General features: G+C 38.9%; 49 protein-coding genes, 2 other RNA genes and 4 pseudogenes (1 of these 55 running past the window's edge). 36 read left to right on the forward strand and 19 right to left on the reverse strand.

The annotated features are described in order from the left end of the window. The 7 genes and pseudogenes from B5Y67_RS03920 to ssrS (B5Y67_RS03955) all read left to right on the forward strand — a co-directional run. Positions 1–290, forward strand: partial view of an ABC transporter permease gene (locus tag B5Y67_RS03920; protein WP_088225236.1) — the final stretch only. The gene continues 931 nt to the left of window position 1, outside the view; only the last 290 of its 1221 coding nucleotides appear in the window; its start codon lies beyond the left edge, outside the window; it ends in the stop codon at positions 288–290. A 473-nt stretch (positions 291–763) separates the two neighbouring features. Then, positions 764–1039, forward strand: a pseudogene (locus tag B5Y67_RS03925) (DNA-3-methyladenine glycosylase I); the annotation flags it as partial. 574 nt (positions 1040–1613) lie between these two features. Continuing rightward, the gene (locus B5Y67_RS03935) at positions 1614–1859 is read left to right on the forward strand and encodes a C-GCAxxG-C-C family protein (protein WP_242975830.1); all 246 of its coding nucleotides are present in this window, start codon (positions 1614–1616) and stop codon (positions 1857–1859) included. Beyond that, on the forward strand, positions 1813–3102 hold the full coding sequence (locus B5Y67_RS03940) for an MBL fold metallo-hydrolase (protein WP_088225237.1): 1290 nt from the start codon (positions 1813–1815) through the stop codon (positions 3100–3102). Before B5Y67_RS03935 ends, B5Y67_RS03940 begins: the two co-directional genes overlap by 47 nt. Positions 3103–3131: 29 nt before the next feature. Next, a complete protein-coding gene (locus B5Y67_RS25790; RefSeq protein WP_242975832.1) occupies positions 3132–3272 on the forward strand; it encodes a ferritin-like domain-containing protein in 141 nt (46 codons plus the stop codon). A 227-nt stretch (positions 3273–3499) separates the two neighbouring features. Then, positions 3500–3931: a DUF3795 domain-containing protein gene (locus B5Y67_RS03945; RefSeq protein ID WP_088225238.1), complete on the forward strand. Its 432-nt coding sequence runs from the start codon at positions 3500–3502 to the stop codon at positions 3929–3931. 806 nt (positions 3932–4737) lie between these two features. Next, a non-coding RNA gene (ssrS, locus tag B5Y67_RS03955) (6S RNA) lies at positions 4738–4929 on the forward strand. Positions 4930–5955: 1026 nt separating this feature from the next. Here the strand turns inward: ssrS (B5Y67_RS03955) and B5Y67_RS25795 are convergent. The 3 genes from B5Y67_RS25795 to B5Y67_RS25805 form a co-directional block, all read right to left on the reverse strand. Further along, positions 5956–6891, reverse strand: a complete 936-nt coding sequence (locus B5Y67_RS25795; RefSeq protein WP_242975833.1) for a hypothetical protein — start codon at positions 6889–6891, stop codon at positions 5956–5958. A 78-nt stretch (positions 6892–6969) separates the two neighbouring features. Continuing rightward, entirely contained in the window at positions 6970–7269 is a 300-nt protein-coding gene (locus tag B5Y67_RS25800) for a hypothetical protein (protein ID WP_242975834.1), read from the reverse strand. Further along, a complete protein-coding gene (locus B5Y67_RS25805) occupies positions 7266–7472 on the reverse strand; it encodes a helix-turn-helix domain-containing protein (RefSeq protein WP_242975835.1) in 207 nt (68 codons plus the stop codon). Before B5Y67_RS25805 ends, B5Y67_RS25800 begins: the two co-directional genes overlap by 4 nt. Positions 7473–8269: 797 nt before the next feature. Between B5Y67_RS25805 and B5Y67_RS03965 the strand changes: the two genes are divergently transcribed. Continuing rightward, positions 8270–8971 (forward strand): alpha/beta hydrolase, encoded by a 702-nt coding sequence (locus B5Y67_RS03965; RefSeq protein ID WP_088225240.1) that lies wholly within the window; start codon positions 8270–8272, stop codon positions 8969–8971. A 161-nt stretch (positions 8972–9132) separates the two neighbouring features. Continuing rightward, the gene (locus B5Y67_RS03970) at positions 9133–9342 is read left to right on the forward strand and encodes a DUF5808 domain-containing protein (protein ID WP_088225241.1); all 210 of its coding nucleotides are present in this window, start codon (positions 9133–9135) and stop codon (positions 9340–9342) included. A 217-nt stretch (positions 9343–9559) separates the two neighbouring features. Here B5Y67_RS03970 and B5Y67_RS03975 read toward each other — a convergent pair whose 3' ends face one another. Beyond that, positions 9560–9997 carry a CHAP domain-containing protein gene (locus B5Y67_RS03975; protein WP_348982286.1) on the reverse strand — a complete coding sequence of 146 codons (438 nt, stop codon included), beginning with the start codon at positions 9995–9997 and terminating at the stop codon, positions 9560–9562. On the opposite strand from B5Y67_RS03975, the gene B5Y67_RS03980 reads away from it, so the two are divergent. The 4 genes from B5Y67_RS03980 (at position 9971) to glgD (ending at position 14819) form a co-directional block, all read left to right on the forward strand. After that, positions 9971–10453, forward strand: a complete 483-nt coding sequence (locus B5Y67_RS03980; RefSeq protein WP_170932572.1) for a class I SAM-dependent methyltransferase — start codon at positions 9971–9973, stop codon at positions 10451–10453. The genes B5Y67_RS03975 and B5Y67_RS03980 overlap by 27 nt on opposite strands. Positions 10454–10601: 148 nt before the next feature. Next, positions 10602–10961: a TfoX/Sxy family protein gene (locus B5Y67_RS03985; RefSeq protein ID WP_282432750.1), complete on the forward strand. Its 360-nt coding sequence runs from the start codon at positions 10602–10604 to the stop codon at positions 10959–10961. A gap of 1531 nt (positions 10962–12492) precedes the next feature. After that, complete coding sequence (locus B5Y67_RS03995; RefSeq protein ID WP_088225244.1) at positions 12493–13683, forward strand: glucose-1-phosphate adenylyltransferase; 1191 nt, start codon at positions 12493–12495, stop codon at positions 13681–13683. Positions 13684–13709: 26 nt separating this feature from the next. After that, positions 13710–14819 carry a glucose-1-phosphate adenylyltransferase subunit GlgD gene (gene glgD / locus B5Y67_RS04000; protein WP_088225245.1) on the forward strand — a complete coding sequence of 370 codons (1110 nt, stop codon included), beginning with the start codon at positions 13710–13712 and terminating at the stop codon, positions 14817–14819. A gap of 115 nt (positions 14820–14934) precedes the next feature. Here the strand turns inward: glgD and B5Y67_RS04005 are convergent, their stop codons facing one another. Then, the gene (locus B5Y67_RS04005) at positions 14935–15633 is read right to left on the reverse strand and encodes a hypothetical protein (RefSeq protein ID WP_088225246.1); all 699 of its coding nucleotides are present in this window, start codon (positions 15631–15633) and stop codon (positions 14935–14937) included. Between the two features lie 702 nt (positions 15634–16335). On the opposite strand from B5Y67_RS04005, the gene B5Y67_RS04010 reads away from it, so the two are divergent. Further along, positions 16336–17712: a SulP family inorganic anion transporter gene (locus B5Y67_RS04010; RefSeq protein ID WP_348982287.1), complete on the forward strand. Its 1377-nt coding sequence runs from the start codon at positions 16336–16338 to the stop codon at positions 17710–17712. A gap of 12 nt (positions 17713–17724) precedes the next feature. Then, positions 17725–18048: pseudogene (locus B5Y67_RS26330) on the forward strand (sodium-independent anion transporter); the annotation flags it as partial. A gap of 607 nt (positions 18049–18655) precedes the next feature. Here B5Y67_RS26330 and B5Y67_RS04020 read toward each other — a convergent pair. Further along, complete coding sequence (locus B5Y67_RS04020) at positions 18656–18883, reverse strand: hypothetical protein (RefSeq protein ID WP_088225248.1); 228 nt, start codon at positions 18881–18883, stop codon at positions 18656–18658. A gap of 75 nt (positions 18884–18958) precedes the next feature. Next, positions 18959–19636, reverse strand: a complete 678-nt coding sequence (locus B5Y67_RS04025) for a VTT domain-containing protein (protein WP_088225249.1) — start codon at positions 19634–19636, stop codon at positions 18959–18961. Between the two features lie 218 nt (positions 19637–19854). Here B5Y67_RS04025 and B5Y67_RS04030 point away from each other — a divergent pair, with 218 nt between their 5' ends. Further along, positions 19855–20481, forward strand: coding sequence for a phosphatase PAP2 family protein (locus B5Y67_RS04030; protein ID WP_088225250.1), 627 nt, complete (start codon positions 19855–19857; stop codon positions 20479–20481). Positions 20482–20719: 238 nt separating this feature from the next. Here the strand turns inward: B5Y67_RS04030 and B5Y67_RS04035 are convergent, their stop codons facing one another. Both B5Y67_RS04035 and B5Y67_RS04040 read right to left on the reverse strand, forming a co-directional pair. Beyond that, positions 20720–21211, reverse strand: coding sequence for a DUF1003 domain-containing protein (locus B5Y67_RS04035; RefSeq protein WP_088225251.1), 492 nt, complete (start codon positions 21209–21211; stop codon positions 20720–20722). 377 nt (positions 21212–21588) lie between these two features. Then, the gene (locus B5Y67_RS04040; protein ID WP_088225252.1) at positions 21589–21855 is read right to left on the reverse strand and encodes a hypothetical protein; all 267 of its coding nucleotides are present in this window, start codon (positions 21853–21855) and stop codon (positions 21589–21591) included. A 973-nt stretch (positions 21856–22828) separates the two neighbouring features. On the opposite strand from B5Y67_RS04040, the gene B5Y67_RS04045 reads away from it, so the two are divergent. After that, the gene (locus tag B5Y67_RS04045; RefSeq protein ID WP_088225253.1) at positions 22829–23152 is read left to right on the forward strand and encodes a TIGR04076 family protein; all 324 of its coding nucleotides are present in this window, start codon (positions 22829–22831) and stop codon (positions 23150–23152) included. 363 nt (positions 23153–23515) lie between these two features. Here B5Y67_RS04045 and B5Y67_RS04050 read toward each other — a convergent pair whose 3' ends face one another. Beyond that, positions 23516–23947 (reverse strand): hypothetical protein, encoded by a 432-nt coding sequence (locus B5Y67_RS04050; RefSeq protein WP_088225254.1) that lies wholly within the window; start codon positions 23945–23947, stop codon positions 23516–23518. Further along, entirely contained in the window at positions 23947–24249 is a 303-nt protein-coding gene (locus B5Y67_RS04055; RefSeq protein WP_088225255.1) for a hypothetical protein, read from the reverse strand. Before B5Y67_RS04055 ends, B5Y67_RS04050 begins: the two co-directional genes overlap by 1 nt. An 857-nt stretch (positions 24250–25106) precedes the next feature. On the opposite strand from B5Y67_RS04055, the gene B5Y67_RS04060 reads away from it, so the two are divergent. The 7 genes from B5Y67_RS04060 (at position 25107) to B5Y67_RS04090 (ending at position 29436) form a co-directional block, all read left to right on the forward strand. Beyond that, complete coding sequence (locus B5Y67_RS04060) at positions 25107–25400, forward strand: VOC family protein (protein ID WP_207652398.1); 294 nt, start codon at positions 25107–25109, stop codon at positions 25398–25400. Positions 25401–25794: 394 nt separating this feature from the next. After that, positions 25795–26757, forward strand: coding sequence for a phosphotransferase (locus B5Y67_RS04065; protein WP_170932574.1), 963 nt, complete (start codon positions 25795–25797; stop codon positions 26755–26757). A gap of 157 nt (positions 26758–26914) precedes the next feature. Then, positions 26915–27292 carry a DUF1361 domain-containing protein gene (locus B5Y67_RS04070; RefSeq protein WP_088225257.1) on the forward strand — a complete coding sequence of 126 codons (378 nt, stop codon included), beginning with the start codon at positions 26915–26917 and terminating at the stop codon, positions 27290–27292. A 158-nt stretch (positions 27293–27450) separates the two neighbouring features. Continuing rightward, a complete protein-coding gene (locus B5Y67_RS04075) occupies positions 27451–27966 on the forward strand; it encodes a hypothetical protein (RefSeq protein WP_088225258.1) in 516 nt (171 codons plus the stop codon). Positions 27967–28087: 121 nt separating this feature from the next. Then, positions 28088–28672 carry a recombinase family protein gene (locus B5Y67_RS04080; protein ID WP_170932575.1) on the forward strand — a complete coding sequence of 195 codons (585 nt, stop codon included), beginning with the start codon at positions 28088–28090 and terminating at the stop codon, positions 28670–28672. A gap of 42 nt (positions 28673–28714) precedes the next feature. Further along, positions 28715–28972, forward strand: a complete 258-nt coding sequence (locus tag B5Y67_RS04085; RefSeq protein ID WP_282432751.1) for a recombinase family protein — start codon at positions 28715–28717, stop codon at positions 28970–28972. After that, a complete protein-coding gene (locus B5Y67_RS04090; protein ID WP_088225261.1) occupies positions 28960–29436 on the forward strand; it encodes a recombinase zinc beta ribbon domain-containing protein in 477 nt (158 codons plus the stop codon). The genes B5Y67_RS04085 and B5Y67_RS04090 overlap by 13 nt, the downstream gene beginning before the upstream one ends. On the opposite strand, the pseudogene B5Y67_RS04095 reads toward B5Y67_RS04090, so the two are convergent. Beyond that, positions 29426–29606: pseudogene (locus B5Y67_RS04095) on the reverse strand (sugar phosphate nucleotidyltransferase); the annotation flags it as partial. The gene B5Y67_RS04090 and the pseudogene B5Y67_RS04095 sit on opposite strands and share 11 nt — an antisense overlap. A 430-nt stretch (positions 29607–30036) precedes the next feature. After that, on the reverse strand, positions 30037–30342 hold the full coding sequence (locus tag B5Y67_RS04100) for a hypothetical protein (RefSeq protein WP_207652393.1): 306 nt from the start codon (positions 30340–30342) through the stop codon (positions 30037–30039). Positions 30343–30775: 433 nt separating this feature from the next. Here B5Y67_RS04100 and B5Y67_RS04105 point away from each other — a divergent pair, with 433 nt between their 5' ends. The 3 genes from B5Y67_RS04105 to B5Y67_RS04115 all read left to right on the forward strand — a co-directional run bounded on the left by B5Y67_RS04105 (position 30776) and on the right by B5Y67_RS04115 (position 34968). After that, a complete protein-coding gene (locus B5Y67_RS04105) occupies positions 30776–31924 on the forward strand; it encodes a hypothetical protein (protein ID WP_088225262.1) in 1149 nt (382 codons plus the stop codon). Between the two features lie 422 nt (positions 31925–32346). Then, on the forward strand, positions 32347–34485 hold the full coding sequence (locus tag B5Y67_RS04110; protein WP_088225263.1) for an ATP-dependent RecD-like DNA helicase: 2139 nt from the start codon (positions 32347–32349) through the stop codon (positions 34483–34485). 15 nt (positions 34486–34500) lie between these two features. Beyond that, complete coding sequence (locus B5Y67_RS04115) at positions 34501–34968, forward strand: SRPBCC domain-containing protein (protein WP_242975837.1); 468 nt, start codon at positions 34501–34503, stop codon at positions 34966–34968. Positions 34969–35006: 38 nt separating this feature from the next. Here the strand turns inward: B5Y67_RS04115 and B5Y67_RS04120 are convergent, their stop codons facing one another. Then, positions 35007–35864, reverse strand: coding sequence for an MBL fold metallo-hydrolase (locus tag B5Y67_RS04120; protein WP_242975845.1), 858 nt, complete (start codon positions 35862–35864; stop codon positions 35007–35009). Positions 35865–36061: 197 nt separating this feature from the next. Between B5Y67_RS04120 and B5Y67_RS26130 the strand changes: the two genes are divergently transcribed. The 6 genes from B5Y67_RS26130 to ssrS (B5Y67_RS04145) all read left to right on the forward strand — a co-directional run bounded on the left by B5Y67_RS26130 (position 36062) and on the right by ssrS (B5Y67_RS04145) (position 39958). After that, positions 36062–36283: an SDR family NAD(P)-dependent oxidoreductase gene (locus B5Y67_RS26130; protein WP_207652394.1), complete on the forward strand. Its 222-nt coding sequence runs from the start codon at positions 36062–36064 to the stop codon at positions 36281–36283. Then, positions 36268–36837, forward strand: coding sequence for an SDR family oxidoreductase (locus B5Y67_RS04125; protein ID WP_282432746.1), 570 nt, complete (start codon positions 36268–36270; stop codon positions 36835–36837). The genes B5Y67_RS26130 and B5Y67_RS04125 overlap by 16 nt, the downstream gene beginning before the upstream one ends. A gap of 333 nt (positions 36838–37170) precedes the next feature. Beyond that, on the forward strand, positions 37171–37908 hold the full coding sequence (locus B5Y67_RS04130; RefSeq protein ID WP_242975838.1) for a SagB/ThcOx family dehydrogenase: 738 nt from the start codon (positions 37171–37173) through the stop codon (positions 37906–37908). Between the two features lie 228 nt (positions 37909–38136). Continuing rightward, on the forward strand, positions 38137–38898 hold the full coding sequence (locus tag B5Y67_RS04135) for an SDR family NAD(P)-dependent oxidoreductase (RefSeq protein WP_088225264.1): 762 nt from the start codon (positions 38137–38139) through the stop codon (positions 38896–38898). A gap of 128 nt (positions 38899–39026) precedes the next feature. Beyond that, positions 39027–39509: a hypothetical protein gene (locus B5Y67_RS04140; RefSeq protein ID WP_282432752.1), complete on the forward strand. Its 483-nt coding sequence runs from the start codon at positions 39027–39029 to the stop codon at positions 39507–39509. Positions 39510–39785: 276 nt separating this feature from the next. Further along, positions 39786–39958, forward strand: a non-coding RNA gene (gene ssrS / locus B5Y67_RS04145) — 6S RNA. Positions 39959–40652: 694 nt separating this feature from the next. On the opposite strand, the pseudogene B5Y67_RS24850 reads toward ssrS (B5Y67_RS04145), so the two are convergent. From B5Y67_RS24850 to B5Y67_RS04160, 5 genes and pseudogenes are all read right to left on the reverse strand, one after another. Beyond that, positions 40653–40793 (reverse strand): annotated as a pseudogene (locus B5Y67_RS24850) (IS256 family transposase); the annotation flags it as partial. Positions 40794–40954: 161 nt separating this feature from the next. Then, positions 40955–41122 carry a hypothetical protein gene (locus tag B5Y67_RS04150; RefSeq protein WP_348982288.1) on the reverse strand — a complete coding sequence of 56 codons (168 nt, stop codon included), beginning with the start codon at positions 41120–41122 and terminating at the stop codon, positions 40955–40957. Next, positions 41119–41256 (reverse strand): hypothetical protein, encoded by a 138-nt coding sequence (locus tag B5Y67_RS26335; protein WP_348982289.1) that lies wholly within the window; start codon positions 41254–41256, stop codon positions 41119–41121. The genes B5Y67_RS04150 and B5Y67_RS26335 overlap by 4 nt, the downstream gene beginning before the upstream one ends. A 236-nt stretch (positions 41257–41492) precedes the next feature. Next, complete coding sequence (locus B5Y67_RS04155) at positions 41493–42299, reverse strand: MBL fold metallo-hydrolase (RefSeq protein WP_088225266.1); 807 nt, start codon at positions 42297–42299, stop codon at positions 41493–41495. Between the two features lie 86 nt (positions 42300–42385). After that, positions 42386–43084 (reverse strand): Crp/Fnr family transcriptional regulator, encoded by a 699-nt coding sequence (locus B5Y67_RS04160; RefSeq protein ID WP_088225267.1) that lies wholly within the window; start codon positions 43082–43084, stop codon positions 42386–42388. A gap of 375 nt (positions 43085–43459) precedes the next feature. Between B5Y67_RS04160 and B5Y67_RS04165 the strand changes: the two genes are divergently transcribed. The 3 genes from B5Y67_RS04165 to B5Y67_RS04175 all read left to right on the forward strand — a co-directional run bounded on the left by B5Y67_RS04165 (position 43460) and on the right by B5Y67_RS04175 (position 49039). After that, positions 43460–44839 carry an MFS transporter gene (locus tag B5Y67_RS04165; RefSeq protein ID WP_088225268.1) on the forward strand — a complete coding sequence of 460 codons (1380 nt, stop codon included), beginning with the start codon at positions 43460–43462 and terminating at the stop codon, positions 44837–44839. Between the two features lie 137 nt (positions 44840–44976). Further along, positions 44977–46860 carry an aryl-sulfate sulfotransferase gene (locus B5Y67_RS04170; protein ID WP_088225269.1) on the forward strand — a complete coding sequence of 628 codons (1884 nt, stop codon included), beginning with the start codon at positions 44977–44979 and terminating at the stop codon, positions 46858–46860. A gap of 388 nt (positions 46861–47248) precedes the next feature. Continuing rightward, positions 47249–49039, forward strand: coding sequence for an arylsulfotransferase family protein (locus B5Y67_RS04175; protein ID WP_088225270.1), 1791 nt, complete (start codon positions 47249–47251; stop codon positions 49037–49039). Positions 49040–50174: the final 1135 nt, after the last annotated feature.

Below are 50174 nucleotides of genomic sequence, written 5' to 3' on the forward strand. Positions count from 1 at the left end.
CACGCGAAATAGGAATTCGCAAAGCCATCGGTGCCAAACGAAAAACGATTATGCTTCAGTTTTTGATAGAAGCGGTAATTATAAGTATGCTCGGCGGTGTTCTGGGTATTCTGTTTGGGTCTGGAGGTTCATCCTTGCTCAATAAATTTGCGGGAATGACAACTCAAATCTCAACATCTCCGATCATTATGGCCTTTGCTTTCTCGTTTGCTATCGGGATAATTTTCGGAGTATTTCCTGCTCGAAAGGCTGCAAAATTACACCCAATTGATGCTCTGCGTTATGAATAGTTAAGAAGCGAAAGTGGAAACGATTGATAATATAACATGGACTAAGAATTAAGAATCCCCCTGTACGTGGATGAACGAAAAAGTACATCTAACGTGCAGGGGGATTGGTTATTGGCTGGAAAAATTCTTTGCAGTCAAGTATCTCTTGTTTAAGAATACCTGTATAAGTATAGCCTGTCGCGAGATCATTGGTAATATGTGGTTTGATTACAAAACATGGTTTAACACCGAAATATAATAATTTATACTAAAAATACGTCTGTTCCTACTCTATAATCTATCGTTCTATCGTAAAAGATAAGAACGTTTCTTTTATTAAGAACTGATCCCTTTGCCGAATTTTCTGAAAGAAGCAGAGGGAGTGAAATAGAGATGAAGAAGGATCTGTTGTATAAGCTGTTATTTCTATCATGTTTAATCGTTGGATATTCAATGGTTTATAAAACTGAGGCAACTACAGTAAGAACAAACCCGTCATCAAAATCCAATCAGAATTCGGAAGTTTTTCGAATTTTTTGTGGCGTTACGTTGATTTTAAACCGGTGATAAATAATTGGGAATCTGATGGGGATATTCCTGCTCAGACTACACTGTCAGAACAAATCAGTAAAGATTTAAAACAACGAAATTTTAAATTTGTGGGTCCAGTAATAATATGCTCATTTATGCAAGCAATAGGCATGGTTGATGATCATATAAGACCATGCCCTCACCATTTTATGAACCGATATACCTTAAATAATATATAGAAGAAAAATGAAGCAATGGAAAAATTCTTATCCAAAACGGAAAAACTTTTACAGACTGTAAAAATCTCGGCATTGATACAATTGTCCGAGCAAAAAACAATAACAATATAAGTTTGCGGTCAGCAAGAAAGAAGATAAATAAGTCGAAGGCAGTTGATACTTGGGAAGATGAAAAGGGATTCGAGAAAGTAGAAATTTAATGCCGAAACAGTTTTTAGTAGTTCATAAAGAAATAATAGTTAAATAAGAAAGCTAATTTTGGGGAAGGGGAAGGGGAAGGTGTAGCCTTCTTGCAGTTAAATTAAGTAAATAATGTTGATATATACATAACAAGCCGATTCTTTAGCAATGATCGGTAGAAATCAAATGGAAGCTAAATTGCTCGTTAGGAACAGCACGTTTATTCCGTGTCGCCCCTTGAAATTCGATTCAATATTAACGCCTAAACAGGCGTCTTTTTTTATAATAAGAAGGAAGTCTACAAACATATGAAGAACTGTTTCTGAGAGACAGAAAATGAAATATATAGTAAAATATTGGATATTTATACTCAAAAGTTGAAAGGAGTCATTTAATGAGATCAGATATTGCAGTCGATTGTTTTTTATCGGGATTTAATTGCGCTCAAGCTGTATTTTCCACATACTCTAATGACTTAGGATTAACAATGGAAATGGCAAAAAAGATTGCTTGCGGTTTTGGTGCTGGTATGGGATATATCGGAGAAACATGTGGTGCTGTAACCGGAGCACTTATGCTGATTGGGTTGAAATATGGAAAAGTCTATTTACACAGCGGAAGAGGCGGCGAATTGTCTTAAATATTTTAAAGGGGTAGAGTACAAACAAAAAATCGAACTCTTGCCAGGGCTAGCTGTTCGATTCCAGGATGCCGGTCATATCTTAGGTTCGGCCATGATCGAAGTTTGGGTTACTGAAAGAAACCAGACGTTGAAACTGGTCTTTTCCGGAGATATAGGCAATGCGCCAGAACCGTACTTAGAAGCGCCGAGCTGTATACCAGAGAGTGACTATCTAATAATGGAGTCAACTTATGGAAACCGTTTGCATGGGGATTCCAGCGAAAGGCTCAGTAAGTTTAAAGAAGTTATCAATGAGACATTTGCCAAGGGTGGAAACCTTGTTATCCCGTCCTTTGCTATTGAGCGAACTCAGGATCTTCTCTATTACTTGGGAATTTTGCACGATAACAAAGAAATTCCCCCAGTTGATGTTTACATCGATAGCCCTTTAGCCGTAGCAGCAACGAAAATCTTTCGGCATAGCTTTAAGTATTTTAACCAAGAAACCCAGCTTCTCATTGAACAGGGCGAAGATCCTTTAAACTTGCCCAGACTGCATTTTAGTATTACAAGTCAGGACTCCATTGCTTTGAATGAGATTAAAGGGAAAGCGATTATTATTGCGGCAAGTGGTATGGCAGATGCAGGAAGGATTAAACACCATCTTAAACATAATCTTTGGCGGCCTGAGTCTACTGTATTGTTTGTCGGTTATCAGGCTGAAGGTACATTAGGCCGACGGTTGGTGAACGGGGAGAAAAACGTTACAATTCATGGAGAACAGATTACTGTGAAGGCCAAGATAGAAAATATCGACGGGTTCTCGGCCCATGCTGACCAAAAGGGCCTTCTGAATTGGATTCGTTGTGGCGGAATCCCGGCTAAAGGGATCATATTGGTTCACGGTGAAGAGGAAGCCCAGGCAGGCCTGGCAGCTAAGATTAAAGAAATAACGGGATTAGACCCGTTGATTCCCGGATTGGGAGAGACTTTTAACTGGACAGAGGTCGGTATGGCTCGAAGTGCAAAACAGCTCCCAGTTGGAATACCATCACCCGCCGACAAAGATGAGAAGATCACAAAGATTAACCAATACAAAATAACGAATAAGCAACTTCACGAAGCAATAGTACTCTTGAAAAATAAGATCAATAATTTCTCAGACAGAGAGACCCGGAGAAAGGATTTGTCGATTGCGCTTCAAGAAGTGTTAGATTTGACACAACTCGTGGATAATAAACTCCATGTCAATAAACAATAATAACTGACACTTGTAGCTAAGAGTTTTTTATGGACGGAGAAAGCGTCCTGGGAGATGATGTTATGGCTAAAGACTCAATGGTCGAAAAACTAAATGAGCAATTACAAAAAGAATTCTACTCAGCCTATCTATACTTATCGATGAAAGCTTATGTTGCCGGAGAGCGTTAGACAAAGGAACTTTCTAACAGGTAATGCTGCGGTATGTCCTTACCTATCCAAAGGTGCTCACCGAACCGGAAGGTGAAGGGAGCGGCATGTGGAAGTAATGGGCGGTACTGGAATATTAGATCAGCGGTTTCCTAGGAGTTGAACACTTGATGGTGGATTATCTACCAGTATAGTGGTTGTTGGTAGATAATGCGTAACAGTGTTTTGTAATTGCAGGAAGGAGTTCTATGCCAGATGAATTAATTGCTTATTGTGGCCTTTATTGCGGTGCATGCAGCTTTAAAGTAGGCTTTGAAGAAAGAAACAAGGAACATATTATGCGTATGCCCTCCATTTATGATGATTTTAAGAGCCGACCACTTGAATTTTGCCCTGGTTGTCGATTAGAAAACCTATGTGGAGACTGTGGCATAAGAGAATGTGCACAAGTTAAGAAAATAGAATATTGCAGCTTATGCAACGAATTTCCTTGTGAGAAATTATTAGAATTTAGCAATGATGGAAAACCACATCATGCAGAATCAATAGATAACCTGATTTTGATTAAAGACATGGGTAAAGAAAAATGGCTAGAAACGCAAAAGCAGCAATGGTCTTGTGAAAAATGTAATTCCAAATTTTCTTGGTATATGAAAGAGTGTGAAGGATGTAATGGATAATGCCCTAAGAACTGTACTTTTAAAGAAGAGGGGATACCAATATAAAATTACAGGAAGCGAACGAAGTAAATATCTGTAATATTTAAAAATATTCATTTAAAATTTTACCTTGAATTGGAATATAGAGGGGAGGTAATGATTAGAACAATTCCATTACCTCCATCAGTTTATTTAAATTAGTCGTTATTCTTTGCTTGCAATGCTAACCGTGAAGGGGGTAGTCATGGAGAGGTTACGATTTTTAATGTGCCTGAACGTAATGTAAGATATTACGATAGTGATACAGTAAGCGTATTAACCAATACTGTGAAATGCTCTTTTAATTTTAATACAAATGGTTTTGAAATATTTAGTGGTACAGACTGGTTAAGGCTAAGAGGATATCAGGCTGTTGATAGAGATCATAAAATTAGACAATTTATCAGTAAAAGAATTTAGCAATTCAACTCAAACAAAGAGATTTCTGAATTAGTCCATTTCATACGAGAGGACAAACCATACTTTTTACCCAAGATAGACCCCCGTGATTTCGATAATCTATCCATTGTCGTAAAACCCAAAATGTCTATCGACAGGATCATTAATCAAAGCGGAGCTTTTGTTCTTTTCGGGATTAAGCAAGCTAAAAGTATTTGCGCAGATTTCAATATAAATGCGGATGGATATAAGCAAAAGGTATTGATTATTCCATCCCTAATTAAAAATGAAATTCTTGATGAACTTAAATTATTTAATATCAATGAATCAACAGTTTTTTGCGATATGGATAATACAGCGAAGTATTTTAAAAATAAGTACACTTGATATGTGTTATATGAAGCAGGTAGGGGCGAAGATATGATTTGGCTTTGATCCTATTGTAAATTTCGGGAATTTAATAAACCTACTGATTAGGCCATGCCTCCATTTTAGAGGAAGACCAAAAAGTATGGTGAAAATCCCCACCTGCGAGAGCGGGGTTAAAAACCAAATAATCTAAACGGCTTTGCGGGAATAAACATAATGAAACAGATACTTAATCAGGAGCGATAACATAGGTAAAAACGGGAGAGGTTGGTGACTTTTCAACAACAAATTGTCCAGACACAGTAATATACGGTTATTTATGATGCACCGACACTATTTAGCCTAAACTATAGAGTAAAAGCATTTCGGTAGCTAAGACGGGTAGGAAGACCCTTTTTCCTCAAATGGATGGGTTTATAATTCTAAATAAGGAACAAAAAATCCAGTTGTATTTCTTGACTTCTCCCTGTTTTCAGCTATAATAAAGGTATAATCACCTAATCAAAAAGATTCAGTTTCTAAATGAGCTTATTGGTCGCATGCTAGGTAAAGTTTCGATTCATCGAAAGTTTAGGCATTGCAATTAGTTAAGGTCAATGCTGAATTTCGGGAATTGAAGCCACCTAGAAGGGTGGTTTTTGTGTTTAAGAAGAAAGTTTTCCCGCAAAGTTCCTACAATTTAGAAGTATGTATTTGGTGGTTGAAGTAAGCTGTTAGTTAATTAAAGTAAGTGATTAGTGGTTGATTTTGTGTACCTGTAATCCTTTAGTCGACACGTATTAAAGCTGAATTTGCCTTTCGTAGGGAGATGATTTAGAACCTGAATTTTGACCTTAGTAATTGCGTTCATGATCTCAGATAGTTCTTCAATAACCAAAGAAATAGTGGAGGATTTGTCCAGATTAGTTTCATTTACCATAATCTAGTTTTTGGCCGGTATAAGTTTTGTTAGGTCAAGCGCGATTCCCTTACTAGACTAAATACCCATTTGCTGTTTATGTTTTATAGTTATAAGGTGCGCGATCCCAAACCTGTAATTCTCTGGTTGAACAACTTAGTAACGTAACTTTAATGAATATTAATCTTGAGCCGTGTATCCATTAGTTCACGAGGAACTTTGCGGGATTATAGTAAAGGCCACTCATTATGAGTGGCCTGTTTCTATTTTTATAGATACAAAATGATTTTACCTCAATTTTCGTCTAGAGGAGGGTTAAACCCTTGGTAAAGCAGCTTGTTTAGGGTAAGAAACATGGACAGGGTACGCTAAATAATATAAACAAATTAGCTGTCTCAGTGGTTACATGGTACTTGTTGTTGCTAACCGGAATAGCATTTAGGACGATGACTTGTTTTGGTTTGGCACTGTGCTCTAAAAAATCCTTTACATAGGTTATTCCGAAGAGTTTGCTCACCTTACAATATTTGATGGCGTTGAGTACGTCATCAATTCCATATTTATCGCATAATGTTTGCAGCAACCGGAACTGGTCACGGGCATAGCGTGCCTTTTCTGTTCGAATTGTCTGCAGAAAATCGGTTGCCTTGAATAATAACAGCTCATCAACAGTAGTTTGAGCTTTATCCATCGAGTCTGTAATATCTCTGGAATGACTGGTGCTCTTAATTAATTGACCTCTGCCGGTTGAGATTGGATGTTCACAGATAAATTCGCTGAATACGGTCATAATCGTCAATTTTTCATTCTTCGCTTCAATGCTGACCTCTTTTTGGCAGTTGTATGTACCAAGAGGTAAAGAGTACCGATTGCTGTCGTAGACGATCGTGTTATCTTTCCGAACGTTTCTGTAGATGGATACATCACCGTTTGATCGGATGTCCAGCATGGGTCTAAGGTGTTCACGTTCATCTTCAAACACCTTGGATGGTATCTTTTTAGTTGTGCCGTGAACTTTCGCATTACCGGTTCTATCCAACCATTTTAGGAACGAACTGTTGAGAACTTCCTCATCAGCAAAAAGTCTGTTTTCGAGGAAATTATACTTGATGAATTTAACCACATTCTCGATCTTACCTTTGCTTTCCGGATCAGCTGCGCGGAAGAGGTATACTTTTAAATTGCATTCTTGCCGGAACTTCTCAAACTCAAAGGTATGAATAATATCTCCATAGTTTTCTGAAACGCTGACGATACTATCCTGATCAAATACCATTTCATGCGGCATCCCACCTATATATCTAAAGCACTCATGACAGCTTGAAACCAAATCGCTTGTTGTGAATGGCCGAGTTTAAAAGAATGCCCATTTGTAACGTGCATGAGCGAGTACAAAGGCTGCAAAGCGAATCTTTACACGCTGTCCATCAATGGATTGTATCCACTTTTCACCAAAGTCCACCTGTAACTGCTGCCCCATGGGGAGCTCTTCTACAGCCTCATAATCCCTGGGATGATTGGATTTTTTAAGATTATATTCCTCTCGTAACCCTTTGACATAACGACTGACAGTTCGTTCCTTGATATCCTCTTTGTAATGCTCCTTGAGCCAATCGCATACTTGGGCGGCTGTCATTGTTGGATATTGTTTCAACCAACTAATGATAATTTCCTCATATTTTGAAAGTAGCAATTCTCGTTAATGCTATGCAGTTGTTTGGCAAATTCATCCGCTGTCATGTTCCAATATCGTGTTACGGTTTCCCGATTTATGTTCAGCTGCTTGGCAGCCCGAGACCGAGTGAATCCAATCTCTTTAAGTTGCTGTATCTGTTTATACATCTTAAATCCTTTCATTCTAACAGCTCCTGACCTCTTTGCTAGCCCCTATTCTAACAAAGTCCGATCACTGTAATTGATTTTAAGTTGTATGGTTATTGGCAAAAAGTTGTATGGTTTGTGACAGAAAGTTGTATGCTTTCATTGGCGTAAATGTGTATGGTTTAGTTTACCACTCACAGTAGCGTTGCTGAACGATTTGACGTATTAAATCCCTTTCGCAGGGAATTTCAGCAAGTATTATGTATATCTATCCGGTTTATAATATAGACAGCTGGATTGATATTAATGGATGAAATTTCATAGCATTTTCCTCTAACCCCTCTCTGAGGGTTTTTTTTATTTTAAAAGTAATTTAAAGGCCGACCTTGCAAAGCCAGCTCAAAGCGGGATCCCGCGACCTCCCCGGCAGCTTCCGGTTCGTCGTTTTCGGCCTGGTCCCTTAGGCCATAGTCGGGCGGGGTTATTTTTTACCTTGAACCTTAAAAAAAAGCCTATCCTTCTGCATTATCTGAAAAGAAACCAAACAGGTAATGCCGAGGGATGCCCTTACCTATCGGATAACCAAAGGCGCTACCCCTAACCGAACGAGAAAGCTGGAGGCTGAGGGATGCGTCACATCGAGTCTTGCGTGGTGCATGGTAACGTGTAATGCGAAGCGTAGACAGGAAGATATAGTAGGCCGGAATAAAGTGAATTGGATAATTACTACTCCCGAGAACGTTTGGGACGTGGGAATTTAGGATAAACTTTATTCTCGTTGGATAATGTAGGATAGAATGCTAATGGGTTTCAAATAGTTAGGGGACTACAAAATGCCAACAATACAAGTTAATGATATAAATATGTATTATGAGTTCCACGGTGAGGGCGAACAACTCGTACTCATAGCCGGTTTAGGAACTGATCTTACTGTATATGAACCAACTATTAATCGACTTTCGGAAAGATTAAAAGTTTTAGCATTCGATAACCGTGGTGTCGGAAGAACTGATAAACCGGATATACCATATAAAATTGAGATAATGGCAGACGATACGGCGGAACTTATGAATGGGGTTGGCATAAATAAAGCGCATATTTTTGGCATTTCCATGGGTGGACGCATAGCCATGGCACTGGCATTACAGCATCTCGATAAAGTAAATAGCCTTATACTGGCTTCAACATCAGCAACAGTAAAGATTGGATCATCACTCCGTCCTGGATGGTTGAAACTTGCGTCCAGGTTCGGTTCAATAATCAAGAAAAACCCGCAACCCAAGTATGCTTTTGAGAGACAGCTAGAGGCATCACGCGGTTATGACTGTAGTGACCAACTAAATCAGATAAAAGTACCAACATTGATCTTGCATGGGGAGAAAGATAAAATTGCTCCTTTTGCCCTTGCAGAAGAAATGCATTCAGAAATAAAAGGCTCGAAAATAACTAAATTTAAGGGTGGTCACTACTTTTTCATGCTTGAAAATAAAAAATTCACAGATAGCGTAATAGAGTTTTTGGATAGCATTGATTGATAAATGTCCCCATTCGAACATAGGTCTGAACATTCTTCTGCTTTAGTGGCTAATTCCAGGACACCAAGCATGGATGGTTCAAACAACTACCGTAGGGTTGATGGACGATGGGATGTGATGGCAACCCATAAGCATAAAGACAGTAAAAATGAGGGAATACCATGGCAAAAAGAAAATGGTCATTTGAAGAAGTAAATGAGTATCGAAGAGAGCATAACCAATATTTCCTCTATTATAACGACGATGATGCTAACTTTCTTGTTCCAAAAGCGAATGGACTGGGACGGACAAACAACTGGGCACACCCAGCCTCATGGATAATAATTTTGGCAGTTATAATGTTAATGGTTTATCATGCATTCTTTAAATAAGTATAATGACTCCAGTCAACTATCTAGGTAAGCAAGCGTAATACTTATCGAATCACCCCCACACCACTGTTGCCACCCTTGCCAAGTCCAAGAAGCCGCCTCGTGTGAAGGTTGGCTGGTCATCGAGGTATCGAGTCTCCAAATGAGGCTTTGGATTGAGGGGTTAATGGGTATGTTGAAAATGCTAGATTGTGGAGATTGTTTCTGATTTTGTGGATCATTCAGCTTTCCTTAGCCATACATTGGGTTTGACGCTAGAACCGACAAAGAAGTGATGATTCCTTATCACAAGTTTAAGTGCTTGGCGGGTTACTTTCTCATTTTGTTGAATAATTTCTATGGAGTTTCCCGTTACTTTTGTTACAATCGCTACATGCCCGTAAAGGCCGTTAGTAAAAACTAATATGTCGTCCGGTTTTGGCCCCATATTTCCACCGTTTCTATATTGGATTAAGCCTCTTTGTTCATTTAGGCAACCTTGAGACACAGAAGGGTTATAAAAATCTTTAGCGTTACCAAAACCATCTGGCATTTTAACGTGTTTTACGTCATAGTAAAATCGCTTCACAAATTCAACACATTGCCATTTAAGACCGTAATAATAACCATCAGGGCTAAAATTCTCACCGTGACTTACGGTGTAGGCAATGAACATATTTTAGATGTAGGGTGTGGTAGGGGTCTGTACCTGATTGGAGCTGCTAAACGGTTAGTTACAGGGAAAATCATAGGCATTGATATATGGCAAGGCGAAGACCTTTCTGGCAATCATATGGAAAATACAATTAATAATGCCATCGTTGAAGGTGTTAGGGATAAAATAGAAATCGAAACAGCGGATATGAGAAAGATGCCTTTTACTAGCGAAAACTTTGATATGGTGTTATCTAGCTTTGCTATACATAATATTTATGAAACATTGGAGCGAAAAAAGGCTTTACTGGAAATTGCCAGAGTTTTAAAAGTGGGCGGTAAACTGTGCATAATCGATATGCGGTACTCTGATGAATATACACGGGTTTTTGAAGAAAACGGCATTTGCGAAATCAAAAGGTTTAGAACAAGTTTAATTTTCCCAATTGCAACGGTGATTATTGGTACAAAATGCTGAAGTGCTACGAGTTAATTCTTAAAGCCGTAATCTAAGTCCTCTATGCTGTGAACGTTTGATTGAGGTAAAAGAACCCTATAGATAATGCTACATGATTGGTTATCGTGAAAGGAGTATCTTTGAAGAGTACGTTACGGGTTAAAGAAGCCTGTGTTATGTAGTAGACCAACTCGGAAAGTTGGGTTTTGTAACGGTCAAAAAGATGTTTGGAGGAGCGAGTATTTACTATGAGGGTTTGATTTTTGGAATCCTAGCCGATGACATTCTTTATTTTAAAGTCGATGACTTTAATAAGTCAGATTATATAATGGCAGGAATGAAACCATTCAAACCATTTGATGACAAGCCCATGTTAATGCCATATTATGAGGTTCCTGTTGATATTTTGGAAAACAGAGAACAGTTAGCGGAATGGGCTATGAAATCTCTAATGGTGTCTAGAAATAATCCCCCAAATTTCAAAAAGAGAAAAGTTGCAAAAGAGAAGGAATGGTGCAGCCTTGATTGATGCCCAAAATATGTTGACCTAATCTATCGGGCAAAAACTGAGATGCTTTGATAGGTCAATTATTAATTATTTTACGGCAGGTTTTATTACGTATCACTCCTATATAGACACTGAAACTGCGTCTTTCAACAATCGGAAATAATTTGCAGCTTTTTATTTAATCGAGGTGGGGGGTTATGGGATACAATGTTGCGGATATAATTGAGCTTTGAGTTATGAAGAATGGTTGATTAGGACCAAGCATCTCTAAATCCTTCAGAAGTGGGTTAATGGATGGAAACTCCATTTTGATGATATGGAGCTTTATATAAAGTCTTTAAATTCAGACGCTCTAGTTCGGCAATCTTTTCAAAAATACTATGCCATAATTTCATTGTAACTTTCCATATTGGCATAGATTTTGAGCTTATTTTGCTAACTCTCATCAATAAAGGTGGGAGCTTTTTTTATAAAAAAGCCTTTAGCATAAACTTAGAAAGAGATTATTTGATAGATCAATTATCAAATATAATTAAATCCTTAATCTTAGTCATAACTATAGGTTCCTCTATTTGTTCCGCTTACATCGGTAAATGAGGCGATATTTTAAGTAGTATATGGTTAAAAATGGTATTTGGTTTATAATTGAATTGTGTATACCGATAGCCCTTGCTGGGAAATATTTGCACAGCTTTAAGTGAAATTATAGTATAGATTTTGAAAAAGATAAGTTTCCGTATGTATAAGGCCCTCATCATTTCATTAGATGAGGGCCTTACCTTTGTGCTATGAACCCTATATTTTTTTCAGCGATTCCTATCTATAGAGCCTTGACATCTAGATAATAACAATTCTTTTTACAAGCTGGGCACATGAAGCTTTCTGTTTTTTTAGGCATGTATCCAAATCTGAAACTTTCAAAAGCCGTTGTCATTGTCAAAGCTAGCGTAGCCCACTGATCTGTTTTACTTACTTCCCTGCAATAGGGGCATTTGATATACATAATATCTAATTCATCCTCCAACAAATATTACCTTCTTTCAACAGTCTTGTGGCGATTAAAATGATTTGCACATTTCTTAAAGTATTCTAAAAGGCGGCTTTGTATTACATTATCAAATTAAGAAATAAAGGAACAAAAAGAAGGGTTAAATTGAACCTTTAGAGCTTCATTAGGGTTTAGGCGCAGTGAGTGCATACCAATAACATTATTATCTTCTTCGATCAGGTATTATAATTCTTTTAGTCCAAGCGAAAGAGAGGTATCTGAATAAAGTCATTTAAATTATTTGTTGAAAAGATTTGAATATAAGATTATATCTATCTTTCGTAATTCGAATAATTAATTATTAAAATGTTACAAATATGCATATATTTCTTTGGCATTTGATTTTAAATAATTTCAAAACTAATTTTATTGAAGAAGTGATTAAATTAAAAATATCAAATTTAAGATATAACTCCGTCGACTTTGAATGGTTTAGTTTTGCCAATCTTGTCCGGAAATTATTAGCATAGTTTCAGTAAATAAGAGAGGAGCGCCTATCAAATTATGTTTGAGCAAGAATGTATTGCCATGCTTTTAGCAGGAGGACAAGGTAGTCGATTAGGGCCGCTTACAAATAACATTGCCAAACCAGCGATTTCTTTTTGCGGTAATTATCGGATCATTGATTTTTGTTTAAGTAATTGCGCAAACTCAAAAATTAATATCGTGGGGGTACTTACGCAATATAAGCCGTTTCTACTTAGTTCGTATATCGGTATTGGTTCAGCATGGGATTTTGACTATGTCGGAGGTGTGCACATATTACCTCCTCATCTTGGATCGACTGAAGGAAGTTGGTATAGAGGGACTGCAGATGCTGTATACCAAAATATTGATTTCATTGACTTTTTCAAACCAAGCTTTGTATTAATTATTTCGGGTGACCATATTTATCAAGCAGATTATAATAAAATGATTGACTTTCATAGAAGAAACAAAGCTCAGCTCACCATATCAGTGACTGAGGTTCCATGGCAGGAAGCTTCTCGTTTTGGAGTCGTGACTTTGGATGTAGATCAGAGAATTAGAGATTTCGCAGAGAAACCTGCCTATCCTAACAGTAATTTAGCCTCGATGGGAGTTTATATCTTTGATTGGCCATTGCTTAAACAGGCATTAATGGAAGATGAGGAGGATCTGCAATCTAATCATGATTTTGGTAAAGACATAATTCCCAAGCTATTGCAACAAAAGAATCGTGTATATGCTTATAAATTTCGCGGTTATTGGAGAGATGTAGGGATTATCGAAAGCTATTACCATGCGAATTTTGATTATTTTAGTAGTTTAAATTACTCTCGGATGACCAACCAAGATAGGCGAATATTTTCTAACTTAGAGGATTTGCCATCTCAGTATGTAGGATCATCGGCTTTAATTGAGAATAGCCTCATCTGTAACGGTTGTACTGTACTTGGGTCAGTGTACCATTCCATTTTAGGCCTAGGTGTATATATTGGAAAAGGAGTAGAAGTTCGAGATTCCATAATATTGCCTCACTCGAAAATAAATGATCATTCGGTAATTCGCAAAGTAGTTACTGGTGAAAATGTTGAAATCGAGAGTCACAGTGTTATTGGTGCGACAAAAAACGAACCTTTAAAACAAGAAGGAATTACTGTAATAGAGGATCAAACTGTACTCAAGGAAGGTTCCAAAATTGAAGCAGGCGAGAATGTTTATAGAGTTCGTTAAGTGGCTTACCTAAAGGAGGAAGACACATGTGCGAGGCGATTGGAATTTTATTTGGCAACAGCCGCATTGATGGTTTACAAGGGTTAGCTGAGAAGAGACCTATCGAAGCATTGCCTTTTGGAAGGTACAGACTGCTTGATTTTGCCTTATCAAGTATGGTCAACTCTGGGATACGAACCATAGGTTTAATTACTCCCTATCACAATAGGACAATGCTTTCCCATATAGGTGCCGGCAAAGCTTGGTTCTTGGAAAGGAAAGCCGGTGGACTGTTTATTTTACCAGAGACAATATACGGTCTAGTAGGGCGCAAAGAGCAGTTTTTCCTTAAGGACCTTGCTTTAAATATAGAATATTTACAAAGAGATCAAGCAGAAAATGTGGTAATTAGTAGTTGTAATCAAGTATTTAATATTAATTACCATGAGGTTTTAGATTATCACGAAGATAAGAACGCTGATATAACGCTAGTTTATAAGAAATTTGACACCCCTAACAGAAAAAATTCACAGACTCACCTTATTATGGACGAAAAGCAACGAGTCATAAATTTTAACGATTATGATGAACTGGAAAATTCACCGTTGAATTTTATCAATATGTTAATTATCAGACGTCAGATATTGCTAGATATAATTAATGAATATCAAGAGCAGGAAGGATTTGATTTGCTTGATGCAATTACAATTAAACTAAAATCATTAAAAATTTATGGGTACTCATTCCAGGGCTATATTGGTATAATTCAATCCGTTCAAGATTATTATCAATGTAGCATGGATATACTCGATACTAAAATACGAGAAAAATTGTTTTTGGGATTGGATCGAATTCATACAAAGCTCTTAGACAATCCTCCTACCTGCCATGGAGAGCATGCAAAAGTTAGGAATTCCTTGATTGCAAGTGGTTGTATGATAGAAGGTAAGGTGGAGAATTCCGTCATATCACGGGGTGTTATTATTGAACCGGAAGCTCAGGTTATAAATTGCATCATAATGTCAAAGTGTTGGATAAGGGCTCAAACCATTCTTAATCACGTTATTTTAGATAAATTAGTCGAGGTTGGTGAAGGAAGAGTTTTACAAGGAAATAGCGAAAACCCTATGGTAGTGTTAAAAAGGGCTAAGATTTAAACAAGTATATATAAATGAAAATTATTTTGCGTTATAGGCAATTACATAAAAAGGGTTACTAAATCACAAAGGGATGTATCTGAAAATCACTTCATTCAGAACATCCCTTTAAAAACTATTTCTCTGAGGCGGGAGTTTTATTAATCAATGTATCAATCCTTTGAGGCAAGTTAGCTTTAATTTTCGCTGCTTTCTCTGAGGTTAGTTTATTATACTTAACCGCTAGGTCAATATTCGATGCCATTGCTGAAACTAACTTAGCAGTTAAATCAGATTTACTGATTCCGCGATCGGCCGCAATCTGGGCAAGAGTTTTTCCGTTTTTAAGTTGTTCTTTTAATTGATCGCTAGTCATACCAAAAATGGTTTGTATCGATTGTCCGATGCCTTTATGAAAATCGCATTTATCTTTTTTATCTGTCCAAGGTTTATTAATCTTTGCGGCAATTTCACTATCTTCTTTAGACTTTATTTGGGAAGCCTTTTCTGTAGTCATCTTACCACTTGCAACGGCTTTGTCCAAACGGTCATTAAGCGCTGATTGCAGTTTCTGTGTTAAGGTTTCAGTACTAATTCCCTTTTCGGAAGCAATTTGGGCCAATGTCTTGCCCGACTTCAATTTTTGCATCAGTGTCGTCTGATCGATACCCAAAAATTGAGCAAGAGCAGATTCATGATTGGCATGGTGGGGCACACTGGTAGTTTGAGGGATACTTTGAGAGGCGGTTGATGTTGCAGCATACGCTGCGCCCGAAGTCAGAGCCAGCGAAAGCATACTTGTTATCCCCAACACAGAGATTTTCTTGAAGTTCATACAGGTTACCTCCTTGAATTAAGTAGTTAATTTCATGACTGTATTGTTAGCATTTTCTGAGGTAATATTTGAACAGATTGTGATAGAAATCTTAAGATTTTATTAAGGTTTTACAATTTGAGCTCCAGATTTGTAAATTATCAACCCTTTAATGTCTTGTAGTTTGTTGGTTAAAGGATAAAAGTATTCAAAGCTCCAGGCAGTCTTAAAGCTGATTCGAATGAATATGAGCGTTATGTATGCGATGCACCCTAACCGTATGAGATTCTCTAAGGCAGCGTCCTCTATATGTTATTGAAGGAATGAAAAGTGAAAATCAAACACATTGTAATAGTCAAATATAATCACGAACATATTGATTACCTATAGACATTGTTTCGTCTATAGTGTTACCATTTAGCTAAGTTATAAGAAATAATTTCACAAGCAGAGAGGAGTGGTTATAAAATGAGAGATCTTAAACTATTAACATTATCATTAAAAGCATTCTGCAAATAAAAAAAGCAGCCGCGAAGACTGCTAAAAAATGTGACTAACAAAATATAACATGGAAAAGCCCAGGGATGCAGCAACTTAAAATCTTTAAGACCTTATGTTTTATACTCCATTATTGTGGCAATAAGTGAAAGTACGCACTTTCCTTAATATCTCTCAATGTTATTTGTGAGTTCAAATTAAGAATTAAAGAGAGGTGGAAAGTCCATGTCGACTTCAGCAGTGAATAAATTGTTTCCTTTTATCGAAATGATTAGAGGCTATAAAAAAGAAGATCTCAAGCACGACATTATAGGGGCCTTAACGGTTGTGGTTGTTGGTCTTCCACAGTATATGGCGTATGCTATGATTGCAGGAGTTAATCCAATTTATGGTTTGTATACAGGGATTATTGCTGCAATTATTGGTTCAGCCTTTGGCTGTTCGAATCAACTAATCACTGGGCCGACAAATGCTATCTGTTTGCTTACCGCTAGTGCCATGATTCGCTATATGCATCTTCCCAATGCTTATCAGATGCTTTTCCTCATGACGTTTATGGTTGGTGTCTTACAAATCCTTTATGGTGTAATTCGACTTGGCAAAGTGATTGATTTTGTGCCTCACACTGTCTTGGTAGGATTTACAGCCGGTGCAGGAACGATCATTGCTCTGGGACAACTAAATACATTTCTGGGGATATCGATTAAGAACTCCTCAGCAATGTCGACTCTAGATAAAGTGTTTTATATTTTCACCCATCTTAATAAAACCAACCCGTATGTTTTAGGCATCGGCCTATTGACTATCATAATTATGCTGGTTTGCAAAAAAATCAGCAAAAATCTGCCCAGCGCTTTAATCGGGATTATTGTTCCAATCGTTTTCATCATTATGTTTGATCTCCAAAAGAAGGGAGTTCAGCTTACCGGTCATATTCCTTCCGGTTTTCCTCCTTTTAAGATGGTGGATTTTAGCCTTTCTTCAATTAAAGATATGCTGAGTGGAGCGTTTGCCATTTCAATCATTGGTTTAGTAGAAGCAATATCAATTTCCAAATCAATCGCCACGAAAACACGCCAAAAAATTGATTCCAATCAGGAATTTATAGGCCAGGGTTTATCGAATATCGTAGGTGCATTCTTCCAGTGTCTTCCTGCCTCGGGTTCCTTCTCCCGATCCGCCATCAACTTTGTCAACGGAGGGGTCAGTCGCTTGGCGGGAATACTCTCTGGTGTTTTTGTAGCTATAGTCCTCATGTTATTTGCACCTTATGCGAAATATATACCAAGTGCCGGTCTAGCGGGCGTCTTAATTTATACTGGGTACGGATTGATAGACAAAGAAGAAATCAAGAAAGTTGTCAAAGCTGGTCTATTTTCCTCAGATTCAATTGCCATGTGGGTAACCTGTATTCTAGTCATTGTGCTGCCTAACTTAGATTATGCAATTTATACAGGCATCGCATTATCTATCGCGTTATATCTGAAGGATACGAATAAGGCACCGCTTAAACTTCTCATCCCTACGCAGGGTGAGGGATCTCAGGTTATTCTAGAAGAAGTTGAAGTGGTTGAAGAAAAGGTTGATGTATTGGTAATCTAACTTGAAGGAAATCTTTATTTTGGTGGAGCAACTGATCTTGGAGAACGGCTTGACAGCTTGCTCGATAAAGCCAAAGTGTTTATTCTAAAAATGAATCATGTTACGACCGTTGATTTAACCTCATTGGCCGCTTTGAAAGTGTTTGTGAGGAATGTACGAGAAGCCAACGGGACCTTGATCATTAGCGGTGTTAGACCAGAACTAAACACTAAGCTTAAAACGTTGGATTTCGATACTGACATCGGTGATGAGAATATTTTCAAGCCGGAAAATGAAGTATTTACCACTACTTCCTCAAATGCACTAATACGAGCAAGAGCTGCTCTTAACTTCTAAATGAGCTAATCATTAAAAAAGGCATAACTTTATACTTTTAAATTAGTCGCTCGTTCTATACTAATTGGTCCTCATCAGAAATGATGAGGGCCTCTTCAAATTTAGTCAACCTAAAGTTCATTAAAGCAGGGGTGGCAAAACTCCTGATTTTTTCATCGGTTACTTCGATAGTTGGTTGGTATGGACTAAAATATTACTTTAGAGATATTAATAGGATTTCTACACAAGTGCGTGATAAGGTTATCGTCCAATTACAGACCCGGCATAGTCTATTCTTATCATACGATGACATACCGACAATTTACCGAGAAGCTGTCATAGCTACAGAGGACCGTAGTTTTGTGAGTAACAAAGGAATTGATCTAAATGAACCTGCTGCTATTATAATTTTTGTATTTGAAATAGAGCTTAAAAAACTAGATATATTAATATGAAACACATAATAATAATTAGACATTCTTTCTAAAGCTCTAACTATTGGGACATATGTGCAAATGTATGCATTTTAGCTACAATCAAATGCTGTATTTTATTACATTTTTCACTTATCAGGAAAGTTCAAACGTAGTAAAAAAACCACCAGCGTCGCTGAAGGCTCTCAGGAAAATTAAGCTTTTTTTGTTACGTGTTTACTTGCTTGTTTACTAATGGCTTTTAGTTTAACGGTTTTATGGACTGTTTTAGCTTGTTTAGCCTTATGATGTGTACTCTTTGCTGTTTGCGAAACTTTGAGTTGATGCGCCGGGGAAACCGTTTTAGCATTTGCGATGCTGGTTGTTCCCAGTAGTAACCCGAACATTGAAATAAGTGCGATACCGATCTTGATTCGTTTCATTGAAGATCATCTCCTTAAAGTTGCTAAAACATAGTATGTGATTCATTTCAAGATCTTAATCGCAAAAAACGACTGTTAATAGGATTCTTTTCTAATAGGATACCGACTCAAAATATAACTGAAAATCCATAATATCAGCATACCTGAACAACCGATCAAAAGCCAAATTTTAGCTCTATTAGAGATACCCATAAAGACTAGGGCCGTTGCAATATATGAAGGTATTATAGTAAGAGCTGCTGTCCAGAAATAACTCCAGAAGTCAATTATCGGAATTATTGCCGCGATGTAATTGACAATAAAAGCAGGGAGAGGCAATAATCTTGCCATCATTAATCCACTAGTTCCACTGCGTTTGACCCACTCGTTCACCTTTTTATAACATTTGTGGGAGATTAGGACCTGTAATAACGGTTCTCTAATACTTTGAACCAAACAATAAATTGCTATTGAGCTAAGCGTAGAGCCGACCCAAGAGAAAAAAGTTCCCCAACCAACGCCGTAAGACTTTAAACATATTATCGTTATGCTCTCAGTGGGGATCGGTGTCATGCTTAGCAATGTGATGAGAATGATAGCGGTTAGAATCCCGAACCATCCAGCCGAACGTATTATATGAGAAACCTCTTGTCTACGGTCTAGGTACAGAAATGCAAGAAGGATTAATATTCCTATAGTGAAGAATGCAGTTGACCAATGATTTTCTAAAGTATTCAATATGCTTAACGTTTTCTTAGTTACTTTAAAGTTCATAGTATGATCCCCTAGGATTCAAATAATAGTCTTTAAAAGTCTTGCCATCCATAGATATTCGCAAACTATAATAAATGCCGCGAACAAGAATATGCTATTGTAAATTTCTTGGGAATAAAACAGTGAGTGGACTAGTTTGTTAATGTATAAAGGTTAAAATATCAGATAAACTATGCTTGAATTTCTTATTACGATTAATCAAGGGCGGGATAACAATCTTGGAAAAGCAATTTTCGAAGTATGGTCGTTTATCATTGTTAATTTTGCCGATGTTTGATTCTATTTATTTTCGGTTAGATCATCCCAGAGAACGGGTTTATAATCTGGTGACTTCCTTTGATCAAAGAATTCCTTTTATAAAGTTTTTTGCTCTTCCTTACATAGTTTGGTATCCCTTTGTAATTTTAACGCTTGCATGGCTGATGAAACGGGAACCTCGACTCTATGTATCGACACTGATTGCATGCCTTATGGGACTAGCATTGAGTTATAGCTTTTATATATTGGCCCAAACCACCACTCCCAGGCCACAAATTATCGGTAACGACTGGTTAACCAGGATTGTATTGTTTATTTACCATATGGATGAACCTTATAATTCGTTTCCCAGTATTCACGTATTAATCAGTTTCATTCTTTTCCAAGCTGGCTCAAAGCTAAAGATTCCATCGCCTTTTTTTACTGGTTTGGTCCGAGTAGTGGCCGGAATAATTATCCTATCAACATTGTTCATTAAACAACATACGCTGTTAGATGTCGCCGGTGGAATTGGCATTGGAAGTTTCCTATTCTGGCTGGTTGAAATAGTGAGCCAAAAGATAGAACAGGCTATCTTTTTGTCATAGATGGAAAAGAGGACAACAGGTTTTTCTGTATATTAAGTTATAATAATGAAAATGGTTGTTTAGCCTCTATCAGATGTGAAGGTGAGTTTCCTTTTTGACTAGGTGTAATTACTAGAGACATGGGAAAAGATAATACTTATAACATTACAGCCCTCAAAATTTTGAGGGCTCTTCTTATGATTCAGTAAATACAAAAGCCACCAGATTTTGAAGGGAACTTTCGTTTTACTTTGCTATATTAATTTTCAGTATTGCCCAATTTCTGGGATTGTAACAATAATTTCAGTTGAGCCATCTCATTTTCGATCCTATGAAGATGAGATTGAATATCATCTACCTCTAACTCTGCCTTATAATTAATTGCAAAATCAATAATCGACTCACGCTTATCACGAGCAGCCTGCCGGTTTTGGCTCATCATAATAATTGGTGCTTGGAATGCTGCGATAAATGACAAGATCAAATTAAGTAATATAAATGGCGAGGGATCAAAGTGACCAATAAAATTTAAAGTATTGGTCAGTATCCAGGCTGTTAAGAAAACAGCAAAAATGATAATGAAGCTCCAGCTACCACCAAATGCTGCAATTCGATCTGCTAGTTTATCTGGCCATTCTGTTTGTTTAAGATAATCTTCGTTTAGATGATCCTCGATCGTATGCTCATAATCTTCTACAACCCTTTGTAATCGTTGAGTATAATCGTTAACGTTTTTATGATTATCAGACATACCTCTCAACCTTTCACATTTATATGTTAATATCAGAAGTGTAAAAAATAGTTAAGGAATTTCTGCGAGAATATTTCAGATTTAAGCCTTTTCGGATAGTATTACCAAATCTTTGAGAGGACATATCTTCTGAAAGCAAATGGACATACGCTAAACCAGAGGGATGAGTTGATTAAAATTGCCCTCCTATGCCTGCATGAAGCAATAGGAGAGCGTTCTTAATATGTGAGACTTCTTGTCGCTTTAATAACACATTATGATAGACATAAGAGTTATTTTAAAGAGTCTAAAACTCGTTGATATATGGCTTGTGGATTTGGTGTACTTCCAGTTTGTTTGTTGCCGAAGCCCCGGTTCATCACCGAGGCTGGTCCATTTTAATAACTTACATAGGATATTTGTCTGACAGGGATTCTCACTACCGACAGAAGTCCATCAACAGGGTTACCAATATTGGAAAATAACCGAGCGTTAGTCACAAAAACAACGCCATCAATAACTCCACCGAAATTTCCGACCCAAGTGCTTGCATCAGTACCAATTATAATGCGGGCTCCGATCGGTAGAGTGTCAAATAGAATAGCATTAAATCGGGGGGCCCCAAATGGGGGTACGCCAAAAGGAGGGAATCCCAAACCAGCCATATTATTTTCTCCTCTCGATTTTCATTTTGGCTAACGAGCCAATATAAGATGAGAAAGGAGATGCTTTATGGTTGGTTTCTAATACATAATATGAAACTTGTACTGGAAATGTCACTATAAAGTAGTAAGCTGGAGAAGGCTTTATTGAATTGTAACTAATAATGTCCCGGCTCGTCACCGGGTTCATGGATTATCCGGCAATCGAGATCTCGCCGAAATTTACCTTTGATAACTACAATATTATTTGGGATAACTGCTATTTTGGGTATATTTCAAATTGCATTTTCGGTAGTTTTGACCGTTCTAGGACGAGAACCTCAAAAATTTGTAAGTGGTGAATGATGGAGGCTTGCTTCACCGTTTTTTGTATAAGATGGTGTTATAGTTGGCTTACTCTCTAACTTATTTTTCTTGAGAATCTTAGGATACACTGTGGTACGCATCCTTACCCGTAAACAATGGCTAGTTTTATATTTTGAAACAGGCTACTGGCAGAATGTGTAGCATATTTTTGGTAAACGCAGGGTGCAGGTGATTTCGTTGCGAATGCTAGATTAGCTAGTGGGTTACTAATGAGCGCAGCGTTTCATGGTAACAGTCGAATTTGCATAATGGGGATTAATTGAATAACCATGGGCATTTTTTGGGATCCTAAGAGATCTTCATGGAGTAGATTTAATCTTTGGGACTATTTGCATTTTTCATTATGTATAAAGATGGGCTTGGGACTCGCATAGACTAAACATTAATTTGGCGTATTGTGCATCCGGTCACTTCGCCGATCGCTAATCCCACCATACCACTAGCGCCCAGGTAAACTCAAGAATAAATAGCCGCCGTGATTAAGGCTAGCTGGTGGTCGAGTGCTGAGACTTGCAATCCCCGGATTTCTAAATGAAGGCACATATTCGAAGGTTGGTAGAGATGCTTGGGGTAAAAGTGTACTGGTTGGAGACATGAAGGAGGTTTGAAAATGGGAGTAACTAAATATTATGATGTAAAAATTTCAGTTCTTAAGAAACTCGATGTTCTCGATATCCATGAAAAGTACGCATCAGAAGGAGTTCCAACTAAGTGTTCGAAATATAAAGAAGGACAAGAGTTTATATCAAAGAATTGTAATAAGCCTGAAGGATTTTGTAGTTGGGCTTGGGCAGGAATTCAAGATAAGGTTGTGTTTTTAGCATTAGGGCATGATTATCCTTGGGTTAGGCAGAAAGGAACAGAAATTTTTTGTTGTGCTGATGGGCTTCATCCAGTTATTTATGAATTAGAAAGAATAGAAACCACGTCATAACTTTCTTGAAGGGGAACCACTTCCTAAACCGGAAGGTCTACATGTGTACTGAACCTTAGATAATGAAAGCTTATCGACGAGTTTCTTCTTTTTTACGCGGACAATCATCTTGAAGCCCTGGAATGTTCCGGACTTAAGGCACCAGGGACATTGATTAATGTAAATCAATTAGGCGGGATGAATATCGGGAATCGTATGGAATGTAATTGTTGAATTCTAGAACTAGTAAGGTAGGTATAAGGTTGTTGAAGTTCAATAGAATATGGTAAACCTGAAGAAATCATTAAAATTTAGTAACTCAAACCATGTCAAAAGCCGCCCCACGGCATTTCGGTATTCTAATAAAGTTCGCCATCCACTCATTTAAGGGAATGGGTGGCCGTCATGGGGGAAGTAAGGGTACATTGAGTCAATCATACCTAAGAAAAATATAACCAGTGTAATTATCAATATGATTGCAGTAATTAGTCGTAATCGCTTAAGCCTCAAGCCTCTTTGACGAAATATTTTGAGAATTAAATAGCCAATAAAGACTTCTACCGCCTCAAAAACATTCTTCGGATTAGCAACAAGACCCAAGATGCCCTCTTTTTCCACCCACATGATCGCGATATCCTCTGGGAGCTTGCTATCACGGCTTACATCCATAAAGAATTTACCCATAAGCCAAAGCATGATTAAAGCACCCAAAATGACGCCATCACTAAAATCAAAGGAATCTTTTATTTTAAACGCAGTATCATATCCAAAAGTGTGTTCCAAAAACTGCATAATACTTGATAGTAAAAGTTCCATTATGGTTCTCTCCCTTCGTTTTCTTGCTCAAGTTTTTGTGCAAACCTTACATAGGTTTTATATATTTCATCGTACAATTCTTCTTTTTTTGCATCGGTCAACTTCGCGTTTCTACTGATCTCCCTTAAAGTCTTTTGAAGCGTGGGGTTGTTATTGATCTCATCTTTGGCGAGCATTGGGGTTTTACCCCATAGCTTAAACAACTCGTCTTCATTAAGCTCATAAAAGTTAGCCAAAACACCTATAAATCGATCTGAAGGCATTTTTCCACGCTCAATATCCGACAGATAAGCGGTGGACACGCCAAGCTCTTTACAAGTAATTAAGTTTCGCTTATAAAGAAATTGCTATGAAACAATTATTTACATTTAGGTATGTAATGAGAAAAATGGTATTCGTTATACTCCCAAGTATTTAGATTAAATTTCAGGACTCACAACTCTAAAATAGCTACGGATATCAAACAAGCCGTGGCTATTTTTCTCTTAAAACCTATATATAACACTCTAGTTTAGTCCAAGTATTGATTACACGGGGCTATTGCCCCAGTATTTCATCCAAATTTTAACATTTTCATACTTTAAATGCACCGTAATTAACGGGTTAAGAATATTGTTCAAACATCAATGTTCTTTAAAGGTCTTAATGTGTTAATTCCTGACGGTTAAATAATCAATCCAATATCCGTATATTCCCATTCTTAAACTCTTCACAGTAAGATGCCGCCCCTCCGCTGATTCAGGATGGGCTCACTATGAACTTTTTGGGCTTAGGGATGCAGATAGTTCAAAAGACGACCTCTTCCATCAATATGGGATTATGCGGGATGACTATTCGCCGAAACCCGCTTACTACACATTTAAAAAATTAATTCAGGAACTCGGCATTTAAACAGCATTATATATATTATGGTTTACAAATATTTTATTTTAAGTAGAGTTTCCCATTGGTACTCATAAAATCAGGGTATTCTTACAATCCACCAAATAATGGGCATACGGGTATGGTATTCAAGGCAGGACACTCGGAAGTTATTTCAAGTCCAATGGTACGGGTGGTTGGAATAATATTAAGGATATACCTAAACCTAAATGGGGGCATTTAGGAAGGCATCAATACGGGGTATTGCAAGAAAACATGAACACAGGAGATGTGGGATATGAAGATAAATAGGATAGATCATGTGAGTGTAAACGTAAATGATCTTTCAGCAGCTAAAGCGGTTTTTCTCGATTTGGGACTTGAAGTGCAAGGGGAATGGGAAATGGAAGGAGAGTGGTTGGGTCAGGTAGTTGGACTTAATGATGTTAAAACAGCATGTGTAGGATTGCAAATGCCAGACGGTCAGGCATGGATAGAGCTAGTCAAATTTTATACGCCGTCAGATGAACAAGATATTCAGAAACCCTTTAACAAATACGCTAGGTATCCGACATATTGCATTTGCTGTTGAAGATATTGAAGCTGTTGTTGCTAAATTGAAAAAGAAGGGCACGGAAATCTTTAGTGATATAAAGCAATATGAAGAAAGTTATAAGTTATGCTACGTTCGTGGGCCAGAGGGAATTATTTTTGAGTTGGCTGAGGAAATCAAGTAAATATTAAGGGTGACTTTGTTTACAATAACACCGATCTAAGGATATAGGCGACTGGTATACACAGTAAATGCCTTAATTTCCCATTATTCTTAAACTCTTCAGTGAAGATGCCGCCCCTCTGCTTAATAGATGGGCGGCATCAGTAGGATAATGGGGAAGTCTTGGACTATATTGGACTATAATAAATAATATGTTGATGAGTAACTTAAAAAGGTATTCAACGAGGTAATAAAAAGGAGAAGAGCATACTTGAGTATCGATAACTTTAAGGAGCAATTGTACAAACGTTCAAGTGAAGAAAGTATTCATGAACATCTTGAAAATATATATGGTACTCACATTGAACGAATAGTGAAATTAGACCTAGGTGTATTTAAAGTTGACCGTTATGATGGCTTGAGCTGGGTAGTTCGGCAATTTCCAAAAGCCATGTTAATTGAAGATGTTAAAGGTGATGCTGAAATATTGAAGTTTTTGGAACAGAGTGACTATCCTGCGGAACGATGTGCAGTTCCTAATGCGGTTTCCACACTTGATGGCCAGGGTGTTTTGATAACTAATTTTGTGGAAGGAGACAAAATAAAAGGTAGTGACCGAGCATACTACTTTTTAGGAGTACTACTCGGTCGTTTACATTCATTACAATTAGACTCATGTAGCATAACACGCAAAGGAGGAGCGTGGCACCATCTATCAGTTAAAGGAGGACCGCATGAAGAGATAGATGCAGCATCTTCATTACTTCAAAGTTATGAGGAAATCGTACCAGAGAATCAAAAGAATATGTATGAAATGCTTTTAAGTGAACTTATGAAAGCAGATGATTTTCATGATATGCCACAAGCTCTAGTACATCCAGACTTTGTTCCAACCAACATGATAAGGTTAGATGCTGGTAAATGGGTAGTTGTGGATTGGGCTGGAGCTGGACTCGGACCACGAATATCATCCTTAGGATTTCTCCTATGGGCCGCTGGTCACAGATTAGAATGCATTGATGCCGTAGTTGCTGGCTACCGCAAGTTTATAAATCTTGATGCAGAAGAGCTTATGAGACTGGCTGGAGCTATAGGGAATCGCCCGCTTATTTTTAGTTGTTGGATGTTATGTATGGGGCGAAAGGAACTGGTAGATGTATTTAAGGAATTACCAAAGATATATAAAGCTACAAGAGTAATAGCAGAACGTGCCGTTCAAGCTTTTAGCAGTTAGTAATCATTTCTAATCTAATCATGTGGGAAGATGTATCTATAAATAAAGATTAGTTCATCTTCTTAAATAGAGTCACAGGGAGGTTCTGCAAATTCTTATAACCCATCACTATAAATATCGACTTAATCGGTGCTGAACGGCATTCGGAGGGGAACAAATGGTTAAGTTTGGAGATTCGAGGCTTGAGAAAAAGTCGGAGGAAACAAGTCCTGAAGATAAAAAAAGAGGAGCGGGGAAAAAGCCAGTATGGTACAAGGCCTGGTGGGGTATTCTAATCGCAATTTTCTTGCTTTTACTCTTGATTTGTGGAGTAGTAAAGCCTAAATGGGTCAAAATCGAAGTTTCAAATTGTTACGTAGCACTTGTCTCTATGGGAGTTGCGTACCTCTTTTTACTTGTCTTACGTTTGAGACAAAGAGTCTTAAAAATTATCTTTGGCTTAATATGGTTATTATTTTTGCCAAATACAGCTTACTTATTTACCGATTTGGCACACATTATTTATCAATGGGATACCATTCGACATATTATTTGATATTCCTTTAGAAAGAATTATAAATTAATATGTGCCTAAAAATTTCGTTCCGAAAAACAGGACTTAAGTCCTACTTTATTCTCAGGGAACTCTCAGTTTTGATTGTTAGACTATGTTTGAAGATAAAGTTAGTCGATAATCAGAAAGGAAGATGTTAAATGAGTAATTTAAAAGTTTTACTGACCTCAGGATTGGTGATAGGTTCTTGTCTATTTTCTGCCTTGCCAGCTATGGCTAATACAACGACACCAGTCGCGCCTACTGTTAATCCCAACACCACATATTGGACACAGATCAAGGCACTACGCCAAACGGACAAAGGATTAGGTGATACATTACAAGGGTTAAGACAAAATATTCAAGCCCAACGTAAGACGGATTGGACTCAAAAGAATTATACTGTTCTATTAAATGCAAAAAATGACCAGATTTCAATGGTGAATGATTACACTACAACACTTACTGACAGGTTAACCCTAAGAAAAGATGAGCTCCAGTTGGATATTGATCGTCAGGCCAAAAATGAAACGAATATAACCACGGACTTACAAAACATCATTACCGATTTAAATAATCAAATCAGCGCCAGAAATCAGCTAATAACGGATGCTCAAAAAATCCTAGTGGATTTGGGCGGAAGTACTGCCAGTACCTCAACAACTACAGTCCAATAGAGAAAAAAAATTTAGTTGATAGCGTCCATTACTGGCACTCAGTTAGGAAGAACAATTGACTTGCAATCTAGCCAATACAGAGCTAACATCACTACACCCGGACAATCTGGCGGGTGTAGTGATGTTTTTTGAAAGGAATATGTTCCCGCAAGCCTTGCTAGTGAAGGAGTTGAGCATCATAAAAAAGATACGCACCAATGAAAGAGTCCCTGTCTTCAATGAGCCTCTCAAAAAACTCAGAGTCTGCGCCTACGTTTGCGTTTCAACTAACCAAGCCGAGCAGCAAGAAAGCTTTGCAGCCCAAGTCCAGCATTATACTTCCTATATAAATGGCAATCCAGAATGGACATTTGTGGGAGTCTACAGTGACCAGGGTATATCCGGCAAGAACGCAGCAAAACGACCAGAGTTCATGAGGATGATTCAGGATGCAGAGAATAAAAAATTCGATCTTATTATTACGAAATCAATATCACGCTTCGCTAGGAATACCGCCGATTGCCTTGAAACCGTCCGTAAACTTAAACTACTTGGGATAGCTGTCCGGTTCGAAAAAGAGGGCATTAATACTTTAACTGCCGAAAGCGAACTCATGCTTAGCATTCTAAGTTCCGTTGCCGAGGAAGAACTGGCCTCCATCTCTCAAAACATGCATTGGAGCAATCAAAGACGTTTTAAGAAAGGCAAGTTCTCAGTTAACACATAACGCTTCCTTGGTTATGATAAAGACCGCGAGGGCAATCTAATAATAAACGAAGAACAAGCCGCCACTGTGAGACGAATCTTCAAAGACTATCTTTCCGGACTGGGTGCTTCCCGAATAGCCAAAGGTTTAGAAGCTGATGAAATTAAAAATATCTCTAGAAAAGTTAAATGGGCCGAATCAAGTATCCGAGATATTCTTAAGAACGAAAAGTATGGCGGTTATGCTCGCCTGCAAAAACAATTACAACAGCCCTATATAGTAGGAAGCGAAATTCTGGCGAAGCTCCAATGTACTATGTGAAGGACAGTCATCCCGCTATTATTAGCCGAGAAGATTTTGAAAAAGCCCAGGAATTAATGGCGGAGAGGGCCAAATCGAAAGGAAATATTGAGGGTAACCGAGATAAATACACAAACCGATATGCTTTAACAGGAACCATTGTTTGCGGCAACTGCGGGAATACATTCAAACGGCATATAGACAATTGTGGCACTGTCTCCGAATCTGTTTGTTGGATTTGCAGCACCTATATAATAGGAAGGAAAAAATCGTGCGGTATGGGGAGGGTTAAAGAAGAGACGATTAAGGGATTGTTTGTTAAGATTTTTAACCAGCTTTATAACGATCGAGCCAAGCTGCTGGGAGATTATAAGGCAAAGCTGGAACGAGAAAAGTTAACTGAGTTAGATAATGAGCGCATCGGAAAGTTGGATGAGGAAATTGAGAGACTCATCAAACAGGAACGGGCGCTCTTCGACCAGTAATAATAATAATGTTATTAATTCCTTACAGCTTCTTCAACAATGAACTGAATAGTTGGTTTATCGACTATAGGCAGCATTTCTTTAGGTTGAGATTTAGTAAAAGGTAGAAAACGAGTACCAAAACCTGCTGCTGGGATGACGGCTTTTCGTATTTTTAAGTTTTTTTCCATATTAACTCCGTTATTCTTTTTTCTATAGAATATGCTTTGTGTTAAAATATTGAAACTGCCCAAACCTCGACGGGAATAATGATCCATTTCTCTTAATAAACACGGATCAGAATTCACTACGGATTATTAGCCTAAAGATAATTAATTTCCCCAAGTCAAATCTGACAAGGAAAAGCACATTCTCCTAATATTGATGTTCGAGCTGTATGGGTGAGTATCAATATTGTTGGATCTATAGAAGACAGTCTAATACGCATATGTGTTTTCAAACCCGACAAATCAAGCACCCGAGGCACGTTGGTGTTACTTCATTGATTAGAAATCATAACCTCTTGGGTGGATTAAATTGACAAGCATTTGAATAAACGCAAAAACTGCCTCTTATCCAATCTGGATAAGGGCTTTTTTGCGCAACGATTCTTTAGAGAGGTCAAGAATATATGCGGCCAAAAAAGCTTTTGATCAGCACCGAAACCTGAAAGCTTTGCTCCTCCAGCACAAAATGTCCTCCACAAAGAAAACGCGTTTCGACATGGATTAATTCTCTACTAAAAGCATGTGCTCCTTCTAAGGTAAATATGAAATCATTTTTACCCCAGGCAACCAGTGTGGGTGGCTGATAGGTCCGCAAGTAATGCTGCCAAGCGGGATATTGTTCTACATTTTTTCGATAATCGTAACCTAGAGCCAGCTGGAGTTCGCCATTTCCAGGGCGGTCTAGAAAGAACTGGTCCATGGAATAGCCATCAGGGCTAATTAGATATGGCTTACAAACGCCTGTTAAATATTGCTTTTTAGTAAAATCAAAGGTTGAAAGCTCAGCAAATGCTGCTTTGGTTGTCGGGTTTGGGTCCGCTTATATAAAATCATCATATCAACTCCCGTGAACAAACTCATATCCCGCTCTAACAAGATTATGTAAAAAGGACGCCTATAAGTACTTTCTTATTTCTGTCTGTCAAATGTTTTCTATAGAGCCAATGCAGGCCATCGACATACGTTGGTGTTTCTTCATTGAATGCAAGGGCGTTAAGTATTTAATAAATTCAGAGCCAAAGCGAATTAAGTGGCATATTCAGGATATGGAGGCGCTTTTCTTTTGTATTTTGCACTATAATAATAGGAAATAATTTATAGGGCCTTTCCTAAAGCTGCGAGATGGAGGTTATATGAAAGGTTCAGCGCAAGAAGTCTTTGACTGGATATATAAAAACAAGGACCCATACCACACCAGCGAGTCTGCGGGTAAATGGTTTGCAGAAGTGAATACCTCATATAGAGGCGGCGATTTTGCTTGGGGCTGGGGTGCAATCGGGGTAGCCTTATACTATATGTTTAAAGCAACGGGTAACTTAAAATACCTTGATTGGATGGTCCCCCAAATAGATTGGGTTATCAGCCATCGTGACACCGACCTGGATGTGGAAAGTTATTTGGGTACTAGACTGAAATTACCAGTATGGAATGATGGAGGACAGTACGGCAGCATACATGCCTATCCCGTTCATACTGCTGTAATATGTATTCCGATACTTCTTTTTATTAGTGTTGTAAGAACATTAGGCATTCGACGTTACTTTAACCGACTAGACCACTACCTGCTGGTTTGTAAGGATGCGCTGGAGGCACACGATACACCCGGTAATTGGATGGATTTCTCCCTAATGACAGGTTATCCTGTTGAACCGAACTTTGGTAATTTCAAGGAAGCTGGTAAGGTTACTATGCCTAACAGAGGGAATGCTTATCTAGCTGCCTGTGCACTTCTTGATAAATTATGTGCTACATCAAAACATCTAGCGAAAGCCATTAAAGGATTTAACTATTTCTATACGTGTTTTCGCTTGGATGAAACATCAAATAGCTATTATTGGAGTTACTGGCCATATTATTATGGTGAAAGCGGCTGGGAAGATATTTCGCATGCCAGCTTAACAATGATGGGTTTTTGGCTTGCTCATCTTGAAGCGTGTCTTTCTGTCTATTCGACGATTGACTTTCAAAGAGTAGCCAATACAGCCAAAAGAATTGTACACGTAGACCGCGGTCAAATAATGGTAAATGACAACATTTCTCCGTCCTCAACCCGGAAAGAGTTCTCATCAAGCGGTTATCGTACGTCTATAGGAACTTGGAGTTTGTTGGCATTTTATGATCCTTTGGTGCTAACCAAGATTAATCCTTGTGTTAGTGAATTGATTAATATGATCGTTAACAATAGGCAAAGGGTGATTGGGGACGCTTTAAAGTCAATAGGTATTTGCATTTATGTAAATAAATCACTCGGCCAAGGTTTGGATCAATACTTGTCACTCTGAGTATGAAAAGTCATTGGCAAAGCGCAAAAACAAGGCTTTGTACTTCGCTGAATTTGCATGCCTGAAAATAAAAACGTGCGAAGGTTTGAATGATAACTAGAGTTTGTTAAACTTATAAAGGAAAGAATTAGTTAACTATCTCACGCCACCGCTTAATTATTTTAGTATCTTTATATTTTGTAATAGTACCCTCGATCTCTACTTCAAATAATGCGCATTGACATGTAATGCAATACATTGTCGCTATCCCTTCATTCTCATTTACATTCAGAGTTATGTTATGCCCAGAATGGTTTACTATTTCAGAATATACGAGGGGCACGAATTGTAAGTCATGCCTAAGATCATTTAAATTAAGCGTGCTTTAACTCTGGTTATTTAATTTTAATTCTTCAATAACTTGATGATTGGCAGGGTTCTTGATGGAATACATAAGTGGAGTTGTCGAGAGAATTACCTTTGAAAATGAAGAGAATGGCTTTAGTGTCATTAAAATAAAATCCAAGGGATTTAATGACCTTGTCACTGTTGTGGGAAACCTAGCCGCAGTGAATGTCGGCTCCATCATCCGACTTAAAGGCGAATGGAAGATGGACAGTAAGTACGGGAAACAGTTCGTTGCACAGGATTATCGTGAAACCCTTCCGGCAACGGTAACAGGCATTCAAAAATACTTGGGAAGTGGGCTCATAAAAGGGATTGGACCAGTATTCGCCAAGAGAATTGTTCAGCAATTTCAAGAAGATACTCTAAGGGTGTTGGAGGAAGAAGCTAATTATTTAATTAAAGTTCCTGGTATCGGACAAAAGCGAATTGAGATCATCAAAAAAGCATGGCAAGATCAAAAGGAAATTAAAAATGTCATGCTTTTCTTACAAAATAATGGGGTATCGACGGCCTTTGCCGTAAAAATCTTCAAAACTTACGGAAATGACAGCATAGAAATCGTGAAGACTAATCCATATAAACTCGCGGATGACATCTGGGGCATTGGTTTTAAAACAGCGGATAAAATTGCCTTGAAGATGGGCTTCGATATAAACTCCTTCGAACGCTGTCGCGCTGGGATTGTCTATGTACTTAATGAACTTTCCAACGATGGACATTGCTATGCTACAAAGGAACAGCTTCTTACCGAGGCAGAAAACATCTTAGAACTTGAACAATCACTCGTTAATTCAACTCTTGATAAAATGATTGCAGAGAAAACGGTCCTGCTTGATGGAGAGGATGCTATCTTTTTACCTCCATTTTATTATAGCGAAGTAGGATTAGCGAAAAGAATTAAGGCTATTCTTTCCGTGTACAGTCCATACATCGCAGCGAACGTGGACGATATCTTAGGAACTATACAAGAAGAGTACAACATTAGCTATGATGAAGTGCAAAAGGCTGCGGTAAAAACAGCAGCCTCTTCAAAGTTTATGGTACTTACGGGTGGCCCGGGAACAGGTAAAACCACAACGACTCTTGCCATTATCAAGGTGTTTCAATTGCTCGGGGCGCGAGTTTTACTTGCCGCTCCAACAGGTAGAGCTGCCAAAAGGATGTCGGAGACGACGGGGATGGAGGCAAAAACAATCCATCGTTTGCTTGAGTATAAGCCACCCGAGGGTTATAAAAAGAATGAGGAATTTCCCTTGGAATGCGATGTGCTGATTATCGATGAGACTTCCATGGTAGACACTATCCTGATGTACAATCTTTTGAAAGCCGTATCCAACGAAACTGTTGTCATACTTGTTGGCGATGTTGATCAACTGCCATCTGTTGGGGCCGGAAATGTGCTTAACGATATAATTGACTCGGGTATCGTTAATGTTGTTAAGCTAACAAGAATATTTAGGCAAGCTCAGGGAAGTGCCATAATCACTAATGCTCACAAAATCAATCAGGGAGATTTCCCGGAGTTGAAGGGCAACAGTGATTTCTTTTTCATTGAAGAGGATGAACCGTCAAAAGTGGTTCAAACGATAAAGGAACTTTGCATAAAAAGGCTTCCTTCTTTCTATAAAGTTGATCCAATTAACGACATTCAGGTGTTATGCCCGATGCAGCGGGGAGAAACAGGAGCAGCAAACCTCAATGGTGTTTTACAAGACGCCTTAAACTCCTCAAACACTTCTATTAAATATGGCGGCACCGTTTACAAATTAGGTGACAAGATTATGCAGATCAAGAATAACTATGATAAAAACGTTTTTAATGGAGATATTGGAGGCATTACTAAAATTGATACTGAGGATCGAACCCTCGTATTAGACTTTGATGGTCATGAGGTGGAGTATGATGCTACTGAGCTTGATGAAGTCGTTTTAGCGTATGCCACGACAATTCACAAAAGCCAAGGTAGCGAGTATAAGATTGTTGTTGCCCCTTTAACCATGCAACATTACGTGATGTTACAGAGAAACCTTCTTTACACCTGTGTAACCAGAGCTAAGAAGATTTTTGTTCTGGTAGGCGCAAAGAAGGCAATTAGTATGGCTGTTCGCAATAATATGACCTCGAAGAGGAATACTCTATTAGCGGAGAGACTAAGGGTAAAGGATAATACTTAAGAAATGAAGGAAAGTGTGAAAAATACAATGACAAAATCGATTTGTTACCCTGATCTATCATCACGACCATTTGCGCTTACAGTAGAACGGACAATGCTGATCTTACCTCAACTCTTATATAGAGCTTGGACGGAACATTTTGATCTTTGGTTCGCCTCACCGGGGTCTGTTATGATGAAAGGTGAAGTAAACACGGCATTTTATTTCGAAACCGCTTTTAATGGAAAACGACACCCACATTATGGTCGTTTTTTGAGACTTGAGCCCAATCGCCTCGTTGAATTGACATGGCTAACAGGGGAAGGGGGAACCAAGGGAGCGGAGACCGTAGTAACAGTAGAATTAAAGCAAATCGAAGATGGGACATTGCTTCGTCTTACACATGCTGGATTTCCTGATGAGGAGTCTAAGAATAACCATGAGCAAGCATGGCCCATGGTTCTGGCTCAACTGGAGGAGCAATTGACGAAATTAGGTAACTAAACCTCGGAATATCTTTAAAAACAAAAATAAATATAGCATTAGTGAGGCAGTACCCAAGTCGCTCCAACTTCCTGAATAGCTACTTTCTCCATTTGACCGGCTGCAGCTTGGCGGAAGCGGACGATTGGTTCACCAATAGGTTCGTTGGATAATTTGAAAGTTCCCCAGTGCATTGGAATGACCCATTTGGCAGATATATCGTCAGCCATCTTCCATGCCTGTTCGGGAGTGGCGTGCATCCTTTCGAAGGATTTAGGTGAATAGGCCCCAATGCCCATGATTGCCAAGTCTATGGGTATCCCGTTTAGCTGTTGCTTAATGAGGTCTGTATACGCCGTATCTCCACCGAAAAAAATATTAACTCCGTTTTTCGATAAAAGTAAGCTATTGGCTTTCATACTTTTGTCCCAAGGTAGACGGGCTCCCCAATGTTTTCCCTCAATCGCTGTCACATTGACCCCAGCTAACAACCTGCTATCACCCCAGTGCATTTCTTCGATAGATTGGAATTTCATGCCCTGCCATAAAGGTGATGTATTTTCGGCTGTAACAGCTATTGTCTTTGGTGACTGTAACTGACGTAAAGTCGGATAGTCGAAATGATCAGTATGGGCATGAGAGACAAGTAATAGATCGACAGGCCCAACTTGGTTGCTGTTCAAGGCAGTAGTTATATACCTTCTTGGCCCTATCGTTTGATCCCCAACGGGAGTAACACCAATACGAGAACCTAAAGCCGGATCCGTGATGATTCTTGTACCGAAAAAATTAATTAAAAAGCTAGCGTGCCCAAGCCAGGCGATGGTAACTTCGTTGTCTGACCATTTTTCGGGAGTAGGGTGAAGTCTGGCTGGGGTAGTTTCATGTTCTACTTCTTCCGATATGCGCTCGGTCAGGAGTTTACCTACAGGTGAAAATCCACCTGCCAAGAAAAGCGTTCCTAAGAGTCCTAACCCCAAAATTCTGCGTCGTGTGTACTTCTTATTTAATATCAAGTTCAAAAGAAATCACTCTCCACAGGGTTATTCGTCATGAGACGGTTTATTCCTTCAATACTAAATGAAGGGTGGAGAGCAGATAGGAGTGAAAAATATTGGATTTAAATTTAGAGTCTAAAGTTGTGCTTGTTACGGGCGGAAGTAAGGGTATTGGTCTAGCATGTGCGAGAGCATTTCTAGCTGAAGGAGCAAGAGTCGCTATTGCCTCCCGTTCAAGTGAAAATTTAGATGCAGCCCAAGTGGTGGTTTTTCCGTTTATACTTGCCAAGTCAATTTGTCAGAAGCAAGTGAAGCAGAATTTATGGCGGATTCGGTAGAAAAACATTTAGGTCCAATAGATATCCTAATAAATAGTGCAGGAGCTGCTAAGCGTTATCCGATACAAGAATTAAATTCTCAGGCTTGGCGGGATGCCATGGATGCTAAATTTTTCACTTATACCAATGCAGCTGACGCAGTCGGACGCCGCATGGTTAGCCGCAAGCAGGGTTCTATTGTCAATATTATCGGGCTAGGTGGTAAAGTTGCTTCGTCTCTACATTTACCGGGTGGAGCAGCTAATTCTGCTCTAATGCTTGTAACGGTAGGGTTAGCACAGGCATATGGGCGGCGTGAAGGGGTAAGGGTTAACGCAATTAACCCGAATACTACGACAGGTGAAAGGACAAACATCAAAATAAGTTTAGAGGCGAATTTACGTCATATAAGTGAAGTTCAAGTTCTGGCAGAACAGCAAGCAAAGATCCCTATGGGACGTTATGCGACTCCAGAGGAAATAGCTGATGTGGCTTTATTTCTAGCGTCCGATAAGGCAAGCTATGTAACTGGAGCAATAATTCCAATGGACGGTGGGCTATATCCTATTATCTAATTTTTTCAGCCGTTGTAGACGGACATGTGGGCGTACAAGAGTTTTGCATTCCTCTAGGACTATAAGGAACTTTTGGACTTCATCCTTAATTTTCTGACTGAGGAAGAGTACGAATATGTACAACGATGTTTCGGTTGTTTCGGTGAAAAAAACAGAACTCGCTACAGCCCTGGTGACGCATGAAACTTAACAAATAAGGAAGTATTGCCGCAACGGCAAATAAAGCACTGCCCTTCCGTAAATCCGTCATTCGAAGTTGCGCATACTTGATGTATAAAAATGTAATTAACTTGGACATGGCTAACAGAAATAGAGGCAATGGGAGTTGAAATAATGGACTCAATAGGTGAACAATTCATTGATCAAACAAAACATAGCCATCTTGGGCCATCAGATCAGTCTTTAGGCAAGCCGAATCCACCAATACAACTAGAATTTAATGAGACTCAACCTATAATTAAATTGCCAAAACCGAGTGAAATAGAAACCGATCCAGTAGAATTGCGAAGAATAATTGAGCAACGCAAAAGTGTAAGAAATTATTCTGCAGGGGCTTTAACAATTGAACAATTATCATATCTGTTATGGTGTACTCAAGGAGTCAAAGCAGTCGTCCAAGGGATTACAACACTACGGAACGTTCCATCAGCAGGCGCTAGACATGCCTTTGAAACTTATTTACTGATTAATAATGTCGATGGAATTACCCCTGGTTTATACAGATTTTTGTCATTAGACCACGGCCTAATTAGTATTTCGTTAGATAAATATATTTCTGACAAGGTTACTAAGGCATGTTATAACCAGACTTTTATCAAATCCAGTGCAGTAACTTTTATTTGGACTGCTGTACCGTATAGAATGAATTGGAGATATGGGGAAAGAGGTTATAGATACCTGTTTCTAGATGCCGGACATGTTTGCCAAAACTTATACCTAAGTGCCGAATCAATTAATTGTGGAGCCTGTGCAATAGCCGCTTATTCGGACGACGAATTGAATCAAATACTAGGACTTGATGGGAAGGAACAGTTTGTTATTTATCTGGCGACAGTTGGTATGAAAGGATAAAAAATATATGATGTGTTCCAGTTTAGTAGCCGACGTTAAGTTACTTACAGTAAATACGGAGGAGCAATTATCAGAAACGAAGAAGCCAGAGCCCACTACAGCTCTGGCTACACCACAAAAACACCAATTATAACACCCATTAAACTATAACATGACAAGCTAACCCGCCACAAGACAGTTCAGGATAGGTTTTGTCTGTACGGATTAATAAATAAGGAGGCAATCATTATGAGAACAAGTGGGAAGACAGTCTTAATAACAGGTGGAGGATCAGGCATCGGCTTAGCGCTTGCAGAGCGCTTTTATAAGGCTGGAAATAAAGTTATCATTTGTGGACGACGCAAAGAAAAATTACAAGAAGCTAAGTTGAACATGCCTAATTTACATACCATGGTTTGTGACGTTGCTAATGAAGCTGACAGGAAGCGACTTTTTGATACGATTGTTAATGAATTTCCAGAACTGGATGTTGTTGTAAACAATGCTGGGATTCAACAACGAATAAACCTAAAGGATTTGAAAGCTGACTGGAGTTATTACCAACAAGAAATTGTCGCAAATCTGGAAGCGCCAATTCATTTGACGATGCTGTTTCTCCCTCACTTAATGAAAAAAAAGGAAGGGACGGTTGTCAATGTTTCTTCAAATTTAGGTGTTACACCGGCAGCTTGGGTACCTATTTATAGCGCTACCAAAGCTGCGCTGCATTCGTTTACCATGAGTCTCCGTTTGCAATTGGCTGATACAAATTTAGATATTGTGGAAGTAATGCCCACGGCAATTAATACAGATTTAGGCGGTGTAGGACTGCATACCTTCGGTGTCCCAGTTGACGAATTTGCTGATGCAGTGTTTGCCGGATTAGAAAATGGGGACATGGAAATTGGTTATGCTGGAAGCGAGAAAACTATACGAGCTTCGCGAGATGAAATCGACGAAAGTGCGAAACGTATGTGGCAGAATTTCATTAAAAACAACCCAAAATTCTAGACGACAAACATGGGACTGCATATAATTCCTATGCTGGCCAACGGACATGATCCTCCAGCCTACTGCATAGAATTAATCCGCCAAAGGCTGAAGTTCAGAAAAACTTCGCGAGTAGTTATACAAATAATATAACAGAGGTTACTAGAGAAGATATTTTCGATTATTTTAACGAGCATTACGAAAAAGAGATGGAACAATACGTTTATGATAGGATGCCTCAATATTCGGAACATGAGAAGGTTTTTAATTTTTTTGGTCGTAAGACTGAAATTGAATTTTTAAATAGGTTATACAAACTCGAAGAAATGCCATCAAACGATAAACGAGTACCAAATTTTGAAAAAGAAATTTATCTACATAGGATTAAAAACGAAGATTGGCCACTATATTGGATTTTTGACGATGAACGCCTTGGCCTAAAAAATGGAAACACTGATACCATATTGAAATTTCCGAGTGAAATGTTTCATCCAGTTGTGAGAAATGAAAAGAGCAATTGGCAATCTGTGTTAAATTCCGTTAATGAATTTCTACGAGTTGACGGTTATGAAATCTATGAAAGTGAAAAAATCTCGAGTAAATCGGTTTACTCATATAGAGCAATATTATAGGATATCCAAACCCCGCGCCTCCAATGTAGGTTATGAAGAATTGAATATAAAACTAATTCTAAGCAAAAGAGGGAAGGTCCACGATCACGCAGTGATGAAACTTTTCCAGCTAAGCCCGACTTTTGCAGCCCCGAACCCGGACACTAAAAATACTACCGTAGCGTTTTGGGCGTTTGCTGGTCAGATGGGCTGTGGATAGTGGTGTGGGCTCCGATTTAGATAAACCATAACTTCCCTAATGCCTCAAACACTCAACCTTGTTATAATCAAATCCTCACAAACCTGCGATGTGCGAAGATTTGACTCCTATTAAAATTCGGGAATATAATAAACCAACCAGTTAGGTCAGGCCTCCAATGCTAGAGGAAGACCAAAAAGTAGGATGAAAATGCCCACCTGCGAGAGCAGGTGTTAAAACCAAATAATCTATACGGCTTTGCGGGGGAATGTAAAATCCAGAGCGACAACATGCTCTGGTTTTTTACTTATATAGGAAAAAACGGGAAGATTGATGACTTTAACAATGCTTAAACGTTAAAATCTGATGATTATCACCAAGTATATTTCGCTATTTGCTCGTTATAAGAAATATGTTAACCACGTACGAGGGTTTAAGAAAAAAAGGTGTTGGGGTATATATTGAAAAAAGACTTTGATTCAACAGAAATCCCGTACTACGAGACTATTCGGCACTGTACCGAAGTTTTAAGTTTTTAGTTGGTGTTTAAATGTATGTGATAATACGAAACAACGCACCACTGTACAACAATGGATTTCACTTCAACTTCTCACACAAAGGGAGAAGTTCTTCAAGTTTGGCGACGATGCGCTTTTGCTCGGCAAGGGGCGGGAGGGGAATCAAAGTGTATGCTACTATGTCCTGGTTGATCTTCGGCATGCTTTCCGAAGTCCCGCTCGGGAATGTAAATGATTTTGTGTAAATGGAATTTTTGCATATAAGAAAATTTGGTTAGAATATTAATGGCTCCTACCGATTTTGGAGGATACGGCTCTGCTGGAGAGCAACCGGAGCGCCATAATCGGATTCTGCCACAGGGGAAAGGGAAACAATTAGAGTTCCCTTTTTCTTTCCTTTGTGGGAGAAACTAAAGCGATAAACTCAGGGGCGCAGCCCCTTAAAACCTAGATTACTAAGCGATCTTCAAAGTAGATCATGAACTGACCTAAACAACTTTGCCATTCTTTAATCGGCATTGTCCATTTCTTAGAGGCTTCTTCTGTTGCTAAATAGATGATCTTTCTTAATGCATCATCCGTTGGAAAGGTATTCCTCTTGGGTAAGCCCCATCCCTCAGATTAGGGTAGCATCCACCGCCCCCATGTCAAGTCTTGCTATGTGGTAGAAATCGCTTTCCTCTTATTAATGGATATAGCTAAGCTGACCAGACTAAAGGCAGCTGGTCAGTTTAAACTTGAATGTGTCATTATGCTACTACATATACCCCTCTCACTCTGGCATAGTAAATACGCAGGAACTTATTTAATCCAGCGATTTTGGCGACTTTCATCGGTTTACCTTCACCTTCTTTCTTGAGTATATACTTGTAAACAGCATCATCTTCAAATTTCTTATGAATCTTTATGCATGTCATAATTTCATATCCTGTTTTACGCAAGGAAGCCGAGCCACGTTTTGATATACTTCGCTTTGAAGCTGTGAAGTTGCCTGATTGAAACGTACATGCATATAGCGTATCTTTTCGTAAATATCCACTTCTATTGACACCCTTTCTTCCCCTGTACGTCAGCATTTCTCTATTCTGAACTATACAGGTTTTTTTATAGAAGTGGCTCACTTTTATTTTAGCGTTTATAGCCTGTATGGTGATTCCAAATTCTCAACCGGAGATTATGCAGTTTTTGACATTATGTTTTTAATTCTTTGATACATTTGTAGATTCGTTAACTGTATTTTTGCTGAATATGTCGATAATTAGATTTATGTTAATTTGCCTAATGAGTTTATAATTCAATAACATCATGATCATCAGGAACGTACAAATTTCCGCTGTAATATTTTTTCCCCTCAGCCGTATAAAGTTCTTTACGGCAGGTTATATGGGTATCATCTGTGTGCCATAGAACAAGGTTCTTGATATTAAGCTGGGCGCCTAGTTCGCAGGCATCTTTAACTGTACTGTGATGTTTCTCATAGGGCTTAAATAGATCCCGTTCATCATACATACAAAAGGCTTCACTGAGAAGCCAATCACTATTCAATACATAGTTTCGACAGAGGGGGTTATAGGGTTCATCTCCCAAAAAGGTCAGACACTTTCCGTTGCTGAGTCGTAGAGTAAAGCCAAATTGTTTGGCTTGGGTTGAGTGAATATCAAAGAAAGTAAAATCCTGACCTATGATATTTTCGGTTTGCCCATCCTCTACAGGGATGAGAAGAATCCGCTTCCCGATCAAGTCGGTTAATTTCTTTTCAAGCGTTAAATTGACGAGGGCGATAATATTGTCAATAAGCTCATGATGAGAGTAGACTGTGAAATTTTGGGTATAGCCACCGGAAAGTATCGAGGAGGCGATCATTCGAATAATCCAGACTATTCCAAGTAGGTGATCGGAATGGTTATGACTAACAAATGCATAATGGATCTTGGCAATGGGAATTCCAGCTTTCTCTAAACTAACTAAAATACCATTGCCACCTCCGACATCGACTAAGATATAATCATTGATCCCATTGGTTAGTGCAAAACACGTATTATAGCACTTCGTTACTGTTGCGTGGCCTGTACCAAGCACAATTAAACGATTCATTGAACTTTACTCCGTCTTACCCGTTGATTTTAAAAAATGTTTATATTCTTTAGAGTTAAAGCGCGCATAAGAACACGTAAGCAGATTTACTGGCAAATTGTCATGACCAATTCCTTGAGAGTAACGGAATCTTTGATCAGGATATTTCCGTATTCGGTATCGACAATTCCACGCTGTTTTAATTCAGCAATAACGTTGCCGAGGGAGTTACGATGAACCCCGAGCAAAGCAGACAAATCGTGCTGTGAAATTTTAAAGGGCGATTGGGCTTGTAGGGTTGAGCAGTAAAAGAGGAGTTTGATTACTTTTTCAAAGGTAGAGAAGTAGAGGATATCCTCTATTTCCCTGGCCAATATTCTAGCACGTAGGGCCATATCGTACATTACGTCCTTGGCAATATCGAAATCGTTTTTTATAATATCGAAAAATGTGTTTCTTTCAAACCAATACGTTTCGACTTGGTTTTTTACGATGGCCGAGTACTGGGCAGGTTGGCCATGAAAGAGGATTTCAGCTCCGAGAAAGTAGTGTCGATCAGCTAATAAAAGTACTTTTTCTAAACCATTACGACTTCGAATGGTAATATTAACAGTACCGCTTTTAATATAATAAACCCCCGTAGGTATTTCTCCTAAGTGAATGATAGATTTTCCCTTAGCAAAGGTTTCTAAAATCGCAAATTTTTCATATTGGCCTATTTTTTTGCTTAGGGAAGATTCTTTAATCTTACTCAGTTTAAACAACGGGGAAGTAGTTATGATCGATTCTTCACTATTATTCTCCATTACATGCCATCCCCTTTATTCAAGACTATTTATTTTAGGTGACACTCTATTGCTGGCATTTTATTAATTATATTCCTGCAATCTCATTAAATGAAGCCACAAATTGCTTGCCCGCGGCAGGAGCGGTACTCTCATAATCTAAATATTTTATTATTTAAAACTTTTCAAATGCACTTTAGATTGCATTCGTCAATAAAAAACTCTGATAATATTATTGTGAAAGTGATCACATTCCTCAGTGGGAGTGGCCATAACAGATCTGTTCACATTTTGAGGAAAAGTGAACGCTTATCGCGAAAAAAGGGAGGGAATAACAGCCTTAAAAAACTAGACTTAAACAGCTTCCATTTCCTAAAAATATAAGGAGGTAGGTTAATGAAAACTGAAATCACTCATAACAGGTCCATACTTAACGAATCGAGAGATTCGAATACACCTAAAAAAATCAATAACTATTTTGATGGATTAGAAGTTTCAACTTCTCACAAGATATTATTTTTTATCATAATGATGGCCTATTTCTTTGAGCAAATGGATAACTGGAACTTCGGTTTTGTTGCTCCGGCGTTAATGAAAGCATGGGGACTTAACATGGCGAGTGTGAGTAAAATTACCTTTACTTATTTTATGGCAATGACTTTGGGGGGACTAACGGGCGGAATCATCTCTGATTTTATTGGCCGAAGAAAAACGTTTCTTGGAGCAATCTTTTTGTTTTCAGTCGCTTCCATTGCTAACGGATTTGCAAGCAATTTATCTATGTTTATAGTGACCAGAGCACTTACGGGCTTCGGTATCTTTTGTTTAATGGTTACCTCACAGGCTTATATTGCAGAAATGACTCCTTCAGCAACCCGTGGTAAATGGCAAGGTCTAACCGCTTCAGTCGGTTTCTGTGCTGCTCCGATTGTTGGTGCGTTGTGTCGGGTTATTATCCCCTTAAATCCTGAAGCCTGGCGCTATATTTTCTATTTCGGTGCTCTAGGTTTCATTGCTTTTGCAATAGGGTTGAAATATCTTAAAGAATCTCCGCGTTGGTTAGTAACACAAGGGAGATTACCTGAGGCAGAAGAAGTCATTGAACAGATCAGCGGCGTAAGAGTTGATTTAAGTGAAGCGGCTACTAAAGTCGTACCTCGTGATAAACCTATGGAAGTGCTCAGTGGCATGTTTTCTGCGAAGTATATTAAACGTACTCTTGTATTGCTTATTTTTCTTTTGCTGACCACGCCTGCCGTGTTCGTCGTAACCAACTGGACTCCAACACTGCTTAACCAAATGGGAATGAGTGTAACGGACAGTTTGCAAGCTTCATTTATCTTGATGATTGGTGTTCCTTTCGGATTGTTCATCTCATCCCTTGTTTCCGATAAAGGTGGCCGAAAGATTCCGATCGCAACACTCTGTATTATTGGCGGTGTGTTAGGAATCATTTTTGGACGAGTAAAAGGCTTCTTCCCGATTGTCACCATTGGATTTTTCCTAATCGCTTGTTTTATGGCGATGAGCTTTATTTCTTTCAGCTATATCGCAGAGTCCTACCCCACCAAAATGCGCAATACCGCAACAGGAGTTCATAATGGGGCAGGGCGTTTGGCAACATCCGTTTTCCAGCTCATTATTCCGGTTCTTTTTGTCCAGTATAAATTTGTAGGAGTATATAGTGTTGTTGCACTCATGTTAGTGATTCCGGTGATTGTCTTACTGGTTTGGGGAATACGTACCGGAGGCAAGTCTTTAGAGGAAATCAGTTAAATGCGCAAGTCCTTGGGGCCATGTATGGTTTTCTACCCTTTAATTTTGGATGACTGTAACTTACATTGCAGAGATAAAAATATAACAAGGTTATGATCGAATTAGACAATCAAGAGAAAAGGTTAGGAGTGATTCGTTTGAGTAATCTCTTAGAGACGGAAAAACACCTCATCACTTTGCAAGCTGAATCCGAAGAAAAGTTCTTAACCGAGCTTCGATCCGGGCACTATACTTTAGAAAGTCCACTAGTGGTCAAAAATCCGTATCTTATTAATCCACTGGCTGCGGTCGTTTGCTTTAACACGGATGAAGAAACAACTGTACAAATCACCGTACTAGGTAAGGCCGTAGAGGGAGATCTAACCCACACCTTTGCCGCAGCCCAAGAACATGTATTACCGATTTTCGGATTGTACGATAATTATATCAACACGGTCGTTTTAACCCTTGGTAATGGAATTACATCACAAGTTTATATTGAAGTTGCAGAATTAGATGTAAATAGAGCCTTATATTGCCATACCTCACCGGAGTATTTTGGTAAGGATTTAATGCTTATTTCGTCAACGACACCTCTGATTGAATCGGCTAAAACGGTCGGTTTTGATTATGCAGGCGATTTACGATGGGTGATCACGAATAAGCAAAGTTGGGACATTAAAAAGCTGGCCAACGGAAGACTTTTGTATACTTCTTACAGAACAGTTCAAAAACCCTACTATACCGTTGGATTGATGGAAATGGACTTTTGCGGAAAAATCTACAAAGAATACCGCTTGCCGGGCGGCTTTCATCACGACGCTATTGAATTAGGGAATGGCAACTTATTGGCTGCTTCAGATAACAACTTTAATATTTCGGTTGAGGACTATCTCGTTGAAATCGATAGGAAGACAGGAAAAGTCGTGAAGTCTTGGGATCTACTCGAAATCTTACCGAGAGAGGAAGGAAATGCCGGTGACTGGAATCATCACGACTGGTTCCATAATAATGCCGTTTGGTATGACAAGGCAACAAATTCGATTACCATGTCAGGTCGGCACAAAGATGCAATTATTAACTTTAATTATGATACAGGGAAACTGAACTGGATTCTCGGGGACCCCGAAGGCTGGGGCGAGGAATGGCAAAAATATTTCTTTAGGAATGTCACCAAGGGTGATTTTGATTGGCAATACGAACAACATGCTGCCCGAATTTTACCCAACGGAAATGTATTTGTTTTTGATAACGGAACGTATAGATCCAAAAGCGAAGCCCATCGTGTTCCGCCTGATGAAAACTTCTCCCGAGGGGTTATTTATAAAATCGATACGGAAAAAATGGAAATCAAGCAAGTCTGGCAATACGGTAAAGAAAGAGGTTCTGAATTCTATTCACCTTATATTAGCAATGTGGATTACTATGGTGAAGGACACTATATGATTCATTCAGGAGGAATTGCCACTTACCGTGGTAAGCATACCGACGGTTTAGGAGCTATGCTTTTGAATAAATACAATGAAGAACATATCCATCTTACCCTCGAATCGATAACGGTTGAAGTGCAAAATGATGAAGTGAAATATGAACTTAAAGTTCAAGGGGGCAATTATTATCGTTCTAGAAGGCTTTCCTTATATGATGAAACGACCAACTTTTCACTCGGTAAAGGAGAATTCCTGGGTGGATTTGGCGTAACTCCGGAGGTTGGATTTAAGGTTAAATTTAAAGATATTGAGGGAGGTGTGCCGTCTAAACATAACGTATCCTTAGTACTTGAGGAAGATCGATTGGCTCTTCGCGCGACATTAAGGGAAGGATCTGAGGTTTTTCTTGAATTAAAAGGTGAGAAAGAATCTAAGTTCTATTCAGTGCCCACGGTTGTTCATGATGTGACTGCGGCCTGTGTTTCCTTTGAAGAACAAAGCGATAATGATTTCCAATTCTACGTGAGTAGAGAAGGATTATCCGGTGAATTCAAAATCTATTTGAATATTGATAATAATCGCTATGATACTCAGCTTATTGCGAAACTATAAGACGACAAAAAACTTATTAAGACAATAATAATTTTCAATTTTACCCTCTAATATGTATGTATAAACGCCTTTGAAAATTACATTGACCAAAACCTGGGAAAAAAATAATTCGAGTCTGTAGTTTGCATTACTTTCTTATAGTAAGTGAAGCACTATACTTATTTTTGTGAAATATAGAATGTGTGACAGGAAGCTATTTGCTTTCTTAAAAGGTGGTGAGTGCGACATTTATGGTACAAAAAACTAAATAAAAATCTTAAAGGAGGGAAATGAAGTATGAGGTTATTTTACTAATCCCCAACATAGGAGGGTCCAAAAATAATCATAAGTTCTCAAAAGAAGGACAAAGCAAGGTATTTAATTGTCCGCATTAAAAGGAGAGTAGAGTATGAAAAAACGGTTATTCACGATTTTTCTGTGCACACTTTTCATCGCGATGATGATTCCGTCATCAGTTCTTGGTGCGGTTGACAACGCGCGAGGTCTCAACTATGATACCTTCGATTACGCGGCCGATATCGCGGCGATGAACCCTAAAAATGACGCTTTCACCACTCCGGATCCCGCCGAAGCTTACGGGATTACCGTGACGGATGATAAAGGAGCGACCGGCGTCCAACTGAGCGATCCCAAGAGCGGGGCGGACGGCAAAAATTATTATCTGAACGCCATGGTGGCGGGAAATGATCTGAAGTTCAAGAGTAAGGATCTGAACTTTAAGGATAATGTCACCGTGACCTATGACGGGGTCACCCAACCGGTCAAGGCCGCCGGCAAGGAGTTTAAATTTACGCCGCAGCCGATCAATATCGATAACCCGGTAGATGAGATTATTAATATTGCTATCAACGCCGATACAACGATCCATGTGCACATGGTGAACGACCGCTTTGCTGACTTTAAGGTGCAGCAGACCACGGAACCGGAAGCGGGCGTGTATACCTTCGCGATCAACGGCATGTTGTACCGCACGGATACCAAGAGCAATCTAGTCTATTACCGGGTCTGTTGGAATGACATGTATAACGGTGTAGACAACTTTCCGAACTTCAAAGTGTTTGATACTAAGGACGGCCGCTTCTATACCTTCCATGAACAACTTAATTTCAAAGATTCCTATGGTTATGGTTTCGGGATGATCGTGGTTATGGACAAATTCTACCGGGAAGTCAACTATATCACCCTGGCAGCCAATGACGATCCGGCACATCAGCACGGGGAAGGCTACCTGGATTTCCATGAATTCCAATTGTACGGTCAGAATGACTATTTTGCTTTCAGTTATATGCCGCTGCATGTATACAACGTGCCCGATGGCCTAGGACTGGGGAAGAATAACAATGAAGCGCTGGTATTCGCAGGAATCTGGCAGGATGTCCAAAATGGCAAGATCGTGCATGAGTATTGCACCGCCGATTATCCCAATTTGTATAAGACCTCAATGGCGGGTAATAACTTTAAGGCAGCAGATCATGATAATGACGGCAATATCGATCCAGGCCTGGCGATCAATGGCACGAACTATATGGATTATGTCCATTGCAACTCCCTGAATATTGACCCCAAGGATGGTAATTTCATCGTTTCTATGCGCCACCAGTGCTCTGTCTTTAAATTCGACCGGAAGACAGGCAAGCTGCTCTGGGTGCTAGGGGGCAAAGGCAATAACTTTACGTATGCCGGTGATCCGGCTAATGATCCGACCGCCCTCGAAGGGGCGCCCGCCGTACCGGAACTAACCGACGCGAACGGCGGACTGCACGACTGGCTTCTGAACGGCCAGCACTACGCGCAGTATATGGATGCGTCAATCGCGGGTAACTTTAATACCATCTCCATTTTTGATAACCATGCCGGAGTGAATACGGTACCAGCGCAGCCGTCAGGCCTGGACAAAACGCGTGGCCTGGAACTGGTTCTCAACGAAAATAACCTGACCTATACGGTGGCCAATAATTTCAAAGGTTCCGGTTTTGACGCGACTATCGGCGGACCGTCCCACAAGGCTAGTTCCCAAGGCAGCTTTGCCCCCTACTCAAAGGATTGGGCTCTGCTGGGCTGGGGCGGCAGTAACTCAAATATCTTTACCGACTTCGCGGTCAGTAATCCCTATCATCAGTATTATAACCTGACCGTAACGTCGGGAACTTCCTACCGCACCTATAAGAACAAGTATTGATGGTGCCAAGCCTGTTTAATTTATGGTCATAGTATGGTCAAATGATTTAAAAAGACTGAATGTTAGAATATTAGTTGGGTGTCGAAAACTACATTTTAAGTAGACTACGATACCCGCTTTTTTATGTAAACAGTAGTTATGCAGTTTCAGTGTTTGAAACTGGGGATAAAGTACAGATTATGGATTACCTGAAACGTGAGTCTGCTGCCACTACATATGCAGAACTTGAGAATTGATGAACTCAACATTTGGAGTGATACGGCGTTCAGACAAGAACTGAAGAAAGCATCGCTGGTCATGTCGATACGACGAAACGGTGAGTAGGGAGTGACCTTTCGCCTCCACATACTCTAGGAACTCTTGATACGCTTCTGAAAAATCCATAAAAAAAACTCCGATAAAATATTTTTTATCAGAGGAGATGAGGAAAATCGGCCATGCAACTTTATGCATTCCCAATGTATGTTCCTTATAACCCGGTAAACCTAAAAGCCTAAGATTCGTATAGCTCGGCTTATGGGGTGGCTTTACGTGCATAAGCAGTTAAATTCTCACGGCTGATTGTGGTTTCGAAACGGAACGGTTCGCCTCCACCAATCAAAACCACAATTATGTAATGGAAGCTATGTTGTATGGTGATAAAGATTGGGTAGAAGTAAAAGATATCACCAAGTATGGCAGTATTATGGTAATCTGCTCTCTTATTATGTATTTAATAGTGGCAATACCTTTAATAAATATAATCTTTTAAATTGATCCAAGGGGCAACCAACCACTTGTTCATCCAATAAGAGTTACTGATTTATGGAAAGATGAAAAAACAACGTTACGTTGAGTACGGGAGAATTGTTTGGAGACTTTGGAGTAACACTTGAGTTTGGTAAAGTTGAATTTAAAGAAATTACATTATGGATTTCGTTTGTAATTTGAAGATGTTTCAGTATTAAATATTTTTATAACTTTAATTGTTAAAAAAGTAACATGTGTTATCAGTTATCTTCTTCTTTAAATTTAAGTTTCGCACCCTGATAGGAGTTATTTCCCGGCGGAAACTTGGTCACCAGTTTGAGTTCTTGCATCTTAACTCAGACAATTCCATTGGAATTTTACTGTTTAACAAGCTTTATCAAGCATT

It is taken from the genome of Desulfosporosinus sp. FKB, assembly GCF_002196705.1.
Lineage (GTDB): Bacteria > Bacillota > Desulfitobacteriia > Desulfitobacteriales > Desulfitobacteriaceae > Desulfosporosinus.

What these genes read in the sequence shown, in the direction of transcription:
- B5Y67_RS03935 (WP_242975830.1), top strand. Translation starts at nt 1,614, where the DNA reads ATGAGATCAGATATTGCAGTCGATTGTTTTTTATCGGGATTTAATTGC.
- B5Y67_RS03940 (WP_088225237.1), top strand. Translation starts at nt 1,813, where the DNA reads ATGGAAAAGTCTATTTACACAGCGGAAGAGGCGGCGAATTGTCTTAAA.
- B5Y67_RS25790 (WP_242975832.1), top strand. Translation starts at nt 3,132, where the DNA reads ATGGACGGAGAAAGCGTCCTGGGAGATGATGTTATGGCTAAAGACTCA.
- B5Y67_RS03945 (WP_088225238.1), top strand. Translation starts at nt 3,500, where the DNA reads ATGCCAGATGAATTAATTGCTTATTGTGGCCTTTATTGCGGTGCATGC.
- B5Y67_RS25795 (WP_242975833.1), bottom strand. Translation starts at nt 6,891, where the DNA reads ATGGTATTTGATCAGGATAGTATCGTCAGCGTTTCAGAAAACTATGGA.
- B5Y67_RS25805 (WP_242975835.1), bottom strand. Translation starts at nt 7,472, where the DNA reads ATGAAAGGATTTAAGATGTATAAACAGATACAGCAACTTAAAGAGATT.
- B5Y67_RS03965 (WP_088225240.1), top strand. Translation starts at nt 8,270, where the DNA reads ATGCCAACAATACAAGTTAATGATATAAATATGTATTATGAGTTCCAC.
- B5Y67_RS03970 (WP_088225241.1), top strand. Translation starts at nt 9,133, where the DNA reads ATGGCAAAAAGAAAATGGTCATTTGAAGAAGTAAATGAGTATCGAAGA.
- B5Y67_RS03975 (WP_348982286.1), bottom strand. Translation starts at nt 9,997, where the DNA reads ATGTTCATTGCCTACACCGTAAGTCACGGTGAGAATTTTAGCCCTGAT.
- B5Y67_RS03995 (WP_088225244.1), top strand. Translation starts at nt 12,493, where the DNA reads ATGTTTGAGCAAGAATGTATTGCCATGCTTTTAGCAGGAGGACAAGGT.
- glgD (WP_088225245.1), top strand. Translation starts at nt 13,710, where the DNA reads ATGTGCGAGGCGATTGGAATTTTATTTGGCAACAGCCGCATTGATGGT.
- B5Y67_RS04005 (WP_088225246.1), bottom strand. Translation starts at nt 15,633, where the DNA reads ATGAACTTCAAGAAAATCTCTGTGTTGGGGATAACAAGTATGCTTTCG.
- B5Y67_RS04010 (WP_348982287.1), top strand. Translation starts at nt 16,336, where the DNA reads ATGTCGACTTCAGCAGTGAATAAATTGTTTCCTTTTATCGAAATGATT.
- B5Y67_RS04020 (WP_088225248.1), bottom strand. Translation starts at nt 18,883, where the DNA reads ATGAAACGAATCAAGATCGGTATCGCACTTATTTCAATGTTCGGGTTA.
- B5Y67_RS04025 (WP_088225249.1), bottom strand. Translation starts at nt 19,636, where the DNA reads ATGAACTTTAAAGTAACTAAGAAAACGTTAAGCATATTGAATACTTTA.
- B5Y67_RS04035 (WP_088225251.1), bottom strand. Translation starts at nt 21,211, where the DNA reads ATGTCTGATAATCATAAAAACGTTAACGATTATACTCAACGATTACAA.
- B5Y67_RS04040 (WP_088225252.1), bottom strand. Translation starts at nt 21,855, where the DNA reads ATGGCTGGTTTGGGATTCCCTCCTTTTGGCGTACCCCCATTTGGGGCC.
- B5Y67_RS04045 (WP_088225253.1), top strand. Translation starts at nt 22,829, where the DNA reads ATGGGAGTAACTAAATATTATGATGTAAAAATTTCAGTTCTTAAGAAA.
- B5Y67_RS04050 (WP_088225254.1), bottom strand. Translation starts at nt 23,947, where the DNA reads ATGGAACTTTTACTATCAAGTATTATGCAGTTTTTGGAACACACTTTT.
- B5Y67_RS04060 (WP_207652398.1), top strand. Translation starts at nt 25,107, where the DNA reads ATGAAGATAAATAGGATAGATCATGTGAGTGTAAACGTAAATGATCTT.
- B5Y67_RS04070 (WP_088225257.1), top strand. Translation starts at nt 26,915, where the DNA reads ATGGTTAAGTTTGGAGATTCGAGGCTTGAGAAAAAGTCGGAGGAAACA.
- B5Y67_RS04075 (WP_088225258.1), top strand. Translation starts at nt 27,451, where the DNA reads ATGAGTAATTTAAAAGTTTTACTGACCTCAGGATTGGTGATAGGTTCT.
- B5Y67_RS04080 (WP_170932575.1), top strand. Translation starts at nt 28,088, where the DNA reads ATGTTTTTTGAAAGGAATATGTTCCCGCAAGCCTTGCTAGTGAAGGAG.
- B5Y67_RS04090 (WP_088225261.1), top strand. Translation starts at nt 28,960, where the DNA reads ATGTACTATGTGAAGGACAGTCATCCCGCTATTATTAGCCGAGAAGAT.
- B5Y67_RS04100 (WP_207652393.1), bottom strand. Translation starts at nt 30,342, where the DNA reads ATGGACCAGTTCTTTCTAGACCGCCCTGGAAATGGCGAACTCCAGCTG.
- B5Y67_RS04105 (WP_088225262.1), top strand. Translation starts at nt 30,776, where the DNA reads ATGAAAGGTTCAGCGCAAGAAGTCTTTGACTGGATATATAAAAACAAG.
- B5Y67_RS04110 (WP_088225263.1), top strand. Translation starts at nt 32,347, where the DNA reads ATGGAATACATAAGTGGAGTTGTCGAGAGAATTACCTTTGAAAATGAA.
- B5Y67_RS04125 (WP_282432746.1), top strand. Translation starts at nt 36,268, where the DNA reads ATGGCGGATTCGGTAGAAAAACATTTAGGTCCAATAGATATCCTAATA.
- B5Y67_RS04130 (WP_242975838.1), top strand. Translation starts at nt 37,171, where the DNA reads ATGGACTCAATAGGTGAACAATTCATTGATCAAACAAAACATAGCCAT.
- B5Y67_RS04135 (WP_088225264.1), top strand. Translation starts at nt 38,137, where the DNA reads ATGAGAACAAGTGGGAAGACAGTCTTAATAACAGGTGGAGGATCAGGC.
- B5Y67_RS04150 (WP_348982288.1), bottom strand. Translation starts at nt 41,122, where the DNA reads ATGACATGCATAAAGATTCATAAGAAATTTGAAGATGATGCTGTTTAC.
- B5Y67_RS04155 (WP_088225266.1), bottom strand. Translation starts at nt 42,299, where the DNA reads ATGAATCGTTTAATTGTGCTTGGTACAGGCCACGCAACAGTAACGAAG.
- B5Y67_RS04160 (WP_088225267.1), bottom strand. Translation starts at nt 43,084, where the DNA reads ATGGAGAATAATAGTGAAGAATCGATCATAACTACTTCCCCGTTGTTT.
- B5Y67_RS04165 (WP_088225268.1), top strand. Translation starts at nt 43,460, where the DNA reads ATGAAAACTGAAATCACTCATAACAGGTCCATACTTAACGAATCGAGA.
- B5Y67_RS04175 (WP_088225270.1), top strand. Translation starts at nt 47,249, where the DNA reads ATGAAAAAACGGTTATTCACGATTTTTCTGTGCACACTTTTCATCGCG.